Here is a 56,812-nt window from a genome sequence, read left to right on the forward strand (position 1 = left end):
CCGCCGAGGGTCTTCCCCGAGAAAGCGAGCGTCGCCATGCCGGCAGACCTGGGCTTCGCCACGATCGCCGTCTTACCACCGCTCACCAAGACTGCCAACGTGCCGCATGCTTCCGGGAGTTCGGGGTAGCGCGAACACCTCCACACACACCAGGCACCCGGTCCGGGTGCCCCACAAGACCGAGACGAGGACGTATGAGACGGATCACCAGACGTACGGCGCTCGCAGTCACAGCAGGTGCGGTCGCGGCGCCGGCCGTGAGCACGGCAACCGCCGCGGCCGCCGACACCACGACAGCCACATCTGAAGGACGATCTGAAAGACGATCTGAAGGACTACAAGCGGCCTCCGGACTCAATCCGGTCCTGCGAACGGACCTCGTCACGCGGGTGACGCCGAGGAACAACTGGCTGGTGACAGCCGTCGCCCTCCAGTACTCGCATCGCATCGACTTACGCGGCGTGGTGATCCCGCCCTCGGCCTTCCAGGTAAAGGCCACTGTGGGCGGGCAAACAGCGGCTCGCACGGTGACCCGCGTTTACACCAACACCACCGCCGAAGTGGACGACCGAGCTCACCCCGGGCGGCCGGGGAACCGCCTGATCATCGAACTCGACCCGAACGACTCCAACGCACGGGCCGCGGGCACCGACCCCCTTCCGCTTGACCGCGCCTACTCCGTCAGACAAGTGGCGGATGTGCGCACCGCGAAAGGCGAACCAGTGCTCAAGTCCGGCCCGTTCGCGAGCCGGAACGACGACGTCATCACCCCCGTGGTCGACGACTTCACCGCCGGTTCCTTCACCGACTCCGCAGGCTTCGAACTGGACTTCCGGCTGTACCAGCCCGAGGGATTCGTACGGAACCCGCAGACGCGCAAGCGGTACCCACTCGTCGTCACCCTGCACGGCGGTGGCGAAGTCGCGGACAACAACATGACCCAGCTCACCTCCAACCGGATCGCTGTCACGTTCGCCAAACCGGAACGACAGCGCCGCGACCCCGCGTTCGTCCTCTCTCCGCAGATCCCCCTGCCCCGTCCCATGGACGGACCCGACGGCACGGACTGGACCGACGCCAAGGTCCAGGCCGCGCTGACCGAACTCATCGACACCTTCGTGAGCGAGCACTCCCGAAACGTGGACACAGCCCGGCTCTATCTCGTCGGCCTGTCCTCGGGTGGGCGCGGTATCTACAGCCTGCTGGCGAAGCAACCCGAGGTCTTCGCGGCTGCCCTGCCCACGGCCGGCTGGGGCGACCCGGCCACCATGGACAGGATCACGCACATCCCGATGTGGGCCGACCACTCCGTCGACGACCCGGTCGTCCCCTACCGGGAAGGCAGGTTCGGCAAGCCCGGCACCTGGACACTGATGAACGCGCTGGAGACCGCCGGTGCTCAGGTCACCCGTGGGGAGTGGGCCAACGACCTGCCGAAGACACAGTTCGAGGCCCGGTCCCGGGCGCTCCTACGGCAGGCCCGGGCCACGCGAAGCCACGTACTGTTCACGAGCTACACGGCCGGAACGACACCGGTGAACCCCCACCTCTCATGGGCCCAGACGTACGAGAACGACGTGGTCGTCGACTGGCTCTTCGAACAGTCCCGGTAGGCGCCGCACGCGGCGCCCCTTCGCGCACCCAGCTGTCCGGTTACCGCGCTCTAAACCGCTATCCGGAGGTAAAGCAATGCGTCCATCAAGTCGTTCAACCGACACGACCGTGCAGTTACGGACCCGCCCCCGCGCCCTGACGGCACTGATCGCCCTGGTGACCACCATCGGCCTGGCGCTGACTCTGCTGACAGTCACCGCCCCGCCGGCGGCCGCAGCCGACCTGCTGTCCCAGGGCAAACCCGCGACCTCCTCGTCCAGCGAGAACGCGTCCACTCCCGCGTCGGCGGCCGTGGACGGCAACACCGGGACGCGCTGGTCGAGCACGTTCAGTGACCCGCAGTGGCTGAGAGTCGATCTGGGCGCCACCGCCACCATCAGTCAAGTCGCGCTGCGCTGGGAGGCCGCGTACGCCCGCGCGTTCCAGATCCAGACCTCCGACAACGGCACCACCTGGACCACCATCCACTCGACCACGACCAGCACCGGCGGCGTGCAGACCCTCGACGTGAACGGCAAGGGCCGGTACGTCCGCGTCCATGGCACCCAGCGGGGCACCGCCTACGGCTACTCGTTGTGGGAGTTCCAGGTGTACGGCTCCGGTGGCGGCACCTCGCCGGGCAACGAAATCCCGGACCCGACGACTGCTTCCCTGGAGGCCGCCAACGGGCCGCTGACCACCGGCACTTACACCGTTCCCAGCCCAACCGGGTACGGCTCCGGCACAGTCACGTACCCCACGAACCGAGGCTCGTACCCGGGCGTCGTACTGATGCCCGGCTATCAGGGCACACAGCAGAACCTGCAGTGGCTCGCACCCCGCCTCGCCTCCTGGGGCTTCGTCGTCATCAACGTCGGCACCAACACACTCACCGACGATCCCGAGTCGCGCGGCCGTCAGATCACCGCCGCCGGCACCCAGTTGCTCGCGCTCGGCGACGCCCCCGGTAACCCGATATCCGGGAAGGTCAACGGCACGCTCGGGGCGGTCGGTCACTCGATGGGCGGCGGGGGAGTGATGGCGGCCCTCCGGAACGACGCGCGCTTCCGCGCGGGCGTGCCCACAGCCCCGTACTACCCGAACCAGGACTTCTCCGCAGTCACCGAGCCCACGTTCTTCCTGACCTGTCAAAGCGACCCTGTCGCCCACGGCAACGACTACGCGATGCCCTGGTACAACTCCATGTCCCAGTCCGAGAAGCTCTACATCGAGGTTCCGGGCGACCATCTGTGCCCGATGACGGACTCCGGCAACAAGGCCAAGCAGGGCAAGTGGATCGTGTCGTTCCTCAGCCTCTGGCTGCGTGCCGACACCCGATTCAGCCCGTTCCTGTGCGGTCCCGTACGTGACGCCGACAAGAACAACACATCCCTGGTCACGCGCTGGATGGACACCTGCTCGTTCTGACCGGCTCGCTCGGAGCGCTCCGCGGCCCGCCGAGGCAGCGCTCCGAGCCTGCTGCCGGAGCCGCCACCGCCCAACTCGGCGTCGCCGGCCCGGTTCCAGCCGATGGGCGGGGCCAATGCCGCCGATCGGCGGGGGTGGTGGGGTCCTCTGGCGGATTCACCGCCGGCACGCGGGGTTTCCAGCCTGGAGGGCATGAAACACGATGCAGTCACCGATGCCCCTCCGACGGCCGGAGCACGGGAGGGCGAGCCGCCCTCCACGGCCCGGCTGATCGGGCTGGACCTGGCCCGGGGCCTGGCCGTCTTCGGCATGTACGCGGTCCATGTGGGCCCCGCCCCGAGCCAGGACGGTGTCATCGGCTTCCTGATGGAGCTGGCGCAAGGCCGCTCCTCCGCCCTGTTCGCCGTCCTGGCCGGCTTCGCGGTCGCCCTCATCACCGGGCGCCGCACACCGAAGACCGGGCCGGCCGGCCGCCAGGCCGTCGCCAAGGTCGCCATCCGGGCCGTGATCCTGCTGGCCCTCGGCACCGCCCTGACCATGACCGGCACCCCGGTCGTGCCGATCCTCGCCTTCTACGGACTGTTCTTCCTGCTCGTGCTGCCGCTGTACCGGCTGGGCGCCAAGCCGCTGGCGATGATCGCGGTGAGTTGGGCCCTGGTGGGGCCGCAGCTGCTGTACGTGCTGAGGCCGGTGGTCGGCGGCCGCGCATTCCCCACCGTCGGCGAGGCCGACGGCATCGTCTCGCTGTTCTTCACCGGCGGTTATCCGGCCCTGACCTGGGTTCCGTTCGTCGTCGCCGGTATGGCTGTCGCACGCCTCGACCTGGCCGCCACGGCGGTCCGGACACGCCTCGCCCTGACCGGCGTCGCCCTCGCCGTCACCGGCTACGGCGGTTCCTGGCTGGCACTGCGTCTGGTGCCCGGTGCCGCCGAAGCCGTCCGGGAAGCCGAAGGAGGGTCAGGCATGTCATCCATGTCGTCCTCATCGCCCGGCAGCGTCGGTCTCTTCGGCGACACCCCCGCCGGGCTGCTGGTCGCCTCCCCGCACAGCGAGGCGACCCTGTCCATCGTGGGCAACACGGGTGTGGCGATCCTGGTGATCACCGTGTGTCTGGCCGCTGTGGATGCCTTCCCCCGCCTGCGTCGCCTGGCCAAGCCCGTCATCGCGGTCGGCTCGATGTCGCTGACGGCGTACGTCTTCCACATCGTCGCCATCTGGCTCCTGAACACCGACGAAGCGACCGTCCCGCCCCTGTACATCCTGCTCGGCTTCATCGCGTCCGTCACCGTCCTCGCCACCGTATGGTCCCGCTTCTTCCAACGGGGGCCGCTCGAATGGCTGATGGGCCGGGCGACCCAGGTCGCCCGGCCCATCCGGTGAGGGGAATCCGCGCCTGGATCCGGAGCGGTGTAGTGGCGGTGCAGTGAAAGAGACGCACGCGTGCGCGGCGGGGTCAGTGCCGGGCGAACTGAACCCCGGTCGGTTGGGCGACGTTCGGCCGCAGCGCGATCCCGGTGATGGTCAGTCGTTCTCCGTAGATGTCCGTGACTCTGATCGAGCTGCCGCATCCGCTGCCGTCGGCGGAGATGAAGTAGTTGTATTCGGTGCGGGGCAACTCCCGCCAGCCGCCGCTGGTCCTGACCTCCAGGCGCGAGACCGGGTTGCGGTGGCCGATCGCCTGGATGCCGCACCAATAAGGGCTGGACCCGGTCTTGTACCTGATGGACACCGTGTCGGACGTGCTGGGACTCAGCAGCTGCCAGGTGATCGGTATCCGGCCCACCTTGAGATCGTCGAGCTTGGCGAAGGCCTGTTGGCTGAGGTCGATCTGCCCGGGTGCGCAGGGCAGGGGGCATTCGTTGGTGATCCGTACCGTGATCGACTTGCCGTTGGCCGCGCGGACGAGCACGTAGGCGCCGCACGCCTTGGACGTCTCGTAGTCCGTGGTGTTCATGGCCGCGATCATGAGGTCGGGGCTCGGGCCGAACAGACAGGCGCCGTCTCCGTCGGCGGCCTCGTAGGCGGTGGCGACCCCGGTGTAGGTGGTGTTGGGCCGAATCCGCCCTGCCGACGGCGGCGTGGTGGACGCCGTTCGCGAGGGCCGCGGGGTGGCGGTGGCCGAAGGGCGTGCTGCACCGGTCTTCGCAGCAGCCGTCGGCTTCGGCTTCGGTGTGCCGGTCGCGGAAGGGGTCGCCGACGCGCTCGGGGTGCCCGTCGTGGTGGTGGTTCTCACCGGGGTGGTGGCGGCGGGCGTGGCCGCGGCCTGCCCTGTCTCCGCGTCGCGGTCGGGGAGCAACCCCATGACCAGGTAGGCGAGAACGCCCGTGGCGGTCACCGCCAAGGTGGTGACCAGCACAAGCCTGCGTCTTTGCCTGCGCTGACGCGCGGCCTGCCTCGCTGTCTTCATACCTGTCCGTTCGGAGGATCGAGCCGATGGTGCACTGCTTAGTGACCGCAGAGAGCGAAAAGGTTGCCTTCGATTTCTCACTGAGGCGTACCGGAGTTCCGCGATAGGCGTCTCCGGCACCGGGACGGTAGCCAGGGCTGGCCGGCACCGGGGTGCCTGCCGCGCTCCGGCATCGACGTGCCGGCGCTGCCGGAAGGCTGTGCCGGCCAGACCCGTACCACGACCGCCCGCTCGGGCGACAACCGGGACTTCACCCCGCAAGCCGTCACACCACCGACGCACGGGCATCGTTTGCCCAGCCCCGCCGTCACCACGGCGAAATGCACCGCACGCAGCAGACATGCCGTTGCCCGGATCCGACCACCCTTCCACGGGCGCAGGACTGTGGCTCTCGTCGTGCTGTTCCTCGTCCTGCGTGTCGAGGGAGTCGGCTGACGGTGTGTGGGGTCAGCGCACGCGCCGTTCCTCCAGTGGCGCGGCGCGCAGTCGTCCGGTGTCGGTCGGCAGGTGGGGTGTGTGTCCTACGAGTCGGGCGGAGTTGGCGACGACGGCGATGCTGCTGGTGTTGTGCAGCAGGGCGGCCAGGACGGGGTTGATGGAGCCGCCGGCGCCGGCGATGAGGCCGGCGAGGTTCACGCCGATGGACAGGGTGTAGTTCTGCCGTACGACGCGCAGGGTGTGCCGGCTGAGTTCGACGACGGCGGCGACCTGGCGCAGGTCGTTGCCGGCGAGGGCGATGTCGGCGGTCTCCAGCGCGACGTGGGAGGAGTGGGCGCCCATGACGATGCCGACGTCGGCGAGGGCCAGGGCGGGGGCGTCGTTGGTCCCGTCACCGACCATCGCCACGCTGTGCCCCTCCGCCTGGAGGTCGCGGATCAGCTGGAGTTTGGCCTCGGGCAGGGCGTGGGCGTGGACCTCGGTGATGCCGAGGGTGTCGGCGACGGCCTGGGCGGTCTCCGGTGCGTCGCCGGTCAGCAGCACGATGCGGGTCACGTCGAGGTCGGTCAGCTGACGGACGACGGTTTCGGCTCCGCCGCGTACCGCGTCGGACAGGCCGAGCATGCCGATCAGTTTCTCGTCGTGGGCGAGGCAGATGACGGTCTCGCCGCCGGCGCGCAGTCGGCTGGTCCATGCCTCGGCCACTTCGGAGAGCTCCAGGCCGTGGCGGCGCAGCAGGGCAGGGCTGCCCACGAGCAGGCGGGTGCCGTCGAGTTCGGCGCGTACACCCATGCCGAGGACGACCTCGCAGGCCTGGTGGATCGGGATGTGCAGGTGCTGTTCCTCGGTACGCCGGACGATGGCCTCGGCGAGCGGGTGGCGTGCGTGCAGTTCGCCGGAGGCTGCCAGGCTCAGCACCTGGTCGGCGGTGACCGTCTCGTCGAGCGTGACCACGCTGGTGACCAGGGGGCGGCCCAGCGTGAGGGTGCCGGTCTTGTCGAAGACCACGGCGGTGACGCGGCCGATGCCTTCCAGGTGGGTGCCGCCCTTGATGAGGGTGCCCCGGCGGGCGCCGTTGCCGATGGCCGCGCTGATCGCGGTCGGGGTGGCCAGGCCCGCGGCGCAGGGGCAGGCGATCAGCAGCATGGTCATCGCACGCCTGGCGTCCCGCGTCAGCACGTACGTGATCGCCGACAAGGCGAACGAGACGGGCACGAAGCGGCGGGTGAAGGCGGCGGCAACGGTCTGGATCGGGGCCCGGTCGGCCTGCGCCTCCTCGACCCGGCTGATGATCCGCCCGACGACCGTGTCCTGTCCGACCGAGGTGGCCCGTACGGTCAGGGAGCCGGTGGAGACGAGGGTGCCCGCGTACACCTCGGTGCCGGGCTGCACGTACACCGGGAGCGCCTCGCCCGTGATCGCCGCCTGGTCCACCAGTGCCTCACCGGACTCGGCGATGCCGTCGACGGGGATGCGGTGGTGCTCGTAGACCGCGACCGTGTCCCCGGCCGTGACCTCGGCGAGGTCGACCTCCACCTCCACGCCGTCGCGGATCAGCCAGACGCGCTCCTCGCCGATGGAGAGCAGTTCCTCGATGGCGCGCCGGGTCCGCCGCAGGGTGATGGCCTGAAGGAACTCGCCGATGTTGAGCAGCCACAGCACCATCAGCGCGACCACGTTCTCGCGCAGCACGAGCGAGATCACGGTCGCCGTGGTCACCAGCAGATCGGTGCCCGCGTGGCGTCGGCCGCCGAGGGTGCGCGCGGCGCCGCGGAAGAAGGGCAGCCCGGTGAAGACGGTGACCGCGCCGAGGAAGCCGGCCGAACCTCCCGGCGTCCACGGGGGTCGGCCGAGAAGCCGCCGCAGTCCCAGCAGGGCGAGCACCGCACCGCCGACCACCAGGCGTGCGACCTCCCCGGTGGAGGAGTCGGGCGCGGAGCGGCTGGCTCTGGCGGGCACCCCTGGCGGGGGCGCCTGGTCGAGGGCGGCGACCAGCCGGTCCACGTCGACCAGGTCGGGCTTGATCCAGACGATCACGGCACCGGTGCGCGGGAAGATCCGCAGCGCCCGGAACCCCGGCAGATCGGTGAACCGCTCATCGACGAGGCCGGCGCAGCCGGGCCGCGCCCGCAGCCAGGGGACCATCAGCCGTACGCGGCCCGCGGCAGCGGACCGCACCACGACCCCGGAGCCGGAGCCGGGGGCCGGGGTGGGATCTGGGCCGGTGGCGGGATCGGACGCCGGGACGGGTCCAGGGCCGCCGGAAGAGCCGGAGGCAGGCAGCGGAACGTCGCCGGGTGCGGACGTGCCGGACATGGCGACCACCTCTCAGATGCCCTGTCAGTGCTCGTGGTCGTGGGCGTGCCCCTCGGCACCGACCGCCGAGGGCGGCGGCGCCTCCTCACCCAACTGCTCCCTGGCCTCCGCCAGCAGGTCTCCCGCCTTCAGGCGGGCCTCCTCGGCCGCCTCCCCGAGCCGTCGCCCCGTCGTGATGCCGCCCGCGATGCCGCTGACCAGAAGCCTGCGGGCCGCCGGTTTCGCCTTGGGTGCGGCCTTGGCGGCTCCCCGCAGAACCAGTACGCCGGCGGTTCCGGACAAGGCGTAGTGCGTGATGCGGCCCACGACCGCACCTGCGAGAGCGGCGGGATGCATCATGGTCTCCTTCCGCGGAGCGGATTCGGACGCCTTTGCAAGACTTTGATGCGGTAAGTCCATTCTCGTCCCATGGCGGACATGACGCATCAGCCGTACCGGAAGGGCCGCTGAACCGGTTCACGCCGGGCCCACTGAACCGGTTCATGCAGGGCCGAGGCGACGGAGGGTCATTTCTCGGCAATGATTGTCATATGAGATGGCTCAAAGACGGTCTTGACATCCGTTTCCATCTAGCGTGGCGCTGAGGCCGAGGCCAGGTTCAGCTCGGCGGCAGATCCCCTTGTTCCGGAGGAATCCATGCGTGTGTCCTCGTCCCGGCGTCTGGCGCTGATCACCGGCGTCTCTATGGCCCTGCTGGCCGGATGCGGCAGCTCGTCCGATTCCGGCAGCGACGCCGACGCGGCGCATAGCCCCGTTTCCTCGTCCACCATCCCGGTGGTGGCCTCGACGAACGTCTACGGGGACATCGTCGAGCAGATAGGCGGCGGGAAGGTGACGGTCACCTCCATCATCAGTGACCCCGACCAGGACCCGCACTCCTACGAGGCCAACACGCAGAACCAGTTGGCGCTGTCCAAGGCGAAGGTCGTCATCGAAAACGGCGGCGGTTACGACGACTTCATCGACCGGATGCTCAAGAGCAGTGACAACTCGTCCGCCGAAGTCATCAACGCCGTCGAGGTCTCCGGCAAGAAGGCTCCGGCGGGCGGAGAGCTCAACGAGCACGTCTGGTACGACTTCCCCACGGTCGGCAAGCTCGCCGACAGCATCGCCACGGCCCTGGGCAAGGCCGACCCCGACGACGCCGCCACCTTCACCAGGAACGCGAACGCCTTCACGGCGAAGCTGAAGCCACTGGAGCAGAAGGAAGCACAGATCAAGACCGACCACGGCGGCGCGGAGGTGGCCATCACCGAGCCCGTACCGCTGTACGTGATCGAGGCCAGTGGGCTCAAGGACGCGACACCCGAGGCGTTCAGCGAGGCCATCGAGGAGGGCGACGACGTCTCGCCGAGGACCCTGCAGGAGACGCTGGCGCTGTTCACCGGCAAGAAGGTCAAGGCGCTGGTCTACAACGAGCAGACTTCGGGCCCGCAGACCGAGAAGGTCGAACAGGCGGCGAAGGCCGCAGGGATCCCGGTGGTCCCGGTGACCGAGACCCTGCCCGAGGGCAAGGACTACCTCGGCTGGATGACCGCCAACGTCGACGCGCTCGCGAGCGCGTTGGGCAAGTGAGGCGGCCCGCCGTGGCCTCCTTGCCCCGTGCCCGCCAGGGCAGGACCGAGGGTCCCGACCGTGGCACGGAGGCCGCGGTGATCAGCCTGCGTGGCGCGGCCCTGTCCTACGGCGACCGCGTGCTGTGGCAGGACCTCGATCTCGACGTACGGCCTGGGGAGTTCCTGGCCGTGCTCGGGCCCAACGGATCGGGCAAGACCAGTTTCGTACGCGCCCTGCTCGGTCAACGTCAGCTGTCCGGCGGCACGTTGACGGTCCTGGGCCGCCCGCCCCGCAAGGGCAGCCGGTACATCGGCTACGTCCCGCAGCAGGCGACCCTGTCCGCCCACGCGATGCTGCGCGCCCGGGACCTGGTCCGCTTCGGCATCGACGGACACGGATTCGGACCCCGGCTGCGCACGGGCGCCGTCCGCCGCCGGGTGGACGAGGTCCTGGAGTCGGTCGGGGCCGCCGCGTACGCGGATGTCCCCGTCGGCCTGCTCTCCGGCGGCGAGCGGCAGCGCGTACGCATCGGACAGGCGCTGGCCACCGACCCGCGCATTCTGCTGTGCGACGAGCCGCTGCTCTCCCTCGACCTCAACCACCAGCGGGCCGTCACGGAACTGGTGGACGCCCGGCGCCGCTCCCACGGCACGGCGGTGGTCTTTGTCACCCACGAGATCAACCCCGTGCTGGGACTGGTGGACCGTGTGCTGTACCTAGCCCGCGGCGGCTATCGGGTCGGCACGCCGGACGAGGTACTGACCTCTCAGGCGCTGTCGCAGCTCTACGGCACGCAGGTCGATGTCGTCCGGGTCCGGGACCGGATCATGGTCGTGGGCGTGCCCGACGAGGTGGCCGAGCCGCCGCACCACCCTGAACTGCCGCACGGAGTACGGCCATGACCATCGCCGAGGGGATCTGGCAGCAGATCTTCAACTTCGACCACTACGGCGAGCTGCTCGCCCTGGTGCGCAACTCCCTCATCGCGGGCGTCGCGCTCGGCCTGGTCGGCGGTCTGGTGGGGGTCTTCGTGATCATGCGGGATCTGCCGTTCGCGGTGCACGGCATCAGCGAGTTGTCGTTCGCCGGTGCCTCGGCGGCGCTGCTGCTGGGGGTGAACATCGTGGCGGGCTCGATCGTCGGATCGCTGATCGCGGCCGGGACGATCGGCCTGCTCGGCTCCCGCGCCCGGGACCGCAACTCGGTGATCGGCACGCTCATGCCGTTCGGACTCGGACTCGGCGTGCTCTTCCTCGCCTTGTACAAGGGCCGGGCGGCGAACAAATTCGGCATTCTGACCGGGCAGATCGTCGCCGTCGACACCCCACAGATGTCGTGGCTGCTCGGTACGTCGGCCGTGGTGCTCGTGGCGCTGATGCTCATGTGGCGGCCGCTCGCGTTCGCCAGTGCCGACCCGGAGGTGGCCGAGGCGCGTGGCGTGCCGGTCCGCACACTGTCGTTCGTCTTCATGATCGTGCTGGGGCTCGCGGTCGCCCTGTCCGTGCAGATCGTCGGCGCGCTGCTGGTCCTCACCCTGGTCGTCACGCCCGCGGCCGCCGCGGCCCGGGTCACGGCCTCACCGGTGCTGCTTCCCGTGCTGAGCGTGGTGTTCGCGGTGGCCTCCATCGAGGGTGGCATCCTGCTCGCCCTGGGCAGCAGCATCCCCATCAGCCCCTACGTCACCACCATCTCGTTCACGATCTACATCGTCTGCCGGCTGATGGGCACCTACCGGGCCCGGCAGTGGGGAGCCGGACGAACCGCTCCCGAGCCCGGCTGACCAATACCTGCGCCTCCTGGCGTCTGCGGGCCCGGCGCCATGTCCGCTACTGCTGCGGTGCGGGGCGTGTCCCGGCCACCTCGTCGTAGAAGGACTCGGCCGCCGGGCCGAGCAGTTCGTGGGCCTCCAGGAACATCTCGTGCGCTTCGTGGCCCACCCAGCCCGCCGGGAGGAGTTCGGTCGGCAGGTCGGGGTCGCGGAAGGGGAACTTGCGGTAGTCGTACGTCAGTTGCATGCGCTCGACCAGCGCCTCCTCGGGGCTGAGGTGGCCGCCCCGGTAGGACGCCATCCGGCCCCGGTAGATGCGCAGCAGCTCCCGGTAGTCGTCGTTGAGCCCGTCCAGGTCCCAGCAGCGGGCGGCCATCTCCCGGTCGACGGGGAACCCGGACGACTGGCAACGCAGGGTGTCGAGGCGTACGGCCGGCTCGTCGGCGAACTTCTCCCGTACCTGCCGGATGCGGTCGTGCGGAGAGACATACGTGGACGGGGCCAGCGGGCCGAAGCCCAGCCAGGCCAGTTCCTTGCGGATGCGGTCGCGGACGCCGCGCTCGGTCTCGGGAACCGAGTAGATGACCATGTGCCAGTGGCGGTCCCACTCGGACGGCGCCCGGTCGAAGATGCGTGAGCGGCCCTCGTCGAGCAGCTGGAGACTGCGCGTGTTGAGCGTGTAGAGGGTCTCCCTGCCCTCGCGCCGGACGTCGAACCAGCCTTCCTTGCGCAGCCGCGCGAGCACCACGCGCACCGTACTGTCGCCGACACCGAAGCAGCCCATCAGTGTGCTGAGGGTGCGCAGCCGGGCGGCGCCTCCGCGGTAGCGGACGTAGTCGCCGAACAGGTCGAAGACGATCGATCGAGGTTTCACGAAAACCGACTATGTCATACGGACGGCCGTTGCCGAGGTGCGTCATGTCGACCTTAAGTCCATGCCAAGCCAGGCCTACATTGGGTAACAAATGATTGACGTCCGTTGGTTCAGTGACACATGCTGTGGGCGTGCGGGTCAGCCCGCCTCATACTGGACATGGAGGCACAGGCCATGGTTTCTCGGATCGCTTGCGTGGGAGGCGGCCCCGGCGGGCTGTTCTTCGCAACGCTCCTGAAGCAGGCCGATCCGTCGGTCGAGGTGACGGTCTTCGAGCGGAACCGCCCGGACGACACGTTCGGTTTCGGCGTGGTGTTCTCCGACGCGACCCTGGCCGGCATCCACGCGGCGGACCCGGTGCTGCGCACCGCCCTCGCGGAGCACGGGCGGCACTGGGACGACATCGAGGTACGGCTGAAGGGGCAGCGCATCCGCTGCGGCGGCAACGGCATGGCGGCGATCAGCCGCAGGACGCTGCTCCAGCTGCTGCGCCGACGGGCCGAGGAAGTGGGCGTCGAGCTCCGGTTCAGCCACGAGATCCCGGCGGATCCGGCGCAACTGGCCGACTACGACCTGATCGTCGCCGCCGACGGCGCCAACTCCCGCTTCCGCGACGGGCTCGCCGACGTGCTCGTTCCTGAGGTGGAGGTCGCGACCGCCAAGTTCATCTGGTTCGGGACCAGTTATCTCTTCGACGGGCTGACCTTCGTGCACGAGCACGGGCCGCACGGCACCTTCGCCGTGCACGGCTACCCGATCAGTGACGGGGTCAGCACCTTCATCGTGGAGACCGACGAGGAGTCCTGGCGCAGGGCCGGGCTCGACCAGTTCGACACCTCACAGCCGCCCGGCCCGAGCGACGAGAAGACCAAGGCGTACCTGGAGAAGCTCTTCGCCGAGCAGATCGACGGCCACGAACTCCTCGTCAACAACTCCCGCTGGGGCAACTTCCGCACCCGCCGCGCCCGCCGCTGGCACTCCGGCAACGTCGTCCTGCTCGGTGACGCCGCCCACACCGCGCACTTCTCCGTCGGCTCCGGCACCAAGATGGCCATGGAGGACGCCATCGCCCTCGCCATCAGCCTGAACACCCACCGCGACGACCTGCCGGCCGCCCTGGAGGCGTACGAGGCGGCGGCCCGGCCCTCCGTGGAGAAGATCCAGGCCTCCGCCCGGCCGAGCCTTTCCTGGTGGGAGCACTTCGGGCGCTACCACGACGCCTTCGAGCCGACCCGCTTCGCCTTCCACTTCCTCTCCCGCAGCATCGGCAAGGAACGCATCGCGCGCCGCGACCCCGCCTTCGTCGAGGAAGTCGTACGGGACTGGCGCGCGGCACACGAGGGGCGGGACCCCTTGGACACGCCGCTGCGGGTGGGCGAGCAGGAGTTCGCGGGACGGTGGGTGACCGGCGCCGACCTCGCGGGGGTGGCGTGCCTGTCGCTGATCGCGCCGGACAGCGAGGCACAACTGCCCGCGTTGTACGGGGAGTTGGAACGTGCCGTGAGCGGTACGACACCGCCGGAACTCGTCGCCGTCCACGCCGGGACCGCGCTCACCCGGCAGCTGCTCGCGGAGCAGGCCCGGCTGGGGCACGCGGTGCCCGCGCTGATCGTGGAGGACGGGATGGACACCGACCGCGCCGAGACGCTGCTGCTGTCCGGGCGCGCCGACCTGGTGGGGAGGGACGAAGCATGAGCGCGGACCTGACACCGCTGTTCGCCCCTGAGGGCGTCGTCGTGATCGGCGCCTCGTCGCAGCCCGGCAAGCTCGGCGCCGCCATGGCCCGCTCCCTGGCCCTCTTCCCCGGTACCCGCGCCCTGGTCAACGCCCGCCGTCCGAACCCCGACGAGGGCGTGTACGCCTCCGTCGCCGAGGCGGCCGACCAGGCCGACGGACGGCTCGACCTGGCCGTGCTGTGCGTGCCCGCGGCCGGCTGCGCGGACGCGCTGGCCGAGGCGGCCGCCGCGGGCTGCCGCGCGGCGCTGGTCTGCGCGGGCGGTTTCGGCGAGGCAGGACCGGAGGGCGAGCAGTACGCCGAGGCGCTGCGGCACGTCGCCGAGGAGACCGGCATCCGGCTGCTCGGCCCCAACACCTCAGGCTTCTTCGCCCCCCACCTCGGCCTGACGGCCAGCTTCGTGCCCGCCGCCGGACGGCTGCCCGCCGGGGACATCGCCGTCGTCGCGGCCAGCGGCGGCGTCAACCACGCGCTCTCCTTCGACCTGGTGACCGCCGGGAACGGCATCAGCCTCGGCGTGGGCATCGGCGCCGGCCTCGACGTGACCGCGGCGGACGTGCTGGAACACCTTGTGGGGGACCGTCGTACGACAGCCGTGGCGCTGCATGTGGAGACAGTTCCGGACGGGGCGCGACTGGTGGCCGCCGTACGCCTGGTGGCCGCCGTCAAACCGGTCGTGGCGCTGGTCGTCGGCCGCAGCGACGTCGGTGACTTCGCCCGGTCGCACACCGGCGCGCTGGCCACGAGCTGGCGCACTACACGGGCCGCGCTGCGGCAGGCCGGGGCGGTGCTCGTCGACGACGAGCGGGAGCTGGTGGACGCGCTCACCGCGCTCTCCCGCATCCAGCTGCCCCCGCACGCCGACCCGGGACTCGGCATCGTCACCGCCCAGGCCGGACCGGGGCTGCTGCTGGCCGACCGGGCGGGCACCGACGGCGTCCGGACGCCGGAGCTGACCGAGGCCACGCGGACGACCCTCGCCGGACTGCTGCCCCCGCTCACCTACCAGCGCAACCCGGTCGACACCGGCAGGCCCGGCGAGACCTTCGCCCGCGTCCTCTCCGCCACCGCCTCAGATCCGCAGGTGGACCTGCTGTCCGTCTACGCTCTGACCGAGCCCGACAGCGTCGACCTCGCCTCGGCCGCCCAGGACGCCGGTCTCGGTGCCGCCTCCCCGGCCGTGGTCGTCGTCGGCGGCCTCCCCGAAGACGTGGCGGAGCAGCGAGCGCGGCTGCACAAGGCGGGGATCCCGGCACTCACCGGACCGGCCTCCGCCGCCAATGCCGTACGAGCGCTGGTGACGCATGCGCGGCAGCGAGCCCTGCGGGACGAAGAGCCTTCGACGGAGACGACGGAGACGACGGAGACGAAAGCCACCGTGCCGCCCGGCCCTCTGGACGAGCACGCCGCCAAGACGTTCCTCACCGACCTCGGCCTCCGCACCCCGGACCGCGTCGCCTGCGACTCCCGCGCCGACGCCCACCACGCCCTGCGTCTGCTGGGCGGCCCCGTCGCGGTCAAGGTCCTCGACGCCGCGATCCTGCACAAGACGGAGATCGGCGGGGTCCACCTGGGTGTCCGCACCCCCGACGAGCTCGACGCGGCACTGGACGCCATCGGCCCCGGCCGCCGCTACCTGGTCGAGGCCATGGCCCCGCCCGGCGTCGACCTCGTGCTGGGTGCGCGCCGGGACCCCGTGTTCGGGCCGGTCGTGCTCGCGGGGCTCGGCGGTACGGCCGCCGAGGCGCTCGCCGACGTGGCGATCCGGCTCGCCCCGCTCTCCGCGGCCGAGGCCGCCTCGATGCCCGACGACCTGGCCGCCCGCGCCCTGCTCGACGGCTGGCGCGGCGGGCCCGTGCTCGACCGTGCCGAGTTCGGGCAGGTCACAGCCGCACTCGCTGCCGCGCTGGCCGCAAGCCCCGACACCGCCGAGATCGAGATCAACCCACTGCGGCTCACTGCCGACGGACTGATCGCCCTGGACGCCGTGATCGTCCCCACCGCTCCACCCGCACAGAGCCGCTAAGGAGAACGACCATGCCCAGGCCGAGCAGCAATGGTGCTGTCCCCTGGCCCGCGGAGTACGCCCGCCGCTACGCCGAGAAGGGTTACTGGGAGGGCTCCGCACTGGGCGACCGGCTGCACGCCGCCGCCGACGCCACTCCCGACGCGGTCGCGCTCGTCGACGGCGACCTGCGGCTGACGTACCGTCATCTCGCCGAGCGTGCGGACGCCGCCGCGCTGCGCCTGGCCGCGCTCGGGCTGCGCCCCGACGACCGGCTCGTGGTGCAGCTGCCCAACACCGCCGAGTTCGTGATCCTCACGTACGCCTGTCTGCGCCTCGGGGTCATCCCGGTGATGGCCCTGCCGGGGCACCGCAAGCACGAGATCGGCCATCTCGTCGAGCACAGCGAGGCGGTGGCCGTCGCGGTGCCGGACGTGCTCAAGGATCACGATCACCAGGCGATGGCGTTCGACATCGCCGAGGACTCGCCGACTCTCCGGCACGTCCTCGTCCTCGGTGACAAGGTCGGCGACGACGCCGTGGACCTGCGGGAGTTGTGCGACCGGCACGGCACTTCCGCCGATCGGGCTGCCGTGGACGCGTACCGTCCCGACAGCCGCTCCATCGCCGTCTTCCTGCTCTCCGGCGGCACCACCGGTCTGCCCAAGCTGATCGCCCGCACCCACGACGACTACCTCTACAACGCCCGCCGCAGCGCCGAGGTCTGCGAACTCGGCCCGGACACGGTGTACTTCGCCGCGCTGCCCCTCGGGCACAACTTCCCGCTCGCCTGCCCGGGCCTGCTCGGCACGCTGCTGAACGGCGGCCGGGTGGTCCTCGGTTCCCCGAACCCGGAGAAGGCGTTTCCGATCGTCGAGCGTGAGGGCGTCACCGCGAGCGCCCTGGTCCCGGCCATCGCCCTGCGCTGGCTTGACCACCACCGCGAGCACCCCGGCACGGACCTGAGCTCGCTCCGGATCCTCCAGGTCGGCGGCTCCCGGCTGGCCGACCACGTCGCCCGCCGGGTGCGCCCCGAGCTCGGCTGCACGCTCCAGCAGGTGTTCGGCATGGCCGAGGGACTGCTCAACTACACCCGGCCGGACGACCCGGAGGACGTCATCTGTACGACGCAGGGGCGCCCCATGTGCGAGGACGACGAGCTGCTGGTCGTGGACGAACTGGGCGAGCCGGTACCGCAGGGGAGTCCGGGCGTGCTGCTCACCCGCGGCCCGTACACCCCGCGCGGCTACTACCGCGCCGAGGAGCAGAACGCCCGCGCGTTCACCGAGGACGGCTGGTACCGCACCGGAGACATCGTGCGGCTGCGGCCCGACGGCAACCTCGTCGTCGAAGGCCGCGACAAGGACATGATCATCCGAGGCGGGGAGAACATCTCCGCCGAGGAGATCGAGAACTTCGCCTACCAGACCCCGGGCGTCGCCCGCGCCGCCGCGGTGGCCATGCCCGACGCCGCGCTCGGCGAGCGCGTCTGCCTGTACGTCGTACCGGAACCGGGGCACACCGTGACCCTCGACGACGTCCACCGTGTGATGGAGCGCGCCGGCACCGCCCGCTTCAAGTTCCCTGACCGGCTGGTGACCGTCCCCGAACTCATCGCCACCAAGGTCGGAAAGATCGACAAGAAAGCCCTGCGCGCCGACATCGCGCGCCGCCTCGACGCCGAAGGAGCCCCCGATGGCCAGTGACCCCGACGGCACCACGACGGTCATAGCCCCGGACGAGAAGGACCCCGAACTCCGCAAGCTGTACGACGACTTCGCGGCATCCGGACTCATCCCGCTGTGGACCGAGATCGGCGACCTGATGCCGCTCACCCCGCAGCCGGAAGCCGTCCCGCACGTCTGGCAGTGGGACACGCTGCTGCCACTCGCGCGCCGCTCCGGCGACCTGGTTCCGGTCGGGCGCGGCGGTGAGCGCCGGGCCATCGCGCTCGCCAACCCGGGCCTGCCCGGACGGCCGTACGCCACTCCCAACCTCTGGGCGGCGATCCAGTATCTCGGCCCGCGTGAGGTCGCCCCCGCGCACCGCCACTCGCAGGGCGCGTTCCGGTTCATCTTGGAGGGCGAGGGAGTGTGGACGGTCGTCAACCGCGACGCGGTGGAGATGCGCCCCGGCGACCTACTGCTCACGCCGTCGATGCACTGGCACGGCCACCACCACGTCGGCGACGCCCCGATGGTCTGGCTGGACGGCCTCGACATCCCGCTGGTGCACCGCCTCGACGCGGGGTTCTTCGAGTTCGGCGAGGACGGGGTGTCGGACCGCTCCACCCCGTCCCGGTCGCGGAACGAACGCCTGTGGGGTCACCCGGGGTTGCGCCCGATCGCCGCCCCGGCAACCGTCAACTCGCCGCTCATGGCCTACCGTTGGGCCGACACCGACGACGCCCTCGCCGCTCAGCTGGAGCTGGCGGACGAAGGACACCCCGGGGTCGTCGAGCCCGGCCACGCCGGCATCCGCTTCACCAACCCCGCCACCGGCCGCGACGCCCTCGCCAGCCTGCGCACCGAGATGCACCGTCTGCGCCCGGGCGCCACCACCGCCACTCGCCGTACCACCGGCTCCTCCGTCTGGCAGGTGTTCCACGGCAGCGGCACCGTCACTCTCGACGACCGGGTGATCGAGGTGTCCGCCGGCGACCTGATCGCCGTGCCCTCCTGGTGCGCCCTGACCATCTCCGCGGACACGCAGCTGGACCTGTTCACCTTCAGTGACGCGCCCGTCTACGAGGCGCTCGATCTCGCACGTACCGAAATCACCGAGCGGCCGGGAACGGCCGAGGACACCGGGAGCACCGCCTCATGAAGCTCGCCACCATCCGCACCGCCGACAGCACGGCGGCCGTCCGCCTCGACGGTGACCGGGCCGTGGAGGTCGGTGCCCCGGACGTCGCCGCACTGCTGCGCCGCCCCGACTGGCGTACGGACGCGGCCGCCGCCGTCGGCCCGGCACACGACGTGGCGGCCCTCGACCTCGCGCCGGTCGTCACGACCCCGGCCAAGATCTTCTGCGTGGGCCACAACTACCGCACCCACATCGCGGAGATGGGCCGCGAGATGCCGTCGTACCCCGCCCTCTTCGGCAAGTTCGCCAACGTCCTGCTCGGCGCGCGCGACGACATCGTCCACCCGGGCGAGACCGAGGAGCTCGACTGGGAGGCCGAACTGGGCTTCGTCATCGGCTCCCGGCTGCGCCGCCGGGCCACCGAGGAGGAGGCGGCGGCCGCGATCGCCGGCTACACCGTCGTCAACGACATCTCCATGCGGGACTGGCAGTGGCGCACCCCGCAGTGGCTCCAGGGCAAGGCGTGGGAGGCCAGCACCCCGGCCGGACCCTGGCTGGTCACCGGGGACGAGATCGACGACGCGGCCGACCTGGAGATCCGCCTCGAGGTGGACGGCGAGATCATGCAGCGCTCGCGCACCTCGGACCTGCTCTTCACCCCGGCCCACATCGCCGCGTACCTCAGCACGTTCACGACGCTGGAGCCTGGCGACCTGATCCTCACCGGCACGCCGGGCGGGGTCGGCGCGGCCCGCGATCCCAAGGTGTTCCTGAAGCCCGGCCAGGTGGTACGGACGGTGATCGAGGGCGTGGGGGAGTGCGTCAACACCATCGTCGAGGACAAGCAGTGAAGGTTCTCGACTGGGTCGAGGACGGTCAGCGCCGGCTGCAGGAAGCGGTCGACGCGCTACCGGAGGAGGCGGTCACCGAACCGTCCGCCCTGCCCGGCTGGACCCGCGGCCACCTCCTCACCCACCTCGCCCGCAACGCCGACGCCCTGGTCAACCTGCTGACCTGGGCCCGGACGGGGATCCGTACCCCCATGTACGCCTCGCCGGACCAGCGCGCCACGGACATCGAGGCGGGCGCCGGGCGGCCCCTCGCCGAGCAGCAGACGGACGTTCGGGAATCCGCCGCCAGGTTCCGGAAAGCCGCCGAGGTGCTGTCGGCAGATGCCTGGTCGGCCATGGTCGTCAGCGGACAGGGCCGCGACATCCCGGCGTCTCAGGTGCCGTGGCTCCGGGCTCGTGAGGTGTGGATCCACCTGGTCGACCTGGACGTCGGCGTCGGCATGGACATCCTGCCGCCCGACTTCGCCTGGGCCCTTGTGCGCGATGTGGCCGGATGGATGTCGGCCCGTGTCGAACCGGGCACCGGCGCCGAGTTGACGGCGGAGGACCACGGCACCGTCGTACTCGGCACACCGTCCCCCGGCCGGACGGTCACCGGACCGCCGTACGCCCTGGCCGCCTGGCTCACCGGCCGGGGCGGCACCGAAGAACTGCGCGGCGAGCTGCCGAAGCTCCCTCGCTGGATATGACCCAGTGGTTGTCAACGATCAAAGGAGATCGGCATGAGCGAGACCTTCGTCCTGGTGACCGGCGCTTGCCACGGAGGATGGGCCTGGCGTCCCGTCGCGAACGAACTGCGGGCCGCCGGACATGTGGTGTACACCCCCACGCTGGCCGGTCTTGGCGAGGACGACGACCCGCGCGACGTGACCCTGACCGACTGTGTGAACAGCCTCGTGGAGTACGTCGAACGCGCCGGCCTGACGGACATCACGCTGGTCGGCCACAGCTGGGGCGGCTATGTGCTGGTGGGCGCGGCGCCCCGGCTGGCCTCCCGGCTCAGACGGCTGGTCTTCTGGAGCGCGTTCATACCCAACGACGGTGAGTCGCTGATCGACGCGTGCCCGCCGCACTACGGCGAGATGTTCCGCGCCGTGGCGGCCGCCTCCGGCAACAACGGAGTGACATTCCCGTTCGAGGTGTTCGCGCAGGCGTTCATGCAGGACGCCGACGACGAGACCCAGCGGATCGTCCACTCCCTGCTCGTGCCGCAGCCGCTCGGCACGTTCACGGAGAAGCCGGACACGAGCGCGTTCTACGCACTGGACATCCCGACCGCGTACGTTCTGTCCGAGCAGGACCTCTCCCTCCCCGGCGAGTGGCACTGGGCCGAGCGTTTCCCCCAACGCTTGAAGAACCCGCTGATGATCGAGACTCCCGGCAGCCACGAAGCCCTCTTCACCCGCCCCGCCGAACTGGCCGACGCTTTCATCCGGGCCTGCGCCACTCCGTAGGCGGCCCCGGACGACGGCATGGCGTAGGGGTGGGCGCATCGGCGCCCACCCCTACGTCACGCCGGAAGGCCCGGGCACCGTGGCGCGCCGCCACGGTGCCCGGGCACCACCGGTCACGGGGTCACAGGTAGACGGTCTGCGTCTGCTGGTACCCGGTCAGTCCCTCCGGTCCCAGCTCGCGCCCCAGTCCGCTGGCCTTGACACCGCCGAAGGGGGCGGCGGGGTCGGGGATGTAGCGGTTGACGCCGATCGTGCCGGTGCGTACGCGGTGGGCGACGGCCGCGCCCCGCTCGGGGTCGGACGTCCACACCGTGCCGCCGAGGCCGAAGTCGGAGTCGTTGGCGAGGCGTACGGCGTCGTCGACGTCGTCGTACGAGATGAGGGACAGGACCGGGCCGAAGATCTCCTCCTGCGCGATGACGGTGTTGTTGTCGACGTCGGCGAAGACGGTCGGCTGTACGAACCAGCCCCGCTCCAGGCCCTCCGGGCGACCGCCGCCGGTGGTGAGGCGGGCGCCCTCGGCCCGGCCCTTGGCGATGTACGACTCCACCCGGTCGCGCTGGCGGGCGGTGGCCATCGGGCCGATCTGGGTCGCCGGGTCGGACGCCGCGCCGACGGTGAGGGAGGAGGCGAGCGCCGTGAAGGCGTCGACGACCTCCGCGTACCGGCTGCGCGGAGCGAGGACGCGGGTGCCCAGGAAGCAGGTCTGGCCGTTGTTGAGGAGGGTGGCGCCGAACAGACCCTCGCCGATCTTCGACAGGTCCAGGTCGGCGTCGTCCAGGACGATCGCCGCGGACTTGCCGCCGAGTTCGAGGGTGACGGGGCGCAGCAGACGGCCGCAGGTCTCGGCGACGATCCGGCCCGCGGCGGTGGAGCCGGTGAAGGCGACCTTGTCGACGGCCGGGTGGGCGACGAGGTAGGCGCCGGTCTCCCGGTCGCCCTGGACGATGTTGATCACACCGGCGGGGACGCCGGCCTCCTCCACGGCCTCGGCCAGCAGGTAGGCGTCAAGGACGGTCTCCGGCGACGGCTTGATGACGAGCGTGCAGCCGGTCGCCATCGCCGGGGCGATCTTGAACATGGTCAGGGCCTGCGGGAAGTTCCACGGCGCGATCGCCGCGACGACACCGACCGGCGCCTTGCGCACCTCGATCGAGCCGCCGAACAGACCGGGCCGGGTCTCGCTCACGGCCAGCTCCTTCGCCAGCCCGGCGTAGTAGCGCAGCACCGCGCTCGGATAGCCGATCTCCAGCTGCCGGGCGACCGCGACGGGCATCCCGTTCTGGGCGGCGACCCGCTCGACGAAACCGTCGGCACGCTTGTCGATGGCGTCGGCCAGCCGCTCCATCACCTCGGCACGCCGCGCGGGCTCCCAACTCGCCCATCCAGTCGGTTCGTCGAAGGCGGCACGGGCGGCGGCGACCGCGCGGTCGATGTCCGCCTCCGTGCCCTCCGGTACCTGCCCGAGGGGCTCCTCGGTGCTGGCGTCGACCGGAGTGATCGTCCGGCCGGTGGCGGGGCGGACCCACTCGCCGCCGATGTAGAAGGTGTCGTAACGCAGGTCAAGTGCGGGCATTGGTCGGCTCCTTGGTCATGCGAAGTCATTGCGAAGTCACTGGGAAGTCATGGGGGCGGTGGCCCGGCGCACGGCCGCGGCGAACGCGTCCGGCGCGTCGACATGCACGAGGTGACCGGCTCCGGGGATCACCTCGCTGCGGACCGCGGGCACGGCACGCACCAGCCGCCGGTGCAGGGTGTGGAAGAAGGGGTGGCTGTTCGCGCCGATCAAGAAGGTGACCGGTACGCGGATGCCGCGGATCCTGCGCATCGGCAGGTGCTCGAACATCACGCCGTACGGGTGCGGGTCGAGCTCCGCCAGGATGTTGCGGGCATGGCCGAGCAGCCGGTCGCGTTCCTCCTTGGGCGCTTTGTCGAACGACTCCTCGCCCGCCCAGCGGAAGAAGTACTCGGCCCCCTCCTCCGGACGGCCGCGCAGCTGGGCCCACTTGGCGCGGGCCACCATGCGCAGCTGGTCGGCCCTGGGGCGGCGCAGGCCGTGCAGCGGCGGCTCCACGACGATCAGGCCCCGGACGAGGTCGGGGCGGGCGGCCGTGAGCGCGAGGGCGATGTTGCCGCCCGAGCTCCAGCCCAGCACCGTGGCCGGGGACTTGGCGACCCGCTCCAGTACGGCGATCGCGTCCGCGACATGGCGGCGGTGGTCGCGCACCGGCGGATGGGCGGACGCCCCGTAGCCGCGGCGGTCGTAGGCGATGACCCGGTTCCCGGCCGCCGCCAGGTCGTCCACGGTCCGGCCCCAGGTCGCGGCCTGGGCGCCGGAGCCGTGGATCAGCAGCAGCGGCTCGCCCGAGCCGTGCTCCTCGTAGGCGAGGTCGACTCCCTCGTAGGGAAGGAACATCGTCGTGCGCCGCTCAGCCGAAGGTCAGGACGGCCTTGAGGGTGGTGCCCTTCTCGGCGTCCTCCACGGCCTCGTTGATGTCCTCGAACGCGTACGACTTGATCAGCTTGTCGAAGGGGAAGCGGCCCTGCCGGTACAGGTCGACGAGCTTGGGGATGAACAGCTGCGGCACGCTGTCGCCCTCGACGATGCCGCGCACGACGCGGCCGAAGAGCAGCGACGACATGTCGAGGGACACCTCGGTGCCGAGGGCGGCGGCGCCGATCAGGCCGCAGGTGCCGCCCTGGTTGAGGGCGTCGACGGCCTGGCGCAGCACGGCCGGTACGGCGGTGGCCTCCACCGTGTAGTCCACGCCCAGGCCGCCGGTGAGGTCGCGCAGTCTCTCCACCGTGTCGCCCTCGGCGTCGTTGATGACGTGCGTGGCGCCCAGCTCCTTCGCCAGCTCCAGCCGCTGGGTGTTCAGGTCGACGGCGACGATGGTCGTGCAGCCCGCGACGACGGCCGCCATGACAGCGCTCAGTCCGACCGAGCCCGCACCGAAGACGGCGATGCTGCTGCCCGCCGGCGGCTTGAGGGAGTTGAGGACACCGCCCGCACCGGTCTGGATGCCGCAGCCCAGCGGGCCGAGCAGCTCCAGCGGCACGGACGGGTCCACCTTGACCACGTTCCGTTCGGCGGCGAGAGCGTAGGTGGCGAAGGAGGATTGGCCGAAGAAGACACCATGCACGTCGTCGCCCGACTCCCGGTGCAGGGGCGTGCTGCCGTCGGGGCGGGAGCCCGCGAAGTTGTGCGCGAAGAACAGGTCGCAGTACGCGGGACGGCCCTGCACGCACGTGCGGCAGCCACCGCAGGAGCTGAAGCTGAGGACGACGTGGTCGCCGGGGGCGACGGAGGTGACGCCGTCGCCGACGGCCTCCACCACACCGGCGCCCTCGTGGCCGAGGACGGCTGGCAGCGGCACCGGGTACCACTGGTCGCGGACGATCAGATCGGTGTGGCACACACCCGAGCTCACGATCTTCACGACGACCTCGCCCCGGCGTGGGTCGTCCAGGTCGAGCGGGGCGAGGGTGAAGGGGGCGCCCTTGGTCTCCGTCAGTGCGGCGGTGATGCGCATGGTTGCGGCTCCTTTGCCGGAAGGTTTCTGACGGGAAACGTAGAGCCGGACAGACCCCCCGAACTGTTCAATTCCTGGACACACCCGGAGGTCGTACAGCCGAGGCCCAACCTCATGTCGAGGTGGGACAGGGCCGGATGCCGAGGTGGGACATGGCCGGGCGGCTCAGGCGGTGATCTGCAGGCTCAGGCGGTGATCTGCAGGGTGCGCATCCGGCTGTACAGCGTGGTGCGGCTGATGCCCAGCCGCTTCGCGGCGTGCAGTTTGTTGCCGCCGCACTCGCGCAGCGCGACGGCGATCGCGTCGTGCTCGGCCCGCTCCAGCGGCGTCATGCTGCGCCGGCGCGGGCTGACCTGGTACCCCTCGGGCAGGTCGCGGGGCGTGACGTCGCCCGCCGAGCGGCGTCCGGCGACCGTCCGTACGACCGTGTGCAGTTCGCGCAGGTTGCCGGGCCACGGGTGGCCTGCCAGCGCGGCCAGCGTGGCCGGCGTGAAGCGCAGCCGGTCGCCGGCGCCCAGGCCGTCCAGCATGGCCCGCACCAGGTTGGGCAGCTCCTCGGTACGGTCCCGCAGCCCAGGCAGCTCGATCTGCGCGGGGCAGTCGGCGGCGAGCGCGGCACACTGGCCGGAGAGCTCGGCGACGGGAGCTCCGGTCAGGGCGATCCACAGACCCGGCCGGTCCATGAGCCGCCGCATCCGGACGGCGCAGGCGTCGGGCAGTAGATGCACGTCCTCGACGACCAGCAGGCCCGGGCCGCCGTCGCCCGCCCGCTCCAGGTCGGCGAGCCAGGCGGCTTCTCCGCGTACGGCCGCCTCCGAGGCGTCGAGGGTGACGACACGATCCCGGTCCCCGCCGACGAGTGAGCGCACCGTCGTCGTCCGTCCGGTGCCGGGCGCCCCGCCGACGTACACCGCCGTGCCCTGCACCAGCTCCGCGGGCCGTACGGCGGAAGTCCGGGCGGGGCCGCCACGGCGGACCGTGGCACCGGCCTGGTCGGGATCGCGGAACTCGAACAGCACACCGTCGGTCCCGGGGGCGACGGCCTGGTAGCGCACGGCCACGGTCCGCCCCGAGGACAGCTCGACCGAGGAGGCGAGGTGGGGCTCTGGGCAGCCCGCGGGGCCCCGGCGGCCGAGGCCGGACGCGAGTTCGCGCAGCCGGATGTGGTCGACGGGGTCGAGGAGATCCACGGCGGCGGGGCTGGCCAGCACCACCCCCTCGCCGAGTACCAGTACCGGCCGGTTCCGCCCGGCCGCCGCCACCTGGAAGGCCGCCAGCAGCCGCTGTTCGGCGCGGCGCGCGGTGCGCAGCAGCCGTTCCTCGATGTCGCGTGCGGCCCGCGCGACGAGCGGGGCGAGCAAGGGGGAGTCGTTGCCGGTGAGGCAGGTGATGTCGAGGACGCCCTCCAGCCGGCGGGTCACCGGGTGCGTGATCGGATGCCCGTAACAGCTGAACCGTTTGAACGGCTCCAGATAATGCTCCTCGCCGTGCACCGCGACGCCGCGGCGCAGCTCGTGGGCCGTGGCGATCGAGTTCGTCCCGGTCGTCTCCTCCAGGAACACCCCGCCCGCCACCACGCCGAGCCCGGCCAGCCGATCGCGCAGCGACCGCGCCCCGACGGGCACGTCCACGATCCGCGACTCCCGGTCGGCGAGCAGCACACAGAAGCCCGCGTCGCCGAGCTGCTCGGCGAGCTCGGCGAGCACCGGCTCGGCGGCCGCCACAAGACGGCTGCGCCGGTCCACCGCGCTCGGTTCCACCCGGAGGTTCGGAGTCGCGGGGGTGAGTCCGCTCAGTTCGGAGCGCCACCAGGAGTGCGCGATCTCCGGACGCAGCGCGGTGTCAATGGGGTGCATGGCGGACCTCCGGCAGATGGGCGGTGAGTGCGGTCCGCAGGGACTGCGGCTGTTCCACGGCGAGATGACCGCAGGCGATGACCTTCAGTACGGCGTCCGGGATGCCCTCGGCCGGCTCCCGGGGGTGCTCCACCGGCGTGGCCACGTCGTGGGCGCCCCCGACGACGAGCGTGGGGGCGGCGATCCCGGCCGGGCCGGGCCGCAGGTCGTATACGGCGACCGCGTCGCCGCAGTGCGGGAGGACTTGTTGAACGCCAGGTTGCCGTGCCGGTCGCCCTTGGCCGCCCGCATGAGCGCGAAGTCGGTGCGGGTGCTGCGCTCCAGCACGTACTGCACCCCGTCGAACTCCCGCGCCTCCTTCGGCGGCGAGGCCGGCGCGCCCCCGCCGGAGCCGGCGTAGCGCCACGGCAGCCTGCCCTCGGCGACCTGCGTGCCCACCCCGGCCGGCGGGTAGCAGGCCGGGATCCCCGCCCCGCCGGCGCGCAGCCGTTCGGCGAGCGTGCCCTGCGGGATCAGCTCCACCTCCAGTTCGCCGGCCAGGCACTGCCGGGCGAACTCCTTGTTCGCGCCGATGCAGGAGCCGGTCACCCGGGCGATCCGCTCCGCGGCCGGCGGCACCGCAAGGCCCCCTCCATCGCCCCGCGGTTGTCGGCGACCACCTTGTCCATCACTCGGCCGCCAGATCCGAGGGATGCCGGGCCAGCGGGGTGACCTCGATCCTCATGTAGGGGAACAGGGGCAGGTCCCACAGGATGCGGTGCAGCGCCTCGTTGTCGGCGACGTCGAAGACGCTGATGTTGGCGTGCTGACCGACGCACCGCCAGATGTGCACCCACTCACCGGACTTCTGGAGCTCCTGGCAGTAGGCCTTCTCGCGGGCCAGCAGGTCCGCGCGAACCCCGGGATCGAGGTCGCGCGGAATCTCGACGTCCATCCGTACCGCGAACAGCACCGTGCATCACGCCTTGTCGAGGACGAAGTCGTAGGTGACTTCACGGCCGGAGCCGTCCGCGACGGGGGCCGGGTCCAGGATGAGCTCGGGCTTGACGGCGGAGGCGATGTCGTCGGAGACGTGGCTGCCGCCCTTGAAGTACAGCTGGGTGGTGATGAGCTGGTGCCCCGGGGCCGACACCTTCAGGTGGAGGTGGGCGGGGCGCCACGCGTGCCAGCCCGCGGCGGCGATGAGCTTGCCGCAGGAGCCGTCCGTCGGGATCTGGTACGGCGCCGGCTCCATGGTGTGGATCTTGAAGTGGCCCTGCTCGTCGGCGGTGACGGTGCCGCGCAGGTTCCACTCGGGCAGGTCGGGGGCGAACTGCGAGTAGAAGCCGTCGGCGTCGGCGTGCCAGATCTCCACGGTGGCGCCGGGCAGCGGCGTGCCGTCCACGCCGGTCACCTGCCCCTGGAAGAGCAGCGGGGTGCCCGCCTCACCCTCGCGCATGGGCAGGGTCGCCTCGGCGGGCAGCCGGGGCGCGTCGGGGATGTAGTACGGGCCTTCGATGGTGCCCTTGCTGCCCTGCCGGTTCTCGCCCGCGACCTCTTCGACGACGTGCTCGAGCCAGACGTCGAGGAACAGCGGCCACTCGCCGTCCTCGCCGACCTGGATGAGCCAGGACTTCAGCACGTCGTACTCGGCGTACGTGACTTTGTGGCGGCGGATGATGTCGTGGGCGGCGGCGAGGAGTTCGGAGACCAGCGTGTCGACGCGCTTCGCGTCGACGTCGACCGCGTCCGTGCGCTGCTTGCTGCGGAACTGCTCGGTGGCGGCGGCTCCGGACGCGGCTGCGGTGGCCTGCTCGGTGATGATGTCGGTCATGATCGTCCCGTCTGTGCGAAATTCTCGGTGAAATGTCTCGGTGAAATGTCTCGGTGAAATGTCGCTGTGAAATGTCGAAGGGCTCAGCGGTCCCGGCGGTAACGCGCCAGCTTGTCGGGGTCGATGTCGATGCCGAGTCCGGCGCCCTCGCGGATGCGCAGGCTGCCGTTCTCGATGGTCAGCGGCTCGGTGAGGAGGTCGTCGGACATGTCGAGGAAGTTGGACAGCTCGCCGGCCTGTCGCGCCGTGGAGCGGTGCGCGGCTCCGAAGGCGACCGAGCACAACGTGCCGATCTGACCGTCGATCTGATTGCCCATCACCACCTCCACACCGAGCCCCTCGCACTCGTGCAGCACGCGCTGGGATGCGGTGAAGCCGGTACGGGCCGTCTTGATGCTGATGGCGGTGGCGGAGCCGCCGAGGAGTTCGCGGGTCACCTCGCCGGTGCGGGTGGCGCTCTCGTCGGCGATGAAGGGCACCGGGCTCCGCGCCACCAGCCAGCGGCGGCCCAGGACGTCGTCGGCGGGGCAGAGTTCCTCGGCGAACGTCAGCCCGAGGTCGGCCATCTCGCGCAGGGCGCGCGCCGAGTCGGACGCCGTCCAGCCGCGGTTGCCGTCGATGTACAGCTCGATGTCCGGGCCGAGGGCTTCGCGCAGTGCACGGCAGGCGGCGACGTCGTCGGTGTAGGGCTGCCGGCCGACCTTCACCTTGAAGGTGGTGACGCCGTAGGTGTCCCGGATCCGCTCGGCCTCCGCCACCATCTCCTCGGCCGGTGCGAAGCCCACCATGTGGCTCACCCGCATGCGGTCGGTGTAGCCGCCGAGCAGTCCGGACACCGGCATCCCGGCGGCCTGTCCGAGGATGTCCCACAGGGCCATGTCGATCGCCGCCTTGGCGGTCGGATTGCCCACGGTCCGCTCCAGACGGGCGTGCACCGCCTCCCGCTCCAGCGCGGTGAGACCCAGGAGCTGCGGGGCGAAGATCCCGTCGATCACCGCGATGATCGACTCCTGGGTCTCGCCGTAGGTGTACGGCCGCGGCGGCGCCTCGGCGGTCCCCGTCAGCCCCTCGTCCGTGTGGACCCGGACCAGGACGTGGTCGGCGGTGTGCACCTCACCGCTCGCGAATTTCAGCGTTTTCGCATAGGGAATGGCAAAGGGAATTGCCTCCACCTGGACGATTTTCATGCCACTCCCTGGAGAAACACGTCATTTTGTTCCAGTACATCGAGGAGGTTCCGCACCAGCGGCGAGTCGTCGTCCGCGCGCCACGCCAGGACCAGCGGGACGGACAGCGCGTCCTCGATGTCCTTGCACCGGACGCCCTCGCGGGGCGCGGAGCGGATCGAGTCGGGCAGGACGGCGACACCGAGCCCGGCGGCGACCAGGGCCAGGGCGGCCGAGGTCTCGGTGACCTCGTAGGCGCAGTGCGGGTAGAAGCCGGAGGCGAGGCAGCTGCGCACGACGGCGTCGTTGACGACGGAGCCGAGTGTGGCGCCGTACATGATGAAGTCCTCGTGCCGCAGCTGCTCGACACGGACGGTGTCGGCCTCGGCGAGCCAGTGCTCCTCGGGCACGGCGGCGACCAACGGCTCGTCGGCGAGCGGGCGGTGGGCGATGCCCTCCTGGCGGATCGGCGGGCGCAGCACACCGACGTCGAGGCGCCGCTCGGTCAGCCCCAGCTCCTGGGCGGGTGTGAGCATCTCGGTGTGCACCTCCATCATCACGTGCGGCATCTCGCGTTTGAGCAGCCGGGCGAGGGCCGGTAGCTGCCGGTACGAGGCGGAGCCCGTCAGGCCGACCCTGAGCACGCCCTCCACCCCCGAGGTGAAGCGCGCGATCCGGGCCACCGCCTCGTCGACGGCCTTGAGGATGCGCTCCACATCGGTGCGGAACACCTCGCCCGCGCCGGTCAGGGTGACCTGCCGGGTGGTGCGGGTGAACAGCTCCACGCCCAGATCCGTCTCCAGGCGGCGGATCGCCTGGGAGAGCGGCGGCTGGGCCATGTGCAGGGCCTGCGCGGCCTTCCCGAAATGCCGCGTCTCGGCGACCGCCAGGAAATACCGCAGGTGTCTGAGTTCCATCGGGCCGCCCCATTCCTCGTCTTCTCGTCGCGGGGCCCTCGAATGCGCTTCAGCGTAAGGAGCGAACCCCATACCCCACAAATATCTGGTTGGAGCGTATTGAGACGGACGCGATATCAATACCCCCCTGGGTCAACCCTGGGGAAATGTCTGGGGCCGACTCTTCACCCCGCTGTCATGGTGCTGAAAAGCAATGGCAACGAGTCGCCGACCAGGTCGGAGGGCTCGGTCGAGGCGAAGGGACGAGAACATGGCCGAGGACTTCAGCCGTGCGCGGACCATCCTCGAAGACGCCCTCGTGGAGGATCCGGACAACGGTGTGTACCGGGTCCGGCGCAGTGTCTTCACGGACGAGGAGCTCTTCGAGCTGGAGATGAAGCACATCTTCGAGGGGAACTGGCTCTATCTCGCGCACGAGAGCCAGATCCCGGAGGTCGGCGACTACTTCACGACGTACATCGGCCGCCAGCCCGTCGTCATCTCCCGCGACAAGCAAGGGGAGCTGCACTGCCTGATCAACGCGTGCAGCCACCGCGGCGCGATGCTCTGCCGCCGCAAGACCGACAACCGCACCACCTTCACCTGCCCGTTCCACGGCTGGACCTTCAACAACAGCGGCAAGCTGCTGAAGGTGAAGGACCCGCGCGAGGCCGGCTACCCGGAGCAGTTCAACACCGACGGCTCGCACGACCTGAAGAAGGTCGCCCGCTTCGAGTCCTACCGCGGGTTCCTGTTCGCCAGCCTGAACCCGGACGTCAAGCCGCTGCGCGAGCACCTGGGTGACGCGGCCGTCGTCATCGACATGGTCGTCGACCAGTCCCCGGACGGCCTGGAGGTACTGCGCGGCTCCTCGACGTACCACTACGACGGCAACTGGAAGCTGCAGGCCGAGAACGGCGCCGACGGCTACCACGTCTCCGCCACCCACTGGAACTACGCGGCCACCCAGGCCCGCCGCACCTCGGGCGAGTCGAAGAACGACACGAAGACGATGGACGCGGGCGGCTGGTCCAAGCAGAAGGGCGGCTTCTACTCCTTCGACCACGGCCATCTGCTGCTGTGGACCAAGTGGCTCGACCCCACCAACCGGCCGCTGTACGAGAAGCGCGACGAACTGGCCGCCGAGTTCGGGGCGGAGAAGGCCGACTGGATGATCGGCGTCTCCCGCAATCTGTGCCTGTACCCGAACGTCTACCTGATGGACCAGTTCAGCTCGCAGATACGGCACTTCCGGCCCATCTCCGTGGACAAGACCGAGGTCACCATCTACTGCATCGCCCCCAAGGGCGAGCCCGCCGAGGCCCGCGCCCGCCGGATCCGGCAGTACGAGGACTTCTTCAACGCCACCGGTATGGCCACCCCGGACGACCTGGAGGAGTTCCGCTCCTGCCAGAAGACGTACCAGGCCGAGTCCATGCCCTGGAACGACCTCAGCCGCGGCGCCGTGCACCAGATCGACGGCCCCGACGAGGACGCCAAGAAGATCGGCATCGACCCGATCGCCAGCGGCGTGCGCACCGAGGACGAGGGCCTCTACCCCGTCCAGCACGGCTACTGGCTCGACACCCTGCGGCGGGCCCTGGACGACCTGGAGGCGGCGAAGTGACCACGGCAATCGATGAGTTGACGCTGGAGGGCATCCGGCAGTTCCTCTACCGCGAGGCCCGCCACCTCGACGACCGAGAGTTCGAGAAGTGGCTGGAGTGCTACCACCCCGACGCCGAGTTCTGGATGCCGGCCTGGGCGGACGACGACGAACTCACCCGCGACCCGCAGCGCGAGATCTCCCTGGTCTACTACCCGAGCCGGGCCGGCCTGGAGGACCGCGTCTTCCGCATCCGCACCGACCGCTCCAGCGCGACCAGCCTGCCCGAACCGCGCACCGGCCACAACATCACCAACGTCGAGATCACCGGCCGCGACGGCGACACGGTGCACGTGCGCTTCAACTGGTTCACGCTCTACTACCGCTACCAGACCGTCGACACGTACTTCGGCACGTCGTACTACACCCTCGACCTGACCGGGCCCGAGCCGCTCATCACGCGCAAGAAGGTCGTCCTGAAGAACGACTACGTGCACCACGTCGTCGACATCTACCACGTCTGACATCCCTGGAATCTCACGTCTGACATCCCTGAAATGAGTCGCAGCATGTCCTTCCAGGTCGCCCTGAACTTCGAGGACGGCATCACCCGCTTCATCGAGTGCCGCCCCGACGAGACCGTCGCCGAGGCCTCCTACAAGGCCCGGATCAACATCCCCCTCGACTGTCGCGACGGCGCCTGCGGCACCTGCAAGTCGCTGTGCGAGTCGGGGAGTTACGACGGCGGCGACTACATCGAAGAGGCGCTCACCGACGACGAGGCCGCGCGGGGCCACTGCCTGCCCTGCCAGATGACCCCGCACAGCGACCTCGTGCTGCGCATCCCCTCGTCCGCGGCCGCCGCCAAGACCGGGCCGGCCGCGTTCGGCGCGACCGTGGCCGACATACGGCGCCACTCCGCGACCACCGTCGAGTTCGCGCTCGACGTCGACAACCGGGACGGCCTCGACTTCCTGCCCGGCCAGTACGTCAACGTCGCCGTCCCCGGCACCGACCAGACCCGCTCCTACTCCTTCAGCTCCGGCCCCGCCCAGCGGCAGGTGTCGTTCCTGGTGCGCATCGTGGACGGCGGCGCGATGTCCGCGTACCTCACCGAACGCGCCAGCGTCGGCGACCGCCTGGAGTTCACCGGCCCAATGGGCAGCTTCTACCTGCGCCAACTCACCCGCCCTGCCCTGCTGCTGGCGGGCGGCACCGGCCTGGCGCCCCTGCTGTCGATGCTCGAGCGCATGGCCCAGCAGCCGCCGGGCCGCCCCGTCCACCTGCTCTACGGCGTCACCACCGACGAGGACCTCGTCCACCTGGACACCCTCGAGGACTACGCCGAGGTCGTCCCCGGCTTCACCTTCGACCACTGCGTGGCCGACCCCGCGAGCCGTGCCCGCACCAAGGGCTTCGTCACCGGACTCATGGACGCCGGCACCCTTCACCACGGCGATGCCGACGTCTACCTGTGCGGACCGCCCGCCATGGTCGAGGCCGTACGCGCCCACATCGCGTCCCTCGGCGTGACCCCGGCGAGCTTCCACTACGAGAAGTTCACCCCCGCCGCCGTACGCACCACGGCGGAGGCCGCATGAGCGTGACCACCGTCAACACGGTCCGTTTCGCCGGGAAAAAGGTCGTGGTCACCGGAGCCGCGCAGGGCATCGGCCTCGCCGTCGCCCGCCGGCTCGCCGCCGAGTCCGCGGACGTCGTCCTCGTCGACCGCGCCGAGGTCGTCCGGGCAGCCGCCGAAGAGCTCAAGGCCCACGCCGTCGTCGCCGACCTGGAGCGGTACGAGGGGGCCGAGGCCGCGATCGCCGCGGCCCACGACCACCACGGCCGCATCGACGTCCTCGTCAACAACGTCGGCGGCACCATCTGGGCCAAGCCCTACGAGCACTACGCACCCGACGAGATCCAGGCGGAGATCCAGCGCTCCCTCTTCCCCACGCTCTGGACCTGCCGCGCCGCCCTTCCCCACCTCATCGCCCAGCGCTCCGGCACGATCGTCAACGTCTCCTCCGTCGCCACCCGCGGCGTCAACCGCGTCCCGTACGCGGCAGCCAAGGGCGGCGTCAACGCCATCACGGCCTCCCTCGCCATGGAAACCGCGCAGTACGGCATCCGCGTGGTGGCCACGGCCCCGGGCGGGACCGACGCCCCTGCCCGGCGGGTCGCCCGGGGCCCCGCGGCCCGGACCGCGCAGGAGAAGGCCTGGTACCGGCAGATCGTCGACCAGACCACCGGCTCCTCCCTGATGAAGCGCTACGGCACGCTCGACGAGCAGGCCGCCGCCATCTGCTTCCTCGCCTCCGACGAGGCCGCCTACATCACCGGCACCGTCCTGCCCGTCGCCGGCGGGGACCTCGGCTGACTCGAACGCAACGTGGGGTCCACTCCATGAACACGCAGGAGCACAGAACCACTCAGGCACCCAGAACCACCGACCCACGGGACGGCCCCTTCGTCCCGCGCCCGGCCGCCGAACCCGTCCCGGCCGCAGCGGCCTTCGTACCGGGGCCGTGGCCCGGCGGCGGTGCTAGCGTGCTGGCACATGAATGACCGCCCTGAGCTGCAGCGAAGCCTGATCGGACGGGCCGGCGAGGTCGCCGCGCTGGCCCGCGCGATCAGCGCCGCCCGCTCCGGCCGCCCCGGGCTTGTCCTGGTCGAGGGCCCGGCGGGCATCGGCAAGACGGCGCTCGTCGAGCACGTCCTCACGCGGCACGGATCCGGCGCGGGAGTACTGCGCGTAGCAGGGGTGTCCTGGGAGTCGGGTCTGCCGCTCGGGATCGCCGACCAGCTCGTCCACGGCAACGGCAACGGCGCCGCTCTGCCCGACCCGACGGCACCGGACGCCGTGCTGGACACCGGCCGCCTGCTGCGCCGTCAGTGGGCGGCCCGGCAGGAGCGGGAACCGGTGATCGCAGTCGTCGACGACGCCCACTGGGCCGATGCGGAGAGCCTGCGCGCCATCCGGTCGGCGCTGCGCAGGATGTCCACGGAGCGGGTGCTCGTCATCCTGGCCGCGCGGGACGAGCCGTACGAGCTGTACGAGGTCGGGGGACGGCACGCCGAGCCGCCCCTGCCGGTGCCGGCGGTCCTGGAATTCCTCGACGGCTGCCGCGACAACGCCGTACGTCCCGGACCGCTGACCCCGCAGGACGTGCGCACCCTGGCCCGGGAGACGGGCGGGCTCGCCCTGGACGTTCCCGCCGCCCGGCACCTGTGCCGCCACACACGGGGCAACCCGCGCCACGTGACGCAGCTCCTGCGCGAACTGCCCCGCGAGACCTGGCAGGACTGGCGCCCCGAGCTTCCCGCGCCCACCCGTTATGCCACGGCCGTCCGCCACCGGCTCGCCCGTTGCGGCGAGGCCACCCGGGCCCTGGTCGAGGCCTGCGCCATCCTCGGCGAGGACGCCTCGCTCACCGAGGCCGCCGCGCTCGCGGGCCTGGACACCCCGCTGCCCGCAGTGGACGAGGCCCGGGCGGCCGGTCTGGTGACCGCCATCCTCGATCCCGGCCGTCACCAGCTGGCCTTCTCCCACCCGCTGGTCCGCGCCGCCGTCCTCACCCGCATCGACCTGACCCGCCGGGCCGGACTGCACGCCCGCGCGGCGGAGATCAGCGACGACCGGGGAAGGCAGCTGATCCACCGCGTGGCCGCCACCACGACAGCCGACGAGACGCTCGCCGACGAGCTCGACCGGTATGCCGCCGAGCGCGCCTCCGCAGGGGAGTGGTCGGCGGTGGCCGACACCCTCGTCCGCGCGGGGAGGCTGAGCACCGGGCGCACCGCACGCGAGGACCGGCTGCTGCGCGCCGTCGACGCGATGATCGGCGCCGGGGACGTGCCGCAGGCCACGGCGTTCGCCGCGGAGCTGGAGAGTTTTCCGGCCGGCATCCTGCGCGACGTGGTGCTGGGCTATCTGGCCATCATGCGCGGGCGCCCGGCGGAGGCGGAGGCCTTCCTCACCCAGGCCTGGGAGCGCTGCGACCCCGCTCGGCACCGCGACCTGATGGCCCGGATCAGCCAGCGCCGCGTGCTGCACGCGCTCGGCCGCTGGGACGCAAGCGACCTGGTCGCCTGGGCCCGCCGGGCGATCGAGCTCGCCGACCCGGACAACCCGTCGGCCATCGAGTCGGAAGCCGTGCTGGGCCTCGGCCTGGCCGCGATGGGCCGCCCCGAAGAGGCCCTGGCCGCGTACGAGACGGCCGCCGCCAAACTGCCCGGCGGCGCCCAGCCCCAGCGCTTCCAGCTCGGGCGCGGCTGGGTGGACCTCGCCCTGGACGCTCCCGAAGCGGCCCGCCGCCGACTCGAAGCGGCCGTCCCCACCAGCTACCGGATGGGCTCCACCCGGATCTCCCTGTGGGCGCAGGGCTGGCTGGCGCGCACCCAGTTCGCGCTCGGCGCCTGGCCGGAGGCCCTGGAGACCGTGCAGCGGGCGGCCGTCCGCCTCGCCGAGGTCCGCATCGAACTCGTCCGCCCGATGGTCCACTGGACCGGCGCCCAGATCCATGCCCTGCGCGGCGACTGGGAGGCCGCCGACCACCATGTGGGCGAGGCCGCCGCCGACCTTCACCACTACGAGGTCATGCTGATCCCCTCCTGCCTGGCCCGCGCCCAGGTGGCCGAGGCCCGCGGCGACTATGACCGGGTCGTCGAGGCCCTGGCCCCCGTGGTCCAGCTCCCCGTGCGGGAGTCGATCGACGAACCGGGCTTCTGGCCCTGGCCGGACGTGTACGCCAACGCCCTGGTCATGACGGGCCGCCTCGACGAGGCCGACGCGTTCCTCGCCCCTCACGAGGATCTCGCCGCCCGCCGCGGCCGCCGCTCCGCCCGGGCCCGCCTCGGCCTCGCCCGCGGCCGGCTCACCGCCGCGCGCGGCGACATCGACACCGCCCGCAAGGAGTTCGAGCAGGCCCTCTCCCACCTCGAGCACCTGCCGCTCCCGTACGACCGGGCCCGCGTCAATTTCGCCTACGGCCAGACCCTGCGCCGCGCCGGCAAGCGCCGCGAGGCCGACACCGTTCTGAAGAACGCCCGCGACGCCTACGCCACCCTCGGCGCCCGCACCTTCGTGGAACGTTGCGACCGGGAACTCCAGGCCGGTGGCCTGCACACCACCCGCCTCGCCCCGGGAATGGCCCAACTCACGGCACAGGAACGTGCCGTGGCCCGGCTCGTCGCTGCCGGGGCCACCAACCAGCAGGCGGCTCTGGAGCTGTTCATCTCGGTCAAGACCGTGCAGTACCACCTGACGCACGTCTATTCGAAACTGGACATCCGCTCTCGCAGCGAACTCGCTGTGCGCTTCAGGGAGTTGCCGCATCCCGAGTGATCGACACCTCGGCACCGACCTGCGAGCACTGGACTGTCGCCTCGGCACGAGCATCGTGTGCAGCCGCTGCGTCGGCCGTCCACTACGTGATCGGTACGGTGGTACCGGGACGACGAGAGGGGCGGCGCGGCCGTGGGTGAGGAAGCGGAGATCAGGACGGCGAAGGAGGCTGCCGACCACGAGCTCATCCTGGCGTTCGGGCGGTTGCAGGGGGCGGCGAACCGGCTGGAGTACATCCTCGGCCGGGCGCTCGAGGTGGAGTGCGGCATCAGCCATCTGGTCTTCGAGGTGCTGCTGATCCTCGGGCGGGTGGGCGAGCCGGGGCTTTCCATGCGGGCCATCGCGCAGGAGCAGGTCCTGACCACCGGCGGCGCCACCCGGCTGGTGGATCGGATGGAGACGGCTGGTCTCGTGACGCGCGTGGAGTCCCCCGAGGACCGGCGCGGGAAGCTCGTGCGGCTGACCCCGCTGGGCGAGGAGACGGCCGTACGCGCTGCCCGGGTGCACCTGGAGAACATCAAGCGGCACTTCGTGGAGCCCCTGCCGGAGGCGGACCGCGCGCGGTTCGCGGAGGATCTCCGGATCCTCAGCCATACGGCCCGGGACGTGCTGCCTCGACTTCCCTGACCTGCGGACGTACGGACCTGCGGATCCGTGGCAGTGCAGGTCTAATGGCATCGGGCGTGCTCGTGTGTCCCAGTTCACACGAGTCGAGGAATGTCTGACGAGTCAGCTACTGTTCTGTCAGGTGAATCGCTCGCAACCGGCGGGCGTCCCTCTCTGCCGAGGTCTTCGATGAAGCTCGTCTACGTCTTCGACGCCTACTGCGGCTGGTCGCACGGTTTCTCCGGCACCCTGCGCGAGATCACCTCGCGCCACCCCGGCCTGCCGGTCGAGATGGTCTCCGGTGGTCTGTTCACCGGGCCGCGCCGGGTGCCGATCCGAGAGTTCGGCTACGTCCAGGGCGCGAACGCCAAGATCGCCGAACGGACCGGTGCCACGTTCGGCCAGGCGTATGAGGAGTTGATCGCCGACGGGTCGTTCGTGATGGACTCCGAGGCCGCCGCCCGTGGCGTCGTGGCCCTGCGCCAGGTGGCCCCCGACCGTGCAGCGGAGCTGGCCACGGCCCTACAGAACGCCTTCTACGTCGACGGACGGAGCCTGTCCGAGGCGGCCACCTACCGGAGGGTCGCCCAGGCGGCCGGGCTCGACGCGGATGCCGTCGTCGCCGCCTTCGAAGCACCCGAGGCGCAGACCGTGGCCCACGCCGACTTCCGCCGCGCGGCCCAGCTCGGCGTCACCGGCTTCCCCACTCTGCTGGCCGTCGACGGCGACTCCGTCAGCCCTCTGGCGTACGGCCACGCCACCGCCGACGAGGTCGACGAACGCCTCGCCGCTCACTGAGCTTCCCCCGTCCCCGTCCCCACCCCATCCCCTGCGCAAAGGAGCCATCGATGAGCACGCTTTCCTTCAAGGTCCTCGACCTCGACTTCCCGGCCGGCAGCAAGAACAAGACCGCCACCCTGGTCACCGGCGAGCAGGAGGCGCTGCTGGTCGACGCCGCGTTCACCCGCGCCGACGGCCACCGCCTGGCCGCCGAGATCCTCGACTCGGGCAAGAAGCTGACCACCGTCTTCGTCAGCCACGGCGACCCGGACTTCTACTTCGGTGCCGAGGTGATCGCCGACGCCTTCCCCGACGCGGTCTTCGTCGCCACCCCGATCGTCATCGAGCACATCCAGCACTCCTACGAGGGCAAGCTCAAGGCGTGGGCGGCCCTCGGCCCGAACCTGCCCACCCGCCTGGTCGACCTCACCCCGCTGACCGGCGACCTCACCCTCGAAGGGCACCGCTTCGAGCTCAAGGGCGGTCCGGCCGGACTGCCCGACCGCCACTACCTGTGGCAGGCCGAGCAGCGCGCGATCCTCGGCGGCGTCCTGCTCTTCCAGCAGGAGCACGTCTGGGTCGCCGACACCCCCACCGCCGGCGACCGCGCCGCCTGGATCGACCTGCTGGACGAAATGGCCGCCCTGGACCCGGAGTTGGTCGTCCCCGGCCACCGCCTGCCCGGCACCCCGGCCGACGCCTCCGCCATCACCGCCACCCGCGACTACCTGCTCGCCTTCGAGGAGGAGTTCGGCAAGGCAGCCGACGGTGCCGCGCTGACGGAGGCGCTCGTCAAGCGTTACCCCGACAACGGCATGCTGATCGCCGCCCAGCTCGGCGCGAAGGTCGCCAAGGGCGAGATGAAGTGGGGCTGACCATGGCCGAGTTCGCCACATCCACGGCTCCCGCCGACGTCGTACGGCGCCAGTACCTGGCGTCCGCGGCCGGCGACCTGGAGGCCCTGCGGGCCACCCTCGCCCCCGACGTGGAGTGGACCGAAATGGCAGGCTTCCCGCTCGCCGGCACCTACCGCACCCCCGACGGCGTCACCTCCAACGTCATGGAACAGCTGGGCAAGGACTGGGACGGCTGGGCGGCGCACGACGACACCTACGTCGTCGACGGCGAGAACGTCGTCGTGCTGGCTCGCTACACGGCGGTCAACAAGGCCACCGGCAAGCCGCTCGCCGTCCGCGTCGCGCACCACTTCGTCGTACGGGGTGGACTCATCGTGCGCTTCGAGCAGTTCGTCGACACGGCACTGGTCCGCGAGGCCATGACGGACTGACGCGTTCTGTACTGACACGAATTTCGGCTGTATCCGGACCGAGGCCGTCCCCCAGCAGGGGACGGCCTCGGTCCATTGCCCGTGCTATTCACCGGGCGCCGCGTACCTCGCAAAGGCGTACTACTGGCCAAGGCCGCCGCCACCCCGGTCGGTGCCCGGGCCGGGTCGTGAGAGGCGGATCATGGCGCGGTAGAGAGCAGTGTGCCTCGGGGCTTCGGGCAGCGGGGGGATCGGCGCGTCGGGGGTGGCGTAGGAGCGGAGCATGTGGCCGACGAGGCGGCGCCAGGTGTCGGGGGCGGCGTCGCCGGTGGCGGCGATGACGCCGGCGTTGGCCATGAGCAGGATGACGAGGTCCTCCGAGACGAAGTCCTCGCGGAGGTGTCCGCTGTCCTTGGCGCGGGCGATGAGTTCGAGGAACCCGTTGTACGCCTCGGTGCGGCGGGCCTCCAGGGCCTTGGCGGCGGGGAACGTCATGGTCAGTACGTCGGCGAAGCCGCGGTCGGCGGCCTGCATGGCGCAGACGGCGTGGAGGTAGCCGGTGAAGCCGTGCCAGGGGTCGGGGTCGGCGAGTGCCTCGGTGACGGCACCGACGTAGGCGTCCATGCGGTCGGCGAAGACCGCGTTGACGAGTTCCTCCCGGGTGGCGAAGCGCCGGCCGAGCGTGGCTTTGCCGACCCCTGCCTCGCGGGCGACCGAAGCCATGGAGACACCGAGCCCCTCGGCGGCGAAGAGGCGGCGGGCGGCGGCCAGGATGAGGCAGCGGTTGCGCTCGGCGTCGGCGCGCAATCTTGCTTCGGGCTGCTGGTCCGGACTCTGGTCGGAGGGTGCGGAAGTCATGCACCCACTCTACCTAAGTGGACCGGTCGGCCCGCTTCTGTTGTACGCTGGGCCGCGATGAAGCGGGAAGGTCGTACCACTTATGGAGAGGTTTCTTTCATGCGTGCTGTAACACTCGAATCCGTCCCCTCGACCCCGGCCGTGGCCGAGGTGGACACTCCTCGCCCGGAGGCCGGGGAATTGTTGGTCAAAGTGGTCGCCGCCTCGTTGAACGCATTCGACCTCGCCACCGCCGCCGGCTACACGCAAGCGTTTATGGAGCACCGGTTCCCGCTGGTCCTCGGCCAGGACTTCGCGGGCACCGTTGAGGCGCTCGGCGAGGGCGTGGAGGGCTTCGCGGCCGGCGACGCGGTCTTCGGTGTCGTGCTGAAGCCGTTCCTGGGCGCCGGGTCGCTGGCCCAGTACGTCACCGTGCCCGCCGGACACGGAGTCGCCCGCATCCCCGCGGGCCTGAAGGTGGAGGACGCGGGCGCGCTGGGCGTGGCCGGGGCCACTGCACTGGTGAGCCTGGACGCGGTGGCCCTGGCCGAGGGCGAGACGCTGCTGATCTCCGGGGCTTCCGGCGGGGTGGGTTCCCTGGCGGTGCAGCTCGCCGCCGCCCGTGGCGCGAAGGTGATCGCGACCGCCCGCCCCGGTGCGCAGACCGACTTCGTCACCGGCCTGACCGGCGCGGAGGTGCACGTCGTCGACTTCACCGGTGACCTGGAGGGGCAGGTCCGCGCGATCGCTCCGGAGGGGGTGGACGCGGTGCTGCACCTGGCGGGCGACGGCGCCCAGCTGGCCGCTCTGCTGCGGCCGGGCGGTCAGCTCGCCTCGACCACCGGCTTGACCCAGGACGCCGTCAAGGGAGCCGTCAAGGGGCAGGACGTCACCGTCCACACGATCATGGCCACCCCGGACGCCCAGAAACTGACCTCCCTGGCCGAGCAGGTCGTCTCCGGCGCACTGCGTGTGCCGGTCACCGCCACCTACCCGCTGGAGCGGGCCACGGAGGCGTTCGCCGCCTTCGGCGCCGGCACCCCGGGCAAGATCGCCATCGCCTGCTCCTGACCCACGTCCATTCCTGACTCACATCCAACGAAAGAGATACGACTGTGCCCACCATTGCCATCGTCGGCGCCGGCCCCGGTATGGGCCTGGCCATCGCCCGCACCTTCGGCAGCCGCGGCTTCGACATCGCCCTGATCGCCCGTACCAAGGAGAAGCTGCAGACGCTGGTCGACCAGCTCGGCCAGGAAGGCATCACGGCCGCGGCGTTCCCCGCCGACGTCCTGGACCGCGCCTCGCTCACCGACGCCCTGGAGGCGGCCAAGGATCGCTTCGGCGGCATCGACGTACTGGAGTACTCCCCGGCTCCGCACACGCCGGTGCCCGGTTTCACCCTGGTCGCCCCCTCAGAGGCGACGGTGGACAACCTGCAGCCGCAGGTCGAGTACACCTTCTACGGTGCTGTCGCCGCCGCCCGCGCGGTGCTGCCCGCGATGCGCGAGGCCGGCGCGGGCACCCTGCTGTTCACCACCGGCGGCGGCTCGGTGGACCCCAATCCCATGATGGGCAACGTCAACGCGGCCGCCGCAGCCCTGCGCAACTGGGTCATCAACTTGAACAAGGAACTGGCCGACAGCGGTGTGTACGCCGGCCACGTGGCGATCAACGTGTGGATCGGCGGAGGCGGCCCGGAGGGCATCCCGACGGCCACGCCCGAGCAGATCGCCCCCGTCTACTGGGACCTGTACGAAAACCGTGACCGCTCCGAGGCCGTCTTCAACGCCTGACCGGCCGGCCCACCCCGCTCCAGGGAGGGGGCGCATCCGCTCCCTCCCCACCCCGTCCCCCTCCCCATAAGGAATCCGTACGTGAACGTCTTCTTGTGGATCGTGCAAGCCGTGCTGGCCGCCATGTTCGCCATGGCCGGCGTCATGAAGTCCACCCAACCCAAGGACAAGCTGGTCGGCCAACTGCCCTGGACGGCCGACTTCTCCCAGGCCACCGTCCGCTTCATCGGCATCGTCGAGTTCGCGGCCGCCCTCGGACTGATCCTTCCCGCTGCGACTGACATCGCCCCCGTGCTGACCCCGCTGGCCGCGACCGGCCTGGTCGTGGTGATGGTGCTGGCCGCGATCACCCACGCCCGCCGCAAGGAACCCGGCGCGATCGCCTTCAACGCCGTCCTGCTGATCCTGGCCGCCCTGGTGGCCTGGGGCCGCTTCGGCCCGTACAACTTCTGACCTCTCCTCCTGGCCTCTCCTTCTGACCTCTCTTTCCGATCCATTCCTTCTTCAGATCCCTTTGATCCCTTCCTTCTGACTGCCACCGCGAGGAACCACCCCAGATGCGTGTCACCGTCTTCGGCGCGACCGGCGGTATCGGCCGCCTTGTCGTCCAGCAGCTCCTGGACGAGGGCCACCAGGTCACCGCCCTGGTCCGCACCCCGGCCAAGCTCGCCGTCACCCACTCCCATCTCACCGTCTTCAACGGCCAGTTGTCCGACCGCGATGCCGTCGAGCAGGCCGTCAGTGGCGCCGACGCGGTGATCAGCGCGCTCGGCCCCTCCCTGAAACGGTCCACGACCGGCACCGCGGTGACCGACGGAACCCGCACCATCGTGCAGGCCATGGAGGCGCAGAAGGTCACCCGCTTCATCGGCCTGGCCACGCCCTCACTGGCCGACCCGCAGGACAGGCCGCACTGGAAGCTCAAGGTGCTGCCCGTCGTGGCCGGGCTGATGTTCCCCAACGCGCTGGCCGAGTTGAAGGGCATGACCGAGGCCGTCACCGGCTCCGGTCTCGACTACACCATCGCCCGCATCACCAACCCCACCGACAAGCCCGCCACCGGCCGCATCCGCTCCGGGTTCCTCGGCCACGACAAGGTCGGCTCCGCCATGAGCCGCGCCGACATCGCCGCCTTCCTCGTCGCGCAGCTCACCGACGACCACTACCGGCGAGCCATGCCCGCCATCAGCAACTGAAGCCAGGAACTCGCCATGACCTTCGAACTCGGCGTCTACTCCTTCGGCAACACCCCGCGCCTGCCCGACGGCAGCCGCGGCCCCACCGCACAGGCCATCCGCGATGTACTGGAGGCCATCAAACTCGCCGACGAAGTGGGACTGGACTTCTTCGGGGTCGGCGAGCACCACATGCGGGCGATGCCGCTGTCCTCGCCCACCTCCGTGATCAACGCCGCCGCGGCCGCCACGCACCGGATCAAGCTCAGCACCACGGTCACCGTCCTGTCGACCGACGACCCGGTTCGGGTGTTCCAGCAGCTCGCGACCGCCGCGTCCCTCGCTCCCGGACGCATCGAGCTGGTCGCCGGACGCGGATCGTCGACGATCACGTTCCCGCTGTTCGACCACGACGAGCACGACTACGACATGCTGTACGCCTCCAAGCTCGGCCTGTTGATGGCCGTCAACGCCGACGAGAACATCACCTGGCGCGGCCCCCACCGCAGACGGCCGCTGGAGGATGTCACCGTCTTCCCGCGCCCCGAGGAGCCGCTGAAGATCTGGCTGGGCACCGGCGGTAGCCCGGAATCGGTGTACCGCGCCGTCGAGTTGGGGCTGCCGCTGTTCCTCGGCGTCCTCGGCGGCACCCCCGAGCACTGGGCGCGCTACGGGCACGCCTACCGGGCCGCCTGGGCCGAGGCCGGTCACCCCGCCGAGCGAGCCGATATCGCGGTCTCCATGCACGGGTTCGTCGCCGAGTCCGGCACCCAGGCCCGGTCGACCTACCTGGAGTACGAGCACCGCATGATGGCCGAGGGCATGGCCGAACTGGGCCGCCCCGCCCCGTCACGCGCCGGCCGCGCCGCGAACTACGGCCCCGACGGCATGGTCTTCGTCGGCAGCCCCGACGAGATCGCCGACCGCATCCTCCACCTGCACGGGCTGCTCGGTCACACCCGCCAGATCCTTCAGATGGACGTCGGCGGCATGCCACAACGCGACTTCCTGCGCGCCATCGAACTCCTCGGCACGAAAGTGCTCCCTCAGCTCCGCGCCGTCCACTGAACCCCCGGTCAAGGAGCCGATTCTGGCTTACGCCTGGATGAGCTGTCGTGCCATGAGTTGTTCCACGCTCGCCTGCAGATCGGCCGGGGCGGTGTCATGACCGGTCAGGTGCCTGAGCAGCGCCTGCTGGAACAGTCCGTCGAAGAGTGCGTACGCAACCGCTGGGGACACCTCGACGGGTGAACCAGCGAGTTCCGCGTAGTGACTGACGACGCGCCAGATCATCTGTTCCAGGCTGTGGTCGATCTCGAGGACATCGTCGCGGAACGACTCCTCGAACAGGGCCTGGTTCCGGAGGTCGTACCAGAGCCGGTGCATCGTCGCGTCCTCGCGCAACGTGCCGGCCATCGCCGCGCCGAAGCCGTGCTTGAGTTCCTCGGCCGAGCCGGCGGTGATGACGATCTGGTCGTAGCGGGTGACGCACTCCGCCTTGTACTGCCGTACGCAGTAGGTGATCAGTTCCACTTTGTCGCGGAAGTAGTAGTGCAGGACGCCATGGGAGAACTCGGAGTTCTGTGCGATCTCGCGCAGACTCGTACGGGCGTAGCCGAGTTCGGACAGGGTCCGCAGCGCGGACGCGGCCAGCTGTGCCCGCCGTTCGCCGAACTTGTCGACCTGCCGCCGGGAGATCCGGTCCTGCTTCTTGCCCGCGACCTGAGTCACAGCGCGTCTCCCCGCCTCCGTCGGTTTTTCCAACTGCCCGCACTGTACGGACCCCACCAGGTTATCGCGGCAGTGACCGACTCCCGGCAGAAATCTTGACAGTCGTCCAAAGAAGTCTTGACGACTGTCAAGAAGTCTTGGACTCTGAGGTGCGCCCCACGCTCCGGGCCAGCGGCCAGGCCGCCGGGCTCCGGCCTGCGGCTGAGCGCGCGGCGCGTCACGTAGCGCAGTCATCTCAATGAGGAGATGTTCCATGAGTGTGTACGACCTGACCGGACGTAAGGCCCTGGTGACGGGTGGTGCCCGTGGACTGGGTGCCGGAATGGCCGAGGCGCTTGCCCGGGCCGGCGCCGCCGTCGTCATCGGCGACATCCAGGAGGAGTTGGGCAAGGCGACGGCGGACGCGCTGGGGGAGTCCGGCGCCACCGCAGGGTTCGTCCAGCTCGACGTGACCGAGGACGCGAGCTGGGAGTCGGCCGTCTCACAGACGATCGCCGAGCTCGGCGGCCTGGACATCGTCGTCAACAACGCCGGAGTCGAGATCTCCGGTCTGGTCGTAGACCTCGACCCGGCCGAGGTGCGCCGGATGCTGGAAGTGAACGTCCTCGGGACGGCGCTCGGCGTCAAGCACGCGTTCCGCGCGATGCAGCCCGGCGGCCCGGCCGGCAGCGGCGGTGCGGTCGTCAACATCTCATCGGTCGCGGCCACCATCCCGTTCCCCGGCATCGCGGGCTACGCCGCGACGAAGTCGGCGGTCGACCGGCTCACCCGGGTGGCCGCGTTGGAGTCCGGAAAGCTCGGCTACGGAGTACGCGTCAACTGCGTCTACCCCGGACTGGTTCCGACCGACATGGGCGCCAAGCTGGCGGCCGACATGGTGACCCTCGGCCTCTGGCCCAGCGCGGAGGCGGCCGTCGGCGACGTCATCGGCCTCACCCCGCTCGGCCGGCTCGGCGAGGTCGCCGACATGGCCGACGCGGTGGTCTTCCTCGCCTCCGACGGCGCCCGCTTCATCACCGGCGCCGGCCTGCCGGTCGACGGCGGCATGGGCATGTGACGGGCCCCTCGGCCCCTCTGGCTCCTCCCTCCCTCCTCCGAAAGTCCGAAAGGACGCATGACCATGAGCAGTGACAAGCCCGTCGTCGTCTACGGCGCCTCCGGCTACACCGGCCGTCTCGTCTGCGAGTACCTCCGCGAGTACAACGTCCCCTTCATAGCCGCCGGACGCGACAAGGCGCGTATCCAGGAAGTCCTCGACAAGGTCCCCGGCATCGACACCGTGGACCACGAGGTCGTCGAGGTCGAGCACGCGGTGGGACCGCTGACCGAGCTCTTCCGCGGCGCCAAGGTCGTCAGCAACATGGTCGGCCCGTTCATCCAGTACGGGCCGGAGGTCGTGGAGGCGAGCCTCGCGGCCGGCTGCCACTACCTCGACACCACCGGCGAGCAGGACTGGGTCCTCGACGCCCAGGCGCGGTGGGGCGACCGGTACGCCGAGAAAGGCCTCCTGCTCTCTCCCGGCGTCGCGCAGATGTACACCACCGGCGAGATCGCGGCCGACATCTGCCTGGAGACCCCCGGCCTGGACACCCTCGACATCCTGGTGCTGTGGAAGGGATTCCCGACGTACGCATCCACGCAGACGATCTTCACCATCCTGAAGGCCGACTGGCATTACCTGGAGGAGAACCAGTACAAGAAGTGGGATCCGCTCACCGCCGTCGAAGTCGCCGTCCCCGGACAGCACGAAACGGCGCTGGTCCTGCCGTGGGGCGGCACCAGCCACCCCGTGTGGTTCAAGAACGATCCGAGGGTGGCGACCTGCAGAGTGCTCGGCGGGGTCACGGACCGCGCCGTCATGCAGGGCGTCGCCGACACGGTGAAGTTGGTCGAGTCGCAGATCAAGACCCTGCCGGCCGACCAGCAGGACGCCGCCCTCGCCGAGGTGGCCGCCTCCGTCCAGGCCGGTATGCCGCCCCGGGAGAACCCCCGGATCAACACCTCGGTGGACTCCGTCCACGCCTCGGGCCCGCTGGGCCGCGCCCATTGCGTGATCTACGGCAACAGCAACTACAAGCAGACCGGGCTGCTCCAGGCCTACGCCGCGTACTCACTGATCCAGCAGCCGCCCCGCCGCGTCGGCCTGGCCTCGGCCTGCCAGGCCTTCGGCCATCGCGAACTGCTCGGCGTACTCAAGAGTTTCGGGCTCGTCCTCGACCCGGTACTCACCGTCCACAGCTGAAGCCCACCGTCAACAGCTGAAAGGTGCCGCCGTGCGTCTGACCGACTACCTCGACAAGGGCGCCTCCCTGGGCCCCGGAGCGCCCTGCCTCACCACCGGGGACCACACCCGCACCTATGGCGAGGTCCAGGAACTGTCCTGGCGGGTGGCCCGAGCCCTGGACCGGTCAGGCGTACGGCCGGGGGACAAGGTGGCGATCCTGTCCGCCAACGATCCCACCGCGTTTTCCTGCGTCTTCGGCATCTCCCGGGCGGGCGCCGTGTGGTGCCCGGTCAACCCCCGCAACGAAGCCGCCGAGAACCGCGACCTGCTGGACCTCTTCGACTGCACCTGTCTGATCTTCCAGCAGGCATACACCGATCTGATCGCGAAGATCCTGCCCGACCTGCCGAAGCTGACCACGCTGATCTGCCTCGACGGAACAGCCGGAACAGTCGGAACAGCCGGAACAGTCGGAACAGACGGAACAGACGGAACACGCGGAACGAACGGATCCCCGGACCTGGGCATGCCCTTCGCGGACTGGCTGGACGGGGTGCCCGCCGAGCCGTGGGAGGCCTCGCCGGCCGACGACACCGTCATGCTCGTCGGTACCGGCGGCACGACGGGCAGCCCCAAGGGCGTCATGCTCACCGACCGGAACATCGAGACGATGTCGGCGCTGACCCTGATGAGCTACCCCTTCGGCACCCGCCCGGTCTACCTGGCGTTGGCCCCGCTGACCCACGCGGCCGGGGTGCTGTGCTTCCCCGTCATGACCCTCGGCGGCGAGATCGTCATCATGCCCGCCCCTGACCTCACCGACTTCCTCGCGCAGGTCGAACGCCACCGCGTCACCCACACGTTCCTGCCGCCCACCCTGATCTACATGCTCCTGGGCCACCCCGCCCTGGCATCAACCGACCTGACGTCGCTGCGGTGCCTCTGGTACGGCGCGGCTCCCATGTCGGCGGCTCGGCTGGAGGAGGCCATCGACCGGATCGGCCCGGTGATGGCACAGCTCTTCGGCCAGTCCGAGGCGCCGATGATGATCTCCACGATGGCGCCCGCGGACCACTTCCACGCCGACGGCTCGCTCGCCGTCGAGCGCTTCACCTCCGCCGGGCGCCCCGCGCCGCTGGTGACCGTGGCCATCATGGACAGCGAGGGCCGGCTGCTGCCGCCCGGCGAGCGCGGGGAGATCGTGGTGCGCGGCTCCCTGGTGATGGCCGGCTACTACAAGAACCCGACGGCCACCGAGGAGGCCTCCCGGCACGGCTGGCACCACACCGGGGACATCGGCTACCTCGACGCCGACAACTACCTCTTCATCGTCGACCGCGCGAAGGACATGATCATCAGTGGCGGTTTCAACGTCTACTCCGCCGAAGTCGAACAGGCGGTGATGGAGCACCCGGCCGTCCAGGACTGCGCGGTCGTGGGACTGCCGGACGACAAGTGGGGCGAGCGGGTGACGGCGGTCGTGCAGCTCCACCCTGATCAGAGCGTCACCGACGATGACGTACGCGCCTTTGTGAGGGCTCGCATCGGCGGCGTCAAGGCCCCCAAACAGGTCGAGGTGTGGCCGGACCTCCCCCGGTCGAAGGTCGGCAAGGTCCTCAAGAGCGAGGTCAGATCCCGTCTGCTGCACGGGAGTTCGCATGGTTGACAAGGTGCGGGTGGCCGGGGTCGGCATGATCCCGCGGGGTGGTCAGCACGGTGGAGTCGAAGCCCCCACCGGGGAGTACTCCAGGACGTCGATACGGCCGAACTGCGCGGCGGCGTCCTTGAGGGGTGAGGGCGTCGCGGTCGAGAACGTCCGCAGGGAACGCGGCGGCGGTGATGCGCTCGGCGGCGAAGCGCCGGAAGCGGTAGCGGGCACAGCTAAGACGCCTCCGTCCGAGCTGATGCGGCTCTCGGCGAGCAATTGCTCGGCAACTGATTGGTAACTTGTCGATATGGAACGGCCGGAAACACGCGAGCTCGAGTACTTCGTCGCGGTCGCCGAGGAGCTGCACTTCGGGCGGGCCGCGGAACGGCTCGGGATCGCGCAGCCGCCGTTGTCCAGGGCGATCGGCAGGCTGGAACGCCGGATGGGCGTTCAATTGCTCACGCGCACCAGCCGTCGTGTCCGTCTCACCGCGGCCGGTGCGGTTTTCCTGGCCGAAAGCCGGAAGGCGTTGACCGCGGTGGACGTCGCCGTGTCGCGCGCCCAACGAAGCGGCCGCTCGCACCGGCTGGTGGTAGCCGCGCGGCAGGGCACGGGGTCCGGGCTGCTGGCCAGGGTGGTGCGCGCCTACCGCCGCCTGCCCGGTGCGGCCGAGGTCCGGGTCGTGTTCAGCCGGGACCAGGTCGGTCTGCTGCGCAACGGCGCGGCGGACATCGCGTTGATGTGCGGCCACGTCCGTCGTGACGGACTGGAATTCTCCGAGCTCGCCGAGACGCCGACAGTCGCGTTGCTGCCGCTGGACCATTCCCTCGCGGCGAAACCGGCTGTTTCGGTCGCCGATGTCGTGCAGGACGAGCTTTTCCGGCCGCTGTGGCCGGAGGACGCGCCGGCGATCGCGCTCGACGAGATCATCGAGAAGGTCGCGATGGGCGAACTGATCGTGACGGTGGGGGCGAGCGCGACCGACCGGATCGGATCCGCCGTCGTGGCAGTTCCCGTTGTCGATGCGCCGCCGACACAGGTGGTGCTGACCTGGGGGAAGGACATCCCGGCCGCGACGCGTGACGCGTTCGTGCGTACCGCCGAGAGTGTGGCGGCCGGGATGTGGGCTCCTCAGCCGAAGGGGCCCAGCTGGGTGGCGCCACCGTCGACGACCAGCTCGAAGCCCGTGATGTAGCTGCTCTGCTCCGACGCGAGGAACAGGATGGCGTCGGCCTGTTCCTCCGGCCGCCCCCACCGGCCGAGCGGGACCTGCGACGAGAGGTTCGCCATGAACTCGCGCCTGGTGTCGTCATCGGCTCCGCTCCCGATGCCGGGAGTGTCCGTGGTGCCAGGTGCCACCGTGTTGACCCGGATATTCCGCCCCTTGAGCTCGCTCGCCCATCCTCGGGCGAACGAGCGGACCGCGGCCTTCGACGCGCCGTAGACGCTGTACCCCGGCGTCGAGGTGCTTCCCGACACGGAGCCGACCAGCACGATCGACGCGCCGTCGTTGAGCAGTGGAAGGGCCTTCTGGACGGTCTTCAGCGTGCCTTTGACGTTGATGTCGAAGATCTTGTCGAAGAGCTCGTCGGTGATGTCTTCGAGCATCGCGACTCCGGCGGTCCCGACATTCGTGACCAGCACGTCGATCCGTCGGCCGTCGCCCCGCACGGTGTCGTACAGCCGGTCGAGGTCCGCGGGGTCCGACACGTCGCCCTGGACGGCGATCGCGCCCACCTTCGCCGCGGCGGCTTCCAGTTCCTGCTGCCTGCGGCCGGTCACGTAGACCACCGCGCCCTCTTCGATGAATCGCTGCGCCGTGGCGAGTCCGATACCCGAACTGCCGCCGGTGATGACCGCGACCTTGTTGCTGAGCTTGTTCATGACGTCGAGTCCAACACCGCTCACCTGCGGGAACAATGACGGTTCCGGTATCACAGCTGTACCCGGCGGGTATCGGTGACCGTCGATCCGACGCCGACGCCGACGTTGGGTCGGCGAACCATCGGCGAGCATTAATAATGATTTATTCTTGACGTGGCTGAAACCTGCTGCTCATACTCGGAGGACTCATCGCAGTGTCCTGATCTCCACTGTTTGCGGTGACGACTCGTCAGGCTGGAGTGTTGCCATGAGGTTGGCCAGACATCGGGCGCGTAAGGCCGTCATAGGGGTTCTCGCCCTGGTCCTGACAGGACTCGCCGTGTCCGGATGCGGTGGCCGCGTGGGTGAGGGCGGGCGAGTGGGGCTGGTCTACATGGACGCCCAGGGCTACTACGCAGGTGTACGCAAAGGCATGCTGGACTCCTCGCGGAAGCTGGGCGAGGACGTGCAGATCCTCGAAATCAACGCTCAGGGCGATGCCTCGAAGGAGAGCAGGTTCGTCGACACGGTGAGCTCGGCGGGTGTGAAGGCGCTGGTCATGTCCCCGGTTTCCACCACTGCCTCGATCCCCGCGGTCAAGCTCGCCCACGACAGCGGCGTCAAGGTGATCTGCTACAACACCTGCCTCACCGACGAGGCGACCCGCAAGTACGTCAGCGCCTGGATCCTGGGCGACCCGGTCAAGTTCGGGGAGCTGGCCGGGGCGAAGGCCGCGGAGTACTTCGTCTCTCGCCGCATCACCGCCCCGCGGATCGGCGTCATCAACTGCGAAACGGTCGAGGTCTGCCGACAGCGCCGGGCCGGCTTCGAGAAGGCGCTGTTCGCCCGGCTCCCCGAGGCCCGCATCGTCGCCAACCAGCAGGGCACGACCATCGACTCCGCGGTCCAGGTCGCCGAACGGGTGCTGACCGCGCACCGCGGCCTCGACGCCTTCTACGGCGAGTCCGGCGGCGCGACGATGGGGGCCGTCAAAGCAGTCCGCCAGCGCGGCCTCATCGGCAAGACGGTGGTCTTCGGCAGCGACATGACCACCGACCTGGCCCGGGAACTGGTCGACAACCGGATCCTGAAGGCCGATGTCGACATCTCCGGGCAGGGTGTGGGCAAGCTGGCCGCCCACACGACGGCAAAGGTGGTCGGCGGCGAGAAACTCGGCTCCCAGATCGTCGCGGCGCCGGTCGAGCTGTACTCCACCCCCGGCCAGGCACGGAAGTGGCTCGCCACGCACCCCGACGGCCTGCCGTAACCGGCACGCAGGCCATGGTCGGCAGCGCGCCGAAATCAGCGCCGGTCAGCGCCGGGACCAGGGCCGAATCCCTTTCCCCACCGCACCCGTGGAGACCCCATGACGTCATCGGACCCTGCGCCGGGCCGCCCGGCCGGGCCCCCGGTAGCGACCGCGACCGGGCTGTGCAAGCAATACCCCGGCGTCCGCGCCCTCGACTCCGTCGACTTCACCATCCACAGTGGCGAGGTACGGGCCCTCCTCGGCCGTAACGGCGCCGGCAAGTCCACCCTCATCCGCCTGCTGTCCGGCGTCGAGACGCCCGACGCCGGTCAAGTGGTCATCGGCGGAGCGCCGTTGGGCGACGGCGGAGTACGCCGCGCGGCCGAACTCGGCGTGGCCACGGTGTACCAGGAACTCAGCCTGGTCCCCGAAATGACCGTGGCCGAGAACCTCTTCCTCAACGAGTGGCCCAAGCGCGGCGCTGCCGGGATCGACTATCCGCGCATGCGACACGAGTCTGCCGAGGTACTCGGCGAACTGGAGGTCGCCGTCGATCCCGGTGCGCTGGTGGGCACACTGCCGTTGGCGGAGCAACAACTGATCGAGATCGCCCGTGCGGTGCGCCGCCGCCCCCGGCTGCTCGTCCTGGACGAACCCACCAGTGCGCTGGCGACCGAGGAGGCCCACACCGTGTTGTCGGCCGTGCGCAGGATCGCCGACTCGGGTGTGGCCGTCATCTACGTCAGCCACCGGCTGGACGAGATCCGCCAGGTCGCCGGGAGCGTCACCGTGGTGCGGGACGGACGGCTCATCGACACCGTCGACGTGCGCGATGCGACGACGGCGCAGATCGTCGCCCTGATGCTGGGCACCACCGTCAGGGAGGCCGCAGCCCTGGAACCCCGGACCGTGGACCGGGCCCGCACCCCGCTGCTGTCCGTACGGGGGCTGAAACTGCCGCCGAAGCTGCACGGGGTGGACCTCGACCTCTACGCCGGCGAAGTGCTCGGCATCGGCGGCCTGCTCGGCTCCGGGCGCAGCGAACTGCTGCGCGCCATCGCCGGGTTCGAGCCCCGGGCGGAGCGGGTGATCGAGGTGGACGGGGTCCGAGTCGCCCGGCCCACTGCCGCGGCGATGAAGAAGCTCGGCCTCGGCATGACCCCGGAGGACCGCAAGGGCGCGGGCATCGTCCCGATGCTGGGCGTGGGCGAGAACATGACGATGTCGTGGTTCGGCGGTGTCAGCCGGCGCGGCAGCATCGCACCCGCCCTGGCCGAGCGCGCCGGACGGGACCTGGTGGAGCGGCTGTCGGTGAAGACACCCCGGCTCTCCACGCCGATCGTCAACCTCAGTGGCGGCAACCAGCAAAAAGCCGTGATCGGCCGGTGGCTGCATGCCCGCAGTCGCATCCTCCTGCTCGACGAGCCGACCCGCGGCGTCGACGTCGAGGCGAAGCAGCAGATCTATCGGCTGGTCCGCGAACTGGCCGGCAACGGGGCAGCCGTGGTCTTCGTCTCCGGCGAGCTGGAGGAGCTGCCCCTGGTGTGCGACCGGGTGGTGACGCTGCAACAGGGCCGGACAACACGCGAGTTCACCGCCCCCGACATCACCCTGGACAACCTCATGGCCGCCACCATGGCAGTGGAAGTGTGAGGCACCCATGTCTTCTTCGACGACTCTGACTCACAAGCCCGGCGGGTCCTCCGCGACAGGCGCCGCGACCTCCCGGCACCTGCTCCATCTCAACGAGCTGGGGCTGCTCGCCGCCATCGTCGTGCTGTACACAGCGTTGAGCGCCAGTGCCGCTGGGTTCCTCGACACCGAGAACCAGCTGGGTATCCTCCGCGACGCCGCGAGCGTGGGCATTCCCGCGCTCGGAGTGACCCTGGTGATCATCGCCGGAGAGATCGACATCAGCATCGGTCCGGCCGTGGCGTTCGCGTCGGTCATCTTTGCCAAGGGTGCGTCGGACTGGCACCTGGGCATCGCCGGAGCCCTGGTCCTCACACTGGCTGCGGGCCTCGTGTGGGGCGCCTTCGCCGGGTGGCTGCGGGCCCGGTTCGCGGTCCCCTCCTTCATCGCCACGCTCGGGTTGTGGAGCGCGCTCGGCGGCCTCGCTCTGTACGCGACGGACGCGCTGCCCATCCCGCTGCCCGCCTCCTCCTTCGTCGACAGCCTCGGTGGCAAGGTCCTGGGAGTGCCCACTCCGGCGGTCGTCTTCGTCGTGCTCTTCTTCGTCTTCTGGTACATAGCCCGCCGCACCGCCTACGGTCGCTCCGTCTACGCCACCGGCGGCAACGCCGCGGCCGCTCAACTGGCCGGCATCCCGATCCAGCGCATCAGGGTCATGCTGTTCGCCACAACCGGCGTGCTGGCCGCGCTGACCGGCATCCTTCTGGCCGCCCGGCTGGGTTCGGGAAACGGCGGCGCCGCCGCCGGGCTGGAGTTCGACGTGATCGCCGCAGTCGTCATCGGCGGCACGGCCCTGGCGGGCGGGCGGGGGAGCCTGATCGGGACGATGCTCGGCGTCATCTTCATCAGCGTGATCGCCAACGGCCTGGTCCTGCTGGGCGTCAACCCCTTCCTGCAGAACGTCGTACGCGGCGCGATCATCGTCGCCGCGGTCCTCGCCAACGTGATCATCAGCAGGCGGGGGAACGCCACGCGCGTGTCATGAACACCCCTCCGTTCTCCCGTACTTCCGCCCCACTCTCAGGGATCTCCATGAGTAACGCAGCCTCACCGTCTCTGCCCGCCAAGATGCGCGGCGTCTATCTCCCCGGGGACAGCACCGCCTCGGTGCGCTCCGTCGCGGTGCCGGAGCCCGGCCCGGGGCAGGTCCTGCTACGGGTCGGCGCGGCCGGCATCTGTGGCAGCGACATCGGCTACATCTACCGGGAGCACAAGACGCACCGGGGTGTCGAGGGACCCGCCTACCGCGGTGTGATCGCCAGTCATGAACCGTCGGGCACCGTGGTGGCCACCGGACCCGGAGTGCGCGCGTTCGGTGTCGGCGACCGGGTGGTGGTGTACCACATCGCCGGGTGCGGCCGGTGCGACGTCTGCCGTCGCGGTTACTTCATCAACTGCGCCTCCCCGGAGCGGGCCGCCTACGGCTGGCAGCGCGACGGCGCCGCCGCCGACTACCTCGTCGCCGACGAATCGACACTGATCCCGCTGCCCGATGAGCTGAGCTTCGTCGACGGCGCGCTGATCGCCTGCGGCTTCGGCACCGCCTACGAGGGGATCCGCCGGACAGCCGTCAGTGGCGACGACGACCTGCTGGTAGTGGGCCTAGGGCCGGTCGGACTGGCCGCCGGCATGATCGGTCGCGGCCGCGGCGCCCGACGCGTCATCGGGGTGGAGCTGTCCGAGGAACGGCGTGCGTGGGCCGACAGCCTCGGAGTGTTCGACGCCACCGTTCCGCCCGAGGAGACCGGCCCGGTCGTCGCGGAGCTGACAGGCGGCCGGGGCACGAGTACCGCGATCGACTGCTCGGGAAGCCGCCAGGGGCGTTCCACAGCCATCGAGCACATCGCCGAGTGGGGCCGGCTGTCGCTGGTGGGAGAAGGCGGCACGCTGGAGACCGAGGTGTCGGATTCGTTGCTGCACAAGCAGGTGACGATCTACGCGTCCTGGGTGACCTCTCTGCCCGCGATGTCGGAACTGGCCCGCAGCCTGGTGCGTTGGGGGATGCGACCGGAGAGCGTGGTCAGCGACCGGTTCGCCCTCTCCGATGCGGACACCGCTTTCCGGCTCGCGGCCGGGGCAGGCCGCGGCAAGGTCGTCCTGGTGCCGGATCTCGATGACTGAGCGGACGAACGACCAGGCGCAGGCGTTGAGCGGGGACGGGGTCGAGGTGGTCCGCAGCCCGGTCGGCCCCTACGAACTGGTCCGCCTCGACGCGGGAGCGCTGCAGCTCACCGCCGTGTCGGCGCTCGGCGGCCGACTCCTGTCGTTGACGCTGCACGGCCGTGAATTCCTGTACCGCAACGCGCGGTTGCTGGACGACGGCCTGAGCCCGCGCCCCGGCGTCCGGCCGGTCCCGCAGGACGGCCCGATGTCGGCCTGGCTGAACTGGGGCGGCGACAAGACCTGGCCCGCACCGCAGGGCTGGGACGGTTCCGGGCAGTGGGCGGGCCCGCCGGACCCGGTCCTGGACTCAGGACCGTACGGGCTGCGGCTCAC

52 protein-coding genes and 1 pseudogene (1 of these 53 cut by a window edge) are annotated in these 56,812 nt (G+C 70.5%); 36 read left to right on the forward strand and 17 right to left on the reverse strand.

All coding sequences use genetic code 11. From position 1 onward, the window contains the following. Nucleotides 1–413: 413 nt before the first annotated feature. The 3 genes from G5C60_RS15160 to G5C60_RS15170 all read left to right on the forward strand — a co-directional run bounded on the left by G5C60_RS15160 (nt 414) and on the right by G5C60_RS15170 (nt 4,401). Nucleotides 414–1,613, forward strand: coding sequence for a prolyl oligopeptidase family serine peptidase (locus G5C60_RS15160; RefSeq protein WP_338145824.1), 1,200 nt, complete (start codon nt 414–416; stop codon nt 1,611–1,613). 109 nt (nt 1,614–1,722) lie between these two features. Further along, nucleotides 1,723–3,021, forward strand: coding sequence for a poly(ethylene terephthalate) hydrolase family protein (locus G5C60_RS15165; protein WP_420907375.1), 1,299 nt, complete (start codon nt 1,723–1,725; stop codon nt 3,019–3,021). A 192-nt stretch (nt 3,022–3,213) separates the two neighbouring features. After that, a complete protein-coding gene (locus G5C60_RS15170; RefSeq protein WP_165259343.1) occupies nt 3,214–4,401 on the forward strand; it encodes a DUF418 domain-containing protein in 1,188 nt (395 codons plus the stop codon). A gap of 73 nt (nt 4,402–4,474) precedes the next feature. Here G5C60_RS15170 and G5C60_RS15175 read toward each other — a convergent pair whose 3' ends face one another. The 3 genes from G5C60_RS15175 to G5C60_RS15185 all read right to left on the reverse strand — a co-directional run bounded on the left by G5C60_RS15175 (nt 4,475) and on the right by G5C60_RS15185 (nt 8,521). After that, nucleotides 4,475–5,428 (reverse strand): expansin EXLX1 family cellulose-binding protein, encoded by a 954-nt coding sequence (locus tag G5C60_RS15175; RefSeq protein WP_165259345.1) that lies wholly within the window; start codon nt 5,426–5,428, stop codon nt 4,475–4,477. Between the two features lie 447 nt (nt 5,429–5,875). Next, a complete protein-coding gene (locus G5C60_RS15180; protein ID WP_241266814.1) occupies nt 5,876–8,182 on the reverse strand; it encodes a heavy metal translocating P-type ATPase in 2,307 nt (768 codons plus the stop codon). 24 nt (nt 8,183–8,206) lie between these two features. After that, entirely contained in the window at nt 8,207–8,521 is a 315-nt protein-coding gene (locus G5C60_RS15185; RefSeq protein ID WP_241266815.1) for a DUF1490 family protein, read from the reverse strand. Nucleotides 8,522–8,818: 297 nt separating this feature from the next. Between G5C60_RS15185 and G5C60_RS15190 the strand changes: the two genes are divergently transcribed. From G5C60_RS15190 to G5C60_RS15200, 3 genes are read left to right on the forward strand one after another with little or no spacing between them, the layout of a single operon-like run. Further along, the gene (locus G5C60_RS15190; protein WP_165259347.1) at nt 8,819–9,757 is read left to right on the forward strand and encodes a metal ABC transporter solute-binding protein, Zn/Mn family; all 939 of its coding nucleotides are present in this window, start codon (nt 8,819–8,821) and stop codon (nt 9,755–9,757) included. Nucleotides 9,758–9,777: 20 nt separating this feature from the next. Further along, complete coding sequence (locus G5C60_RS15195; protein WP_241266818.1) at nt 9,778–10,641, forward strand: metal ABC transporter ATP-binding protein; 864 nt, start codon at nt 9,778–9,780, stop codon at nt 10,639–10,641. After that, entirely contained in the window at nt 10,638–11,519 is an 882-nt protein-coding gene (locus G5C60_RS15200; protein WP_165259349.1) for a metal ABC transporter permease, read from the forward strand. The genes G5C60_RS15195 and G5C60_RS15200 overlap by 4 nt, the downstream gene beginning before the upstream one ends. 46 nt (nt 11,520–11,565) lie before the next feature. Here the strand turns inward: G5C60_RS15200 and G5C60_RS53670 are convergent, their stop codons facing one another. Further along, nucleotides 11,566–12,381 (reverse strand): PaaX family transcriptional regulator C-terminal domain-containing protein, encoded by an 816-nt coding sequence (locus G5C60_RS53670; RefSeq protein ID WP_165259351.1) that lies wholly within the window; start codon nt 12,379–12,381, stop codon nt 11,566–11,568. A 174-nt stretch (nt 12,382–12,555) separates the two neighbouring features. Between G5C60_RS53670 and G5C60_RS15210 the strand changes: the two genes are divergently transcribed. The 7 genes from G5C60_RS15210 to G5C60_RS15240 are packed head-to-tail and all read left to right on the forward strand — an operon-like array spanning nt 12,556 to nt 21,231. Beyond that, on the forward strand, nt 12,556–14,076 hold the full coding sequence (locus G5C60_RS15210) for an FAD-dependent monooxygenase (RefSeq protein ID WP_165259353.1): 1,521 nt from the start codon (nt 12,556–12,558) through the stop codon (nt 14,074–14,076). After that, nucleotides 14,073–16,142 carry an acetate--CoA ligase family protein gene (locus tag G5C60_RS15215; protein ID WP_165259355.1) on the forward strand — a complete coding sequence of 690 codons (2,070 nt, stop codon included), beginning with the start codon at nt 14,073–14,075 and terminating at the stop codon, nt 16,140–16,142. The genes G5C60_RS15210 and G5C60_RS15215 overlap by 4 nt, the downstream gene beginning before the upstream one ends. 11 nt (nt 16,143–16,153) lie before the next feature. Next, entirely contained in the window at nt 16,154–17,827 is a 1,674-nt protein-coding gene (locus G5C60_RS15220; protein WP_165259357.1) for a (2,3-dihydroxybenzoyl)adenylate synthase, read from the forward strand. Beyond that, nucleotides 17,817–18,947: a cupin domain-containing protein gene (locus G5C60_RS15225; RefSeq protein WP_165259359.1), complete on the forward strand. Its 1,131-nt coding sequence runs from the start codon at nt 17,817–17,819 to the stop codon at nt 18,945–18,947. Before G5C60_RS15220 ends, G5C60_RS15225 begins: the two co-directional genes overlap by 11 nt. Further along, nucleotides 18,944–19,777, forward strand: a complete 834-nt coding sequence (locus G5C60_RS15230; protein WP_165259361.1) for a fumarylacetoacetate hydrolase family protein — start codon at nt 18,944–18,946, stop codon at nt 19,775–19,777. Before G5C60_RS15225 ends, G5C60_RS15230 begins: the two co-directional genes overlap by 4 nt. After that, nucleotides 19,774–20,466, forward strand: a complete 693-nt coding sequence (locus G5C60_RS15235; protein WP_165259363.1) for a maleylpyruvate isomerase family mycothiol-dependent enzyme — start codon at nt 19,774–19,776, stop codon at nt 20,464–20,466. The genes G5C60_RS15230 and G5C60_RS15235 overlap by 4 nt, the downstream gene beginning before the upstream one ends. Before the next feature lie 33 nt (nt 20,467–20,499). Further along, entirely contained in the window at nt 20,500–21,231 is a 732-nt protein-coding gene (locus tag G5C60_RS15240) for an alpha/beta fold hydrolase (RefSeq protein ID WP_165259365.1), read from the forward strand. A 121-nt stretch (nt 21,232–21,352) separates the two neighbouring features. On the opposite strand, the gene G5C60_RS15245 is transcribed toward G5C60_RS15240, so the two are convergent. From G5C60_RS15245 to G5C60_RS15285, 9 genes and pseudogenes are all read right to left on the reverse strand, one after another. Then, nucleotides 21,353–22,807 (reverse strand): aldehyde dehydrogenase, encoded by a 1,455-nt coding sequence (locus G5C60_RS15245; protein ID WP_165259367.1) that lies wholly within the window; start codon nt 22,805–22,807, stop codon nt 21,353–21,355. A gap of 36 nt (nt 22,808–22,843) precedes the next feature. After that, entirely contained in the window at nt 22,844–23,647 is an 804-nt protein-coding gene (locus G5C60_RS15250) for an alpha/beta fold hydrolase (protein WP_165259369.1), read from the reverse strand. Nucleotides 23,648–23,660: 13 nt separating this feature from the next. After that, a complete protein-coding gene (locus tag G5C60_RS15255) occupies nt 23,661–24,764 on the reverse strand; it encodes an NAD(P)-dependent alcohol dehydrogenase (RefSeq protein WP_165259372.1) in 1,104 nt (367 codons plus the stop codon). Between the two features lie 185 nt (nt 24,765–24,949). After that, nucleotides 24,950–26,620, reverse strand: coding sequence for a sigma-54-dependent Fis family transcriptional regulator (locus G5C60_RS15260; RefSeq protein WP_165259375.1), 1,671 nt, complete (start codon nt 26,618–26,620; stop codon nt 24,950–24,952). 234 nt (nt 26,621–26,854) lie between these two features. Further along, a pseudogene (locus G5C60_RS15265) lies at nt 26,855–27,279 on the reverse strand (CoA transferase subunit A); the annotation flags it as partial. An 8-nt stretch (nt 27,280–27,287) separates the two neighbouring features. Next, a complete protein-coding gene (gene catC, locus G5C60_RS15270) occupies nt 27,288–27,572 on the reverse strand; it encodes a muconolactone Delta-isomerase (RefSeq protein WP_165259378.1) in 285 nt (94 codons plus the stop codon). Between the two features lie 6 nt (nt 27,573–27,578). Further along, the gene (catA, locus tag G5C60_RS15275; RefSeq protein ID WP_165259381.1) at nt 27,579–28,433 is read right to left on the reverse strand and encodes a catechol 1,2-dioxygenase; all 855 of its coding nucleotides are present in this window, start codon (nt 28,431–28,433) and stop codon (nt 27,579–27,581) included. Nucleotides 28,434–28,516: 83 nt separating this feature from the next. Then, entirely contained in the window at nt 28,517–29,620 is a 1,104-nt protein-coding gene (locus G5C60_RS15280; RefSeq protein WP_165259384.1) for a mandelate racemase/muconate lactonizing enzyme family protein, read from the reverse strand. Then, nucleotides 29,617–30,516 carry a LysR substrate-binding domain-containing protein gene (locus tag G5C60_RS15285; protein ID WP_165259387.1) on the reverse strand — a complete coding sequence of 300 codons (900 nt, stop codon included), beginning with the start codon at nt 30,514–30,516 and terminating at the stop codon, nt 29,617–29,619. The genes G5C60_RS15280 and G5C60_RS15285 overlap by 4 nt, the downstream gene beginning before the upstream one ends. 250 nt (nt 30,517–30,766) lie before the next feature. On the opposite strand from G5C60_RS15285, the gene benA reads away from it, so the two are divergent. The 9 genes from benA to G5C60_RS15330 all read left to right on the forward strand — a co-directional run bounded on the left by benA (nt 30,767) and on the right by G5C60_RS15330 (nt 40,122). Beyond that, entirely contained in the window at nt 30,767–32,122 is a 1,356-nt protein-coding gene (benA, locus tag G5C60_RS15290; protein WP_165259390.1) for a benzoate 1,2-dioxygenase large subunit, read from the forward strand. Next, the gene (gene benB / locus G5C60_RS15295; protein WP_165259393.1) at nt 32,119–32,625 is read left to right on the forward strand and encodes a benzoate 1,2-dioxygenase small subunit; all 507 of its coding nucleotides are present in this window, start codon (nt 32,119–32,121) and stop codon (nt 32,623–32,625) included. Before benA ends, benB begins: the two co-directional genes overlap by 4 nt. A 33-nt stretch (nt 32,626–32,658) precedes the next feature. Beyond that, a complete protein-coding gene (gene benC, locus G5C60_RS15300; RefSeq protein WP_241266816.1) occupies nt 32,659–33,702 on the forward strand; it encodes a benzoate 1,2-dioxygenase electron transfer component BenC in 1,044 nt (347 codons plus the stop codon). After that, a complete protein-coding gene (locus G5C60_RS15305; RefSeq protein ID WP_165259396.1) occupies nt 33,699–34,481 on the forward strand; it encodes a 1,6-dihydroxycyclohexa-2,4-diene-1-carboxylate dehydrogenase in 783 nt (260 codons plus the stop codon). The genes benC and G5C60_RS15305 overlap by 4 nt, the downstream gene beginning before the upstream one ends. A 180-nt stretch (nt 34,482–34,661) precedes the next feature. Beyond that, the gene (locus G5C60_RS15310; protein ID WP_165259399.1) at nt 34,662–37,448 is read left to right on the forward strand and encodes a helix-turn-helix transcriptional regulator; all 2,787 of its coding nucleotides are present in this window, start codon (nt 34,662–34,664) and stop codon (nt 37,446–37,448) included. Between the two features lie 132 nt (nt 37,449–37,580). Then, nucleotides 37,581–38,075, forward strand: a complete 495-nt coding sequence (locus G5C60_RS15315; protein ID WP_165259401.1) for a MarR family transcriptional regulator — start codon at nt 37,581–37,583, stop codon at nt 38,073–38,075. Between the two features lie 168 nt (nt 38,076–38,243). Further along, complete coding sequence (locus G5C60_RS15320; RefSeq protein ID WP_165259403.1) at nt 38,244–38,852, forward strand: DsbA family protein; 609 nt, start codon at nt 38,244–38,246, stop codon at nt 38,850–38,852. Between the two features lie 50 nt (nt 38,853–38,902). Further along, nucleotides 38,903–39,709, forward strand: a complete 807-nt coding sequence (locus G5C60_RS15325; RefSeq protein WP_165259405.1) for an MBL fold metallo-hydrolase — start codon at nt 38,903–38,905, stop codon at nt 39,707–39,709. A 2-nt stretch (nt 39,710–39,711) separates the two neighbouring features. Then, a complete protein-coding gene (locus tag G5C60_RS15330) occupies nt 39,712–40,122 on the forward strand; it encodes a nuclear transport factor 2 family protein (protein WP_206439553.1) in 411 nt (136 codons plus the stop codon). A gap of 120 nt (nt 40,123–40,242) precedes the next feature. Here G5C60_RS15330 and G5C60_RS15335 read toward each other — a convergent pair whose 3' ends face one another. Further along, nucleotides 40,243–40,959 (reverse strand): TetR/AcrR family transcriptional regulator, encoded by a 717-nt coding sequence (locus G5C60_RS15335; protein WP_165259410.1) that lies wholly within the window; start codon nt 40,957–40,959, stop codon nt 40,243–40,245. Between the two features lie 99 nt (nt 40,960–41,058). Here G5C60_RS15335 and G5C60_RS15340 point away from each other — a divergent pair, with 99 nt between their 5' ends. The 5 genes from G5C60_RS15340 to G5C60_RS15360 all read left to right on the forward strand — a co-directional run bounded on the left by G5C60_RS15340 (nt 41,059) and on the right by G5C60_RS15360 (nt 44,977). Next, the gene (locus G5C60_RS15340; protein ID WP_165259412.1) at nt 41,059–42,009 is read left to right on the forward strand and encodes an NADP-dependent oxidoreductase; all 951 of its coding nucleotides are present in this window, start codon (nt 41,059–41,061) and stop codon (nt 42,007–42,009) included. Between the two features lie 44 nt (nt 42,010–42,053). Continuing rightward, a complete protein-coding gene (locus G5C60_RS15345; protein WP_165259414.1) occupies nt 42,054–42,734 on the forward strand; it encodes an SDR family NAD(P)-dependent oxidoreductase in 681 nt (226 codons plus the stop codon). An 81-nt stretch (nt 42,735–42,815) separates the two neighbouring features. Continuing rightward, nucleotides 42,816–43,187, forward strand: coding sequence for a DoxX family protein (locus G5C60_RS15350; RefSeq protein WP_165259416.1), 372 nt, complete (start codon nt 42,816–42,818; stop codon nt 43,185–43,187). Nucleotides 43,188–43,291: 104 nt separating this feature from the next. Then, nucleotides 43,292–43,930, forward strand: a complete 639-nt coding sequence (locus G5C60_RS15355) for an NAD(P)-dependent oxidoreductase (RefSeq protein ID WP_165259418.1) — start codon at nt 43,292–43,294, stop codon at nt 43,928–43,930. Between the two features lie 15 nt (nt 43,931–43,945). Further along, complete coding sequence (locus tag G5C60_RS15360) at nt 43,946–44,977, forward strand: LLM class flavin-dependent oxidoreductase (RefSeq protein WP_165259420.1); 1,032 nt, start codon at nt 43,946–43,948, stop codon at nt 44,975–44,977. A 27-nt stretch (nt 44,978–45,004) separates the two neighbouring features. Here the strand turns inward: G5C60_RS15360 and G5C60_RS15365 are convergent, their stop codons facing one another. Continuing rightward, complete coding sequence (locus G5C60_RS15365; RefSeq protein WP_206439554.1) at nt 45,005–45,640, reverse strand: TetR family transcriptional regulator; 636 nt, start codon at nt 45,638–45,640, stop codon at nt 45,005–45,007. Nucleotides 45,641–45,893: 253 nt separating this feature from the next. Between G5C60_RS15365 and G5C60_RS15370 the strand changes: the two genes are divergently transcribed. The 3 genes from G5C60_RS15370 (at nt 45,894) to G5C60_RS15380 (ending at nt 49,530) form a co-directional block, all read left to right on the forward strand. After that, nucleotides 45,894–46,697: an SDR family NAD(P)-dependent oxidoreductase gene (locus tag G5C60_RS15370; protein ID WP_165259424.1), complete on the forward strand. Its 804-nt coding sequence runs from the start codon at nt 45,894–45,896 to the stop codon at nt 46,695–46,697. Between the two features lie 63 nt (nt 46,698–46,760). Continuing rightward, complete coding sequence (locus G5C60_RS15375; RefSeq protein WP_165259425.1) at nt 46,761–47,882, forward strand: DUF5938 domain-containing protein; 1,122 nt, start codon at nt 46,761–46,763, stop codon at nt 47,880–47,882. 31 nt (nt 47,883–47,913) lie between these two features. Further along, the gene (locus G5C60_RS15380) at nt 47,914–49,530 is read left to right on the forward strand and encodes an AMP-binding protein (RefSeq protein WP_165259427.1); all 1,617 of its coding nucleotides are present in this window, start codon (nt 47,914–47,916) and stop codon (nt 49,528–49,530) included. Between the two features lie 42 nt (nt 49,531–49,572). Here the strand turns inward: G5C60_RS15380 and G5C60_RS15385 are convergent, their stop codons facing one another. Further along, nucleotides 49,573–49,743, reverse strand: coding sequence for a hypothetical protein (locus G5C60_RS15385; RefSeq protein WP_241266817.1), 171 nt, complete (start codon nt 49,741–49,743; stop codon nt 49,573–49,575). Nucleotides 49,744–49,819: 76 nt separating this feature from the next. On the opposite strand from G5C60_RS15385, the gene G5C60_RS15390 reads away from it, so the two are divergent. Continuing rightward, nucleotides 49,820–50,707 (forward strand): LysR family transcriptional regulator, encoded by an 888-nt coding sequence (locus tag G5C60_RS15390; RefSeq protein WP_165259429.1) that lies wholly within the window; start codon nt 49,820–49,822, stop codon nt 50,705–50,707. Here the strand turns inward: G5C60_RS15390 and G5C60_RS15395 are convergent. Then, nucleotides 50,644–51,396, reverse strand: a complete 753-nt coding sequence (locus G5C60_RS15395) for an SDR family NAD(P)-dependent oxidoreductase (RefSeq protein WP_165259431.1) — start codon at nt 51,394–51,396, stop codon at nt 50,644–50,646. The two genes, G5C60_RS15390 and G5C60_RS15395, sit on opposite strands and share 64 nt — an antisense overlap. Before the next feature lie 247 nt (nt 51,397–51,643). On the opposite strand from G5C60_RS15395, the gene G5C60_RS15400 reads away from it, so the two are divergent. From G5C60_RS15400 to G5C60_RS15420, 5 genes are all read left to right on the forward strand, one after another. Then, nucleotides 51,644–52,642: a substrate-binding domain-containing protein gene (locus G5C60_RS15400; protein ID WP_165259433.1), complete on the forward strand. Its 999-nt coding sequence runs from the start codon at nt 51,644–51,646 to the stop codon at nt 52,640–52,642. Nucleotides 52,643–52,741: 99 nt separating this feature from the next. After that, a complete protein-coding gene (locus G5C60_RS15405) occupies nt 52,742–54,277 on the forward strand; it encodes a sugar ABC transporter ATP-binding protein (RefSeq protein WP_165259435.1) in 1,536 nt (511 codons plus the stop codon). A gap of 7 nt (nt 54,278–54,284) precedes the next feature. After that, on the forward strand, nt 54,285–55,301 hold the full coding sequence (locus G5C60_RS15410; RefSeq protein WP_165259437.1) for an ABC transporter permease: 1,017 nt from the start codon (nt 54,285–54,287) through the stop codon (nt 55,299–55,301). Nucleotides 55,302–55,348: 47 nt separating this feature from the next. Next, nucleotides 55,349–56,437: a zinc-dependent alcohol dehydrogenase family protein gene (locus tag G5C60_RS15415; RefSeq protein WP_165259439.1), complete on the forward strand. Its 1,089-nt coding sequence runs from the start codon at nt 55,349–55,351 to the stop codon at nt 56,435–56,437. Further along, nucleotides 56,430–56,812, forward strand: the 5' portion of a protein-coding gene (locus tag G5C60_RS15420) for a DUF4380 domain-containing protein (protein ID WP_165259441.1). 925 nt of this gene lie beyond the right edge of the window; 383 of the gene's 1,308 nt are visible here — the first part of the coding sequence; it begins with the start codon at nt 56,430–56,432; its stop codon lies off the right edge, out of view. The genes G5C60_RS15415 and G5C60_RS15420 overlap by 8 nt, the downstream gene beginning before the upstream one ends.

The organism is Streptomyces scabichelini, from assembly GCF_011045015.1.
Taxonomy (GTDB): Bacteria; Actinomycetota; Actinomycetes; order Streptomycetales; family Streptomycetaceae; genus Streptomyces; species Streptomyces scabichelini.

What these genes read in the sequence shown, in the direction of transcription:
- G5C60_RS15170 (WP_165259343.1), top strand. Translation starts at nt 3,214, where the DNA reads ATGAAACACGATGCAGTCACCGATGCCCCTCCGACGGCCGGAGCACGG.
- G5C60_RS15175 (WP_165259345.1), bottom strand. Translation starts at nt 5,428, where the DNA reads ATGAAGACAGCGAGGCAGGCCGCGCGTCAGCGCAGGCAAAGACGCAGG.
- G5C60_RS15180 (WP_241266814.1), bottom strand. Translation starts at nt 8,182, where the DNA reads ATGTCCGGCACGTCCGCACCCGGCGACGTTCCGCTGCCTGCCTCCGGC.
- G5C60_RS15185 (WP_241266815.1), bottom strand. Translation starts at nt 8,521, where the DNA reads ATGATGCATCCCGCCGCTCTCGCAGGTGCGGTCGTGGGCCGCATCACG.
- G5C60_RS15190 (WP_165259347.1), top strand. Translation starts at nt 8,819, where the DNA reads ATGCGTGTGTCCTCGTCCCGGCGTCTGGCGCTGATCACCGGCGTCTCT.
- G5C60_RS15200 (WP_165259349.1), top strand. Translation starts at nt 10,638, where the DNA reads ATGACCATCGCCGAGGGGATCTGGCAGCAGATCTTCAACTTCGACCAC.
- G5C60_RS15210 (WP_165259353.1), top strand. Translation starts at nt 12,556, where the DNA reads ATGGTTTCTCGGATCGCTTGCGTGGGAGGCGGCCCCGGCGGGCTGTTC.
- G5C60_RS15215 (WP_165259355.1), top strand. Translation starts at nt 14,073, where the DNA reads ATGAGCGCGGACCTGACACCGCTGTTCGCCCCTGAGGGCGTCGTCGTG.
- G5C60_RS15220 (WP_165259357.1), top strand. Translation starts at nt 16,154, where the DNA reads ATGCCCAGGCCGAGCAGCAATGGTGCTGTCCCCTGGCCCGCGGAGTAC.
- G5C60_RS15225 (WP_165259359.1), top strand. Translation starts at nt 17,817, where the DNA reads ATGGCCAGTGACCCCGACGGCACCACGACGGTCATAGCCCCGGACGAG.
- G5C60_RS15230 (WP_165259361.1), top strand. Translation starts at nt 18,944, where the DNA reads ATGAAGCTCGCCACCATCCGCACCGCCGACAGCACGGCGGCCGTCCGC.
- G5C60_RS15240 (WP_165259365.1), top strand. Translation starts at nt 20,500, where the DNA reads ATGAGCGAGACCTTCGTCCTGGTGACCGGCGCTTGCCACGGAGGATGG.
- G5C60_RS15245 (WP_165259367.1), bottom strand. Translation starts at nt 22,807, where the DNA reads ATGCCCGCACTTGACCTGCGTTACGACACCTTCTACATCGGCGGCGAG.
- G5C60_RS15250 (WP_165259369.1), bottom strand. Translation starts at nt 23,647, where the DNA reads ATGTTCCTTCCCTACGAGGGAGTCGACCTCGCCTACGAGGAGCACGGC.
- G5C60_RS15255 (WP_165259372.1), bottom strand. Translation starts at nt 24,764, where the DNA reads ATGCGCATCACCGCCGCACTGACGGAGACCAAGGGCGCCCCCTTCACC.
- G5C60_RS15260 (WP_165259375.1), bottom strand. Translation starts at nt 26,620, where the DNA reads ATGCACCCCATTGACACCGCGCTGCGTCCGGAGATCGCGCACTCCTGG.
- catA (WP_165259381.1), bottom strand. Translation starts at nt 28,433, where the DNA reads ATGACCGACATCATCACCGAGCAGGCCACCGCAGCCGCGTCCGGAGCC.
- G5C60_RS15280 (WP_165259384.1), bottom strand. Translation starts at nt 29,620, where the DNA reads ATGAAAATCGTCCAGGTGGAGGCAATTCCCTTTGCCATTCCCTATGCG.
- G5C60_RS15285 (WP_165259387.1), bottom strand. Translation starts at nt 30,516, where the DNA reads ATGGAACTCAGACACCTGCGGTATTTCCTGGCGGTCGCCGAGACGCGG.
- benA (WP_165259390.1), top strand. Translation starts at nt 30,767, where the DNA reads ATGGCCGAGGACTTCAGCCGTGCGCGGACCATCCTCGAAGACGCCCTC.
- benC (WP_241266816.1), top strand. Translation starts at nt 32,659, where the DNA reads ATGAGTCGCAGCATGTCCTTCCAGGTCGCCCTGAACTTCGAGGACGGC.
- G5C60_RS15305 (WP_165259396.1), top strand. Translation starts at nt 33,699, where the DNA reads ATGAGCGTGACCACCGTCAACACGGTCCGTTTCGCCGGGAAAAAGGTC.
- G5C60_RS15310 (WP_165259399.1), top strand. Translation starts at nt 34,662, where the DNA reads ATGAATGACCGCCCTGAGCTGCAGCGAAGCCTGATCGGACGGGCCGGC.
- G5C60_RS15320 (WP_165259403.1), top strand. Translation starts at nt 38,244, where the DNA reads ATGAAGCTCGTCTACGTCTTCGACGCCTACTGCGGCTGGTCGCACGGT.
- G5C60_RS15325 (WP_165259405.1), top strand. Translation starts at nt 38,903, where the DNA reads ATGAGCACGCTTTCCTTCAAGGTCCTCGACCTCGACTTCCCGGCCGGC.
- G5C60_RS15330 (WP_206439553.1), top strand. Translation starts at nt 39,712, where the DNA reads ATGGCCGAGTTCGCCACATCCACGGCTCCCGCCGACGTCGTACGGCGC.
- G5C60_RS15335 (WP_165259410.1), bottom strand. Translation starts at nt 40,959, where the DNA reads ATGACTTCCGCACCCTCCGACCAGAGTCCGGACCAGCAGCCCGAAGCA.
- G5C60_RS15340 (WP_165259412.1), top strand. Translation starts at nt 41,059, where the DNA reads ATGCGTGCTGTAACACTCGAATCCGTCCCCTCGACCCCGGCCGTGGCC.
- G5C60_RS15355 (WP_165259418.1), top strand. Translation starts at nt 43,292, where the DNA reads ATGCGTGTCACCGTCTTCGGCGCGACCGGCGGTATCGGCCGCCTTGTC.
- G5C60_RS15360 (WP_165259420.1), top strand. Translation starts at nt 43,946, where the DNA reads ATGACCTTCGAACTCGGCGTCTACTCCTTCGGCAACACCCCGCGCCTG.
- G5C60_RS15370 (WP_165259424.1), top strand. Translation starts at nt 45,894, where the DNA reads ATGAGTGTGTACGACCTGACCGGACGTAAGGCCCTGGTGACGGGTGGT.
- G5C60_RS15375 (WP_165259425.1), top strand. Translation starts at nt 46,761, where the DNA reads ATGAGCAGTGACAAGCCCGTCGTCGTCTACGGCGCCTCCGGCTACACC.
- G5C60_RS15390 (WP_165259429.1), top strand. Translation starts at nt 49,820, where the DNA reads ATGGAACGGCCGGAAACACGCGAGCTCGAGTACTTCGTCGCGGTCGCC.
- G5C60_RS15395 (WP_165259431.1), bottom strand. Translation starts at nt 51,396, where the DNA reads ATGAACAAGCTCAGCAACAAGGTCGCGGTCATCACCGGCGGCAGTTCG.
- G5C60_RS15400 (WP_165259433.1), top strand. Translation starts at nt 51,644, where the DNA reads ATGAGGTTGGCCAGACATCGGGCGCGTAAGGCCGTCATAGGGGTTCTC.
- G5C60_RS15405 (WP_165259435.1), top strand. Translation starts at nt 52,742, where the DNA reads ATGACGTCATCGGACCCTGCGCCGGGCCGCCCGGCCGGGCCCCCGGTA.
- G5C60_RS15410 (WP_165259437.1), top strand. Translation starts at nt 54,285, where the DNA reads ATGTCTTCTTCGACGACTCTGACTCACAAGCCCGGCGGGTCCTCCGCG.
- G5C60_RS15415 (WP_165259439.1), top strand. Translation starts at nt 55,349, where the DNA reads ATGAGTAACGCAGCCTCACCGTCTCTGCCCGCCAAGATGCGCGGCGTC.